The following is a 55,961-nucleotide window of genomic DNA, read 5'->3' as shown; positions in this document are numbered from 1 at the left end:
GTCTTCCGAGCGCGCGCCGGTGCCGACGGCGACGACTTCGCCTTCGCTCGGCTTTTCCTTGGCGCTGTCGGGGATGATGATGCCTCCGGCGGTCTTTTCTTCGGCCTCGAGGCGGCGGACCAGCACGCGATCGTGCAGGGGACGGAATGCCATGTGAATGACCTCTCTTGTTTAGAGTGGGTTGATCCCTGTTTGGCACTCTCACGCAGAGAGTGCCAGCGGCGCGCATATGTGTGCGCGACAGGTAGTCGTCAACTCCCGTTCAGGAAGTTTTTTCGTCAGGCCGGCAACAAGCCGAGACGAGCCCGCGCGGTCCAGCGCCTCAGCAGAAGCCCGGCGACGACGACCAGGCCGACCGCCAGCCCGATCCACACGCCGGTTCCCTGCAGCGGAGTGAAGAACCCCAGCGCGATGGCGGTGCCGAAGCCGGGCACCCAATAGCCGAACAGCGCCACGATCATCGGCACGCGCGTATCCTGCAGCCCGCGCAACGACCCGGCAGAGACCGCCTGGATGCCGTCGAACAGCTGGAACGCCGCGGCGACGACCATGTAGCGCACGGCGAAGCCGACCAGCAGCGCGTTCTTCGGCGCGTCGGGATCGACGTAGAGCCGGATGATGAAGCGCGGGGCGAACAGCATCAGGCTGGCGGTGATGGCCATGAAGGCGGTGCCGATCACGATCGCCGTCCAACCCGCCCGGGCGATCGCCGCCGGGTCGCGCGCGCCGTAGAAGTAGCCGACCCGGATCGTTGCCGCCTGGGCGACCCCGAACGGCACCTGGAAGGCGAGCGCGGCGAGTTGCAGCGCGATCGTGTGTCCGGCAAGTTGCTCGGGCCCGATCCGCCCCATCAGGAACGCCGCGCCGCTGAACAGTCCGGCCTCGGCGAGGATCGTCGCCGAGACCGGCGCGCCGGTGCGCACGAGTTCGCGAAAGCGGCGCCACTCGGGCCGCCACCAGTTGCCGAACACGTGATAGCGCCTGAGCCGGCGGTCGCTCAGAATGGCGACCGCGTAGGCCCCGACGATAAACAGCGCGGTGAGCACGCTCGACAGCGGCGAGCCGAGCATGCCGAGGGCGGGCGCACCGAAATGGCCGAACACGAAGGTGTAATTGCCGAGCACCGCCACGCCGATCGCCAGCACGGTGATCGCGGTGGCGAAGATCGGCCGGCCGAGCGCAGAGACGAAATTGCGCAGCACGTTCGACACGAGCATCGGCACGATCGCCCACTTGATCACCGCGAGGAATTGGCCCGCCTTGGCGGCGACCGCCGGCTCCTGACCGGTCAGGAGCATGATCTCTTCGCCGAAGTGCAGCAGCACGGTTGCGGCAAGGCCTGTAAACACGGCCAGCCACAGCCCCATCCGCGTCGAGCGGCGCACTTCGCGCACCGCGTGACGGCGGCGGCCGAGCTCGGCCGAAATAAGCGCCGCCACCATCCCCGACATGCCCGAAAGCGACCATGCCACCAGCCCGAACAGCGAAACGGCGAGGCTGGAGGCCGCCAGCGTCTCGGCGCCCAGGCGGGCGACGAAGATCACGTCGACGGCGTAGACCAGCATCTGCGCGAGGTTGGCGACCACCAGCGGCCAGGCGAGCGCCAGGGTCGCGACGATCTCGCCGCGCCAGCCTTCGCCGCTATGCGGGGGCTCCAGGATCGGGTCTTGGGTCATGAGTAAAGCCGGCCCGGATAGGCGCGGCAGCGGGTCGAAGGAAGCGGTCGCGGAACCGACGGCGCGATTTCGCGTCACCTTGCGGCATGCCTGCCACTATAGGGGTTCCGATGTTTCGTCCGCTCTCGATCCTCGCGGCCCTGCCGTTGGCCATGGTCGCCGCCCCCGCCGGCGCCCAGGAAGTCTTCGCCGGCGCCTATGTCCACGGCGTCGATACGCCGTTCACCATCGACACGGGCGAGCGCGGAGTCGACATCGAGCTCGGCTATCGCTTCGGCCGGATCGAGGCGCTCAAGTTCATCGGCAAGCCTGCGCCTTACCTGATCGCCTCCGTCAACACGCGCGGCGACGCCAGCTTCGCGGGCGGTGGGCTCGCCTGGAAGATCGGCAAGGGCCCCCTCTACGTGCGGCCCGGCCTCGGCCTGGTGGTGCAGGACGGCCCGCGATTCCGTGTGGGCGCGAACGGCAGGCGCACCGACCTCGGCAGCGCAGTGCTGTTCGAGCCGGAGATCGCCATCGGCACGAAACTGTCCAGCCGGCTGAGCGTCGAAGCGAGCTGGACGCACATCAGCCACGCGCGGCTGTTCAATCGGCAGCAGAATCCGGGCATCGATATGATGGGCGTGCGGTTTGCCTTCGCGCTCCGTTGAAACGCCTCTTGCGCATCCCGCGCGCGGCGATAGGAACGCGCCCGACTCCATCCTCGAAGGACGCACTTCCATGATTTCGCGTTTCGCTCTCGCCGCCGCGCTCGCCCTAGGCCTCACCGCCTGCGGCTCCCAGTCCGAGCCTTCTGGTCAGCCGAGCGCGACCGACGCCCCGCCGGCCGCGGCGGCCAGCGCCCCCGCCGAGACGGCGACCGAAACCGCTACCCCGACCGAGGCCGCCTCGGCGACGCCGACTCCCACACCGTCGGCGAAGGCGAGCGGCACGTCTACGCCGCAGCCGGCTGCGAGCGGGGCGGGTGCGGCGGATGCCCCGCCGCAAGCGTTCAACCAGTGCACCGCCTGCCATTCGACCGCGCCGGGCAAGACGATCATCGGCCCCTCGCTCGCTGGCATCTATGGGCGCGAGGCTGGCGAGGTGAAGGGCTTCGAGTACAGCGATGCGATGGAACATTCCAATCTGAGGTGGAACGCCGCCAACCTCGATGCCTTCCTCGCCAATCCCGCGGGCAAGGTGCCGGGCACGCTGATGGGCTTCGCCGGAATCAAGGACGCGGCGCAGCGCAAGGCCGTAATCGACTACCTGAAGACTCTCTAAATGGCCGAAGCCGGCGCCTCGATCCTGCGGGACGGGGTGCTCCTGCTGGGCTTTGGTCTGGCCTTCGTGCTGCTGTTTCGCCGGCTCGGCCTCGGCGCCACGCTCGGCTGGCTTGTCGCCGGCGCGGTGGTCGGGCCGCACGTGCTCGGGCTTGCCGGCAACGCGAACGAGATGATCGGCGTCGCCGAGCTCGGCATCACGCTGCTGCTGTTTATCGTCGGGCTTGAGCTCAGTCCTTCGCGGCTGTGGCAGCTCAAGAACGAGATCTTCGCACTGGGCCTCGCGCAGGTCGTGCTGTGCGGACTGGCACTGTTCGGCCTGGTCTACCTGGCGAGCAGCTTTACCCTCGGGGCCGCGCTGGCGATTGGACTGCCCCTGGCGCTGTCATCCACCGCGCAAGTGCTGCCGATGCTACAGTCGGCCGGGCGTCTGCGCAGCCCGTTCGGCGAACGGGCGTTCGCGATCCTGCTGTTCCAGGATTTGTCGCTGATCCCGCTGCTGACGATCGTCGCCTCGCTCAGCCGCAATCCGGCCGACGGCGGCGGTCCGCCCGGCTGGCAGATGGCGCTGATGACGGTCGCCGCGATCGCCGGCCTGATCCTGGCCGGGCGCTTCCTGGTGCGCCCGCTGTTCCGGCTGATCTCGACGCTCGGCGAGCGCGAGATGTTCGTCGTCGCCGCGCTGACCGTGGTCGTCGCCGCCGCGGCGCTGATGCAGGCCCTCGGCCTGTCGACCGCGCTCGGGGCCTTCGTCGCCGGCGTGATGCTTGCCGACACGCCGTTCCGCCACGAGCTGGAGGCCGACGTCGAGCCGTTCCGTTCGATCCTGCTCGGTCTGTTCTTCCTCTCGGTCGGCATGCTGCTCGACCTCGGCGTGATCGCCGCCAACCCGCTGTTCGTGATCGGCATGGCGATAGGGCTGATCGCGGTGAAGACGCTGGTCATCGGCGGCCTCGGGCTTGTCTGCCGGATGCGCTGGCGCGAGGCGCTCGCGCTCGGCCTCTTGCTGAGCCAAGGCGGCGAATTCGGCTTCGTGCTGTTCACCCGGGCGCAGCAGGGACTGCTGATCGATCCCGCCGCGGCGAGCCTGTTCGCGGCGATCGTCACCCTGTCGATGGCGACCACGCCGTTCCTGATGATGGCGACCAGACGCATTCGCCAGGAACCGAAGAGCGCCGAAACCCGCGAGGGGCCGCGCGGCGAAGGAGCCAACGCGCTGGTCGTCGGCTACGGCCGTTTCGGACAGACGGTCGCCCAGATGCTGCTCGCCGCGGGCATCCCGGTGACCCTGATCGACACCGACACCGAGCTGATCGACGTCGCCCGCGAGTTCGGCGCCAACGTCTATTTCGGCGATGGCACCCGGCTCGACCTGCTGCGCCAGGCCGGCGCCGCCGAGGCTGAGCTGATCCTGTTCTGTCTCGACGGCGAGCAGCCCGACGCCGAACTGCTGCGTGCCGTGCGCGAGGCCTTTCCGGGCGCCGCGATCATGGTGCGCGCGTTCGACCGCCGGATGCTGGTGGCGCTGCGCGATGCGCCGGTCGACTACGTCGTACGCGAAGTCATGGAATCGGCGGTGCAGATGGCCCGCGCCGCGCTCGAGCGGCTCGGCGATTCCGAACAGGACATCGACCGCGCCGAGAGCTTCTACCGCGCCAACGACCGTGAGCGGCTCGACATGCAGAAGGAGCACGGCGACATCCGCGCCGGCCGCGAGCGGACGATCACCGAGCAGCACACCTGGGCGGAAGCCGGCAGCGAGCTCTAGCGGGCGGTAACCTCTCCCCTCTTTCGGAGGGGAGGGGGGCTGGAATTAAACCTTGGTGCCGGGTCCTTGCGGCTCGGGTTGCTTGACCGTGCCGGCCGTAACCGGTGCGTCGCTCACGGCCTTGTCGCAGCTGCCGGCGCTGGTCCGGGCGACCTTGGGCTGCTGACCGGTGCCGTCGGAGCTGTATTCGACCGTCTGCGTGCAGCCGTTCGCGTCCGTCGTCGAGGAGACGAACGTGTAATGCGCTCCGGCGGGCAAGGCGCCGACCAGGGTCACCGAGCCGGGCGTGGCGCCTTGCGCTGCCGCCTGCTCGAGCTGCGCGACCTGACGCATCATCGCCTGGTGCTGGGCTTCCATGTAGGCGGCCACGCGGTCGAGTTCGGCGAACGGATCGACATAGCCGATCGGCACGGCCTCGGCGGGCTGCAGCGCAACCTTCGGCGCGACGTCGCCAATGTACTCGATCTTCGCCACCGACCCGTCGGGCAGCGCAACATTTATGGTGTGGAGCTTCTCGGCCGCCGCCGCGGCCGTGCCGGCGAGGAGCAGCGCGGCTCCGCCGGCGAGGATGGTTGTACGCGCAAAGCGCATGGAACGTCCTCCTTGCTGGTTGTGAATCGCCGGGAAAATCTATCCACCGAAGCTGAACCGCCGATGACAGCAACGCAAAAGGGCGGCACCTTGCGGCACCGCCCTCCTGTCCGCGAGTGCTTCAAGACACCCGCGAAATCCGTATCGAGGCTTACTTGAGCTCGACGGTGCCGCCGGCTTCCTCGATCTTCTTCTTGATCTCTTCGGCCTCGGTCTTGTTGACGCCTTCCTTGACCGCCTTGGGGGCGCTCTCGACGAGGGTCTTGGCTTCGGTCAGGCCCAGGCCGGTGATGGCGCGGACTTCCTTGATGACCTGGATCTTCTTGCCACCGTCGCCGGTGAGAATGACGTCGAATTCGGTCTTCTCTTCGGCGGCTTCGGCAGCGGCGCCACCACCAGCCGGCGCGGCAACGGCCACGGCAGCGGCGGCGGAAACGCCCCACTCTTCTTCCAGCGCCTTGGCGAGCTCAGCGGCTTCCATGACGGTCAGCTTCGACAGTTCTTCAACAAGCTTGGCGATATCGGCCATGATGTCTTACTCCTGATTGATGGACCGGATTGCTCCGGAAATTCGAGAATTTGGAAAAACCGCTTACGCCGCTTCTTTCGCGCCATAGGCGCTGAAGACGCGGGCGAGCTTGCTCGCGGGCTCGCTGATCACGCGGACGACCTTGGTCGCCGGCGCATTGAGCAATCCCACGATCGTGCCCCTCAGCTCATCGAGCGATGGCATCGCGGCGAGCGCCTTGATCCCCTCGGCGTTGAGCACCTGGCTGCCCATCGAGCCGCCGACGATTTCGAGCTTGTCGTTCGTCTTGGCGAAATTCACCGCTGCCTTGGCGGCAGCGACCGGGTCCGCCGAATAGGCGAGCGCAGTCGGACCGGTGAGGTAAGCCTCGATGCCGGTGTAGTCGGTGTCCTTCAGGGCGAGCTTGGCGAGGCGGTTCTTCGCAACCTGGTAGGACGCGCCAACATCACGCATCTTCGTGCGCAAGTCGGTGGACTGGGCCACCGTCAAGCCGAGGTTGCGGGTGACGACCACCACGCCCGCCTCGCTGAAGACCGCGTTGAGCTGGGCGACCGCGTCGGTTTTCTGCGAACGATCCATGCCATACTCCTTCACTATGGTCGTGCGAGGCGAACCTGCGCGCGACCGGCTCATTGTTGTCCATGCCGAAGATCGACACGGGCGAGTCCGTTGAGGGGGAAGGAGTGCGCCGAAACGCGTGTGACGACGCAACGAGCGCCGCCGGAAATCTCTTTTCCCCGTCTAGGCTGCGAATTAAGCCCCGGACAAATCCCGGAGCAGCAACTGTCTCGGACGGATGACCGGAGAACCTTGCGGCTCGACGGTCGGGGGCGGCCTCTAGCCGTTTCAGGCAGCGAGTCAAGGATTTGGACGGCAAGGGGATGTTAACCCTGTTGTGCGACCCGGTGGGCGACGAATATTTGAGCATGATCGGGGCAGCGATGACGGGAACTGTTGGCGAAGCGCGCAAGGCCGGCTGGCTGCAGTCCCTGCTCAAGCCGGTCGTGCTCGACCGCGCGGAGCAGGCGGTCGTCGTGATCCTGTTCTGCTTGCTGACCTACCGCGTGCTCGTTTCGGCCAACCCGCTCGCTCCGCTGCTGATGCTGTCGGAAGGCGGCGTCGCCTTTTTCGTGCTGATCCGCCGGCCGACAGCGGCGATCTCGGTGCGCCTGGGCGACTGGTTGCTGGCGACAACCGCAACCGCGGCGCCGCTGTTGATCGGGCCGGTCGATTCCTCGCCCGCAGCGCTGGTCGTGCCTGGAGTGCTGCTGGTCGTGCTCGGCAATTGCGTGCAGGTCGCCTCGAAGCTGGTGCTGCGGCGCAGTTTCGGAATCGCCCCGGCGAACCGCGGGGTGAAGGTGGCGGGGCCGTACAGGGTCGTTCGCCATCCCATGTATGCCGGATACCTGCTGACCAATATCGGCATCATCTTGCTTATGCCGTCGGTGCTGAACCTGACGATCTACGCCATCGGCTGGACCGCCCAGGTGCTCCGCCTGCTGGCCGAGGAACGGCTGCTGTCCCAGGACGGCGCCTATCGGGCCTTCCAGCAAACGACGCGCTTCCGCCTGATCCCCGGCGTCTTCTGACCCTTTCGCCGCGCCGCCTCGCCGGCGGGTGTTGACCGGCTGCGCCCGCGTACCTATATGCCCGCTCAGCCGGATCGCTTCGAGCAAGGCGCACCTTAACGCGGGGGTGCACCATCGGATGGAAGCCCGGCCTCCCGTGAGACCTGATCAAGGCTGCAGTCCGGCCACCCCCGAGGTGTGCCTGCCCTGCGGCCTTTCGGCGTCTCATGGTGGTCCCGCCCGAGCGATTTAGATGCCGGCGGCATGGGCCGGCGAAGCGAAGAGGCTGATTTCCCTTATGGTCACCCCAAAGAACGCAGGCGGGGCGAAGGCCCCGGCTCAGGCCGGCAGCAAGAAGAAGCGCATCCGCAAGATCTTCGGCGACATCCACGAAGTGGTGCAAATGCCGAACCTGATCGAGGTGCAGCGCGAAAGCTACGAGCAGTTCCTGCGCTCCGACCGCAGCACGGGCTACGTCTCGGGCCTCGAGAAGACCCTTCGCAGCGTGTTCCCGATCCGCGACTTCGCCGGCACCGCCGAGCTCGACTTCGTCCATTACGAGCTCGAGGACCCTAAGTACGATACCGTCGAGTGCCGCCAGCGCGGGATCACCTATGCGGCGCCGATGAAGGTCACGCTGCGGCTGATCGTGTTCGAAGTCGACCAGGAGACCGAGACCCGCTCCGTGCTCGATATCAAGGAGCAGGACGTCTACATGGGCGACATGCCGCTCATGACCGAGAACGGCACCTTCATCATCAACGGCACCGAGCGCGTCATCGTCAGCCAGATGCACCGTTCGCCCGGCGTGCTGTTCGACCATGACCGCGGCAAGACCCACTCTTCGGGCAAGTTCCTCTTCGCCGCCCGGGTCATTCCCTACCGCGGCAGCTGGCTCGACTTCGAGTTCGACGCCAAGGACATCGTCAACGTCCGCATCGACCGCAAGCGCAAGCTGCCGGTCACCTCGCTGCTTTACGCGCTGGGCCTCGACGACGAGCAGATCCTCGACCATTTCTACGAGACGGTCGAATGGAAGCGCGCCAAGGGCGGCTGGGAAATTCCCTTCCTCGCCGAGCAGTGGCGCAACACCAAGCCCGGCTTCCCGCTGGTCGACGCCAAGACCGGCGAGGAAGTGTTCCCCGCCGGCCAGAAGGTGTCCCCGCGCGCCGCCAACAAGGCGGAGAAGGACGGGCTCAAGCGCCTGCTCATCCCGACCGAGGAAATCTTCGGCCGCTATTCGGCCAGGGACCTGATCGACGAGAAGACCGGCCGCATCTACATCGAGGCGGGCGAGGAAGTTACCCCGGAGAACCTCGACAAGATCGACGCCGCCGGGATCGACCAGCTCTCGCTGCTCGACGTCGATCACGTCAACACCGGCCCGTGGATGCGCAACACCATGGTCGCCGACAAGGCGGAGAACCGCGAGGAGGGCCTCGAGGCGATCTACAAGGTCATGCGCCCGGGCGAGCCGCCGACCAAGGAAACCGCCGAAGCGCTGTTCGAAGGCCTGTTCTTCGACAGCGAGCGCTACGACCTCTCGGCCGTCGGCCGCGTCAAGTTGAACATGCGCCTCGGCCTCGACGCCGAGGACACCGTGACCACGCTGCGCAAGGAAGACATCCTCGCGGTGGTCAAGGAACTGGTCAACCTCAAGGACGGCAAGGGCGAGGTCGACGACATCGACAACCTCGGCAACCGCCGCGTCCGCTCGGTCGGCGAGCTGCTCGAGAACCAGTACCGCGTCGGCCTGCTGCGCATGGAGCGCGCGGTGAAGGAGCGGATGAGCTCGGTCGACGTGTCGACGGTGATGCCCAACGACCTGATCAACGCCAAGCCCGCGGTCGCCGCGGTGCGTGAGTTCTTCGGTTCGTCGCAGCTCAGCCAGTTCATGGACCAGACCAACCCGCTGTCGGAAGTCACCCACAAGCGCCGCGTCTCGGCGCTCGGGCCGGGCGGTCTCACGCGTGAGCGCGCCGGCTTCGAAGTGCGCGACGTGCACCCGACGCACTACGGCCGCATCTGCCCGATCGAAACGCCGGAAGGGCCGAACATCGGCCTGATCAACTCGCTCTCGACCTTCGCCCGCGTGAACAAGTACGGCTTCATCGAGACGCCGTACCGCACGGTCAAGGACGGCAAGGTCTCCGGCGAGGTGACCTACCTCTCGGCGATGGAGGAGCAGAAGCACACCGTCGCGCAGGCTTCGGCCGACACCGACAAGAACGGCAAGTTCGTCGAAGACCTCGTCTCGGCCCGCCAGAACGGCGAGTTCGTGATGGCTCCCAGCGAGCAGGTCACCCTGATGGACGTCAGCCCCAAGCAGCTCGTCTCGGTCGCCGCGTCGCTGATCCCGTTCCTCGAGAACGACGACGCCAACCGCGCGCTGATGGGCTCGAACATGCAGCGCCAGGCGGTTCCGCTGCTGCGCGCCGAGGCGCCGTTCGTCGGCACCGGCATGGAAGAGACCGTGGCGCGCGATTCGGGTGCGGCGATCTCGGCCACCCGTTCGGGCGTGGTCGACCAGGTCGACGCCACCCGCATCGTCGTGCGGGCGAGCGGGGAAGTCGATGCCGGCAACCCGGGCGTCGACATCTACACGCTGCAGAAGTTCCAGCGCTCGAACCAGAACACCTGCATCAACCAGCGCCCGCTGGTGAAGGTCGGTGACGTGGTCGAGGCCGGCGAGATCATCGCCGACGGTCCCTCGACCGATCTCGGCGAGCTGGCGCTGGGTCGCAACAGCCTCGTCGCGTTCATGCCGTGGAACGGCTACAACTACGAGGATTCGATCCTGATCTCCGAGCGCATCGTCAAGGATGACGTGTTCACCTCGATCCACATCGAGGAATTCGAGGTCATGGCCCGCGACACCAAGCTCGGGCCGGAAGACATCACCCGCGACATTCCCAACGTCGGCGAAGAAGCCCTGCGCAACCTCGACGAGGCGGGCATCGTCTACATCGGCGCCGAAGTGCACCCGGGCGACATCCTCGTCGGCAAGATCACCCCGAAGGGCGAAAGCCCGATGACCCCGGAGGAAAAGCTCCTCCGCGCGATCTTCGGCGAGAAGGCCAGCGACGTGCGCGACACTTCGCTGCGGCTGCCGCCGGGCGTGTCCGGCACGATCGTCGAGGTGCGGGTGTTCAACCGCCACGGCATCGAGATCGACGACCGTACCCGGGCGATCCAGAACGAGGAAATCGAACGCCTCAAGAAGGACAGCGAGGACGAGCGCGGCATTCTCAACCGCGCGACCTACAACCGCCTCGCCGAGATGCTCGACGGGCAGACCGCTTCGGCGGCGCCCAAGGGCATCAAGAAGGGCGCCAAGATCGACCAGGCGCTGCTCGACACCGTCGACCGCTACGAATGGTTCAAGTTCGCCGTGGCCGACGACAAGATGCAGGCCCAGCTCGAAGCCGTGAAGGGCCAGTACGACGAGGCGATCAAGGCGATCGAGGAGAAGTTCGAGGACCGCAAGGAGAAGCTCGAACGCGGCGACGAGCTCGCCCCCGGCGTGCTCAAGATGGTCAAGGTGTTCGTCGCGGTGAAGCGCAAGCTGCAGCCGGGCGACAAGATGGCCGGCCGCCACGGCAACAAGGGCGTCATCTCGCGCATCCTGCCGGCCGAGGACATGCCGTTCATGGAAGACGGCACGCCGGTCGACATCGTGCTCAACCCCTTGGGCGTGCCTTCGCGCATGAACGTCGGGCAGATCTTCGAGACCCACCTCGGCCTCGCCGCGCGCGGGCTCGGGCAGCAGGTCACGGCGGAACTCGAGAAGTGGCGCGAAGCCAACCCGAACCCGCAGGCCGCCAAGCCGCCGAGCGCGCTGATCGACAAGCTCAAGGACATCTACGGCAGCAACTATACCGCCGAGATCGACGAGCGTTCGACGGAGGAAGTCGTCGAATTGGCCGAGAACCTCGCCAATGGCGTGCCGATGGGCACTCCGGTGTTCGATGGCGCCAAGGAAAGCGACGTCACCGCGATGCTGATCAAGGCCGGGTTCGACAGCTCGGGCCAGGTGACGCTCTACGACGGGCGCACCGGCGATGCCTTCGACCGCAAGGTGACCGTGGGCTACATCTACATGCTCAAGCTGCACCACCTCGTGGACGACAAGATCCACGCGCGTTCGATCGGGCCGTACTCGCTCGTCACCCAGCAGCCGCTGGGCGGCAAGGCGCAGTTCGGCGGCCAGCGCTTCGGCGAAATGGAGGTCTGGGCGCTCCAGGCCTACGGCGCCGCCTACACGCTGCAGGAAATGCTCACCGTGAAGTCCGACGACGTGGTCGGGCGGACCAAGGTCTACGAAGCGATCGTCAAGGGTGACGATACTTTCGAGGCCGGCATCCCGGAGAGCTTCAACGTGCTGGTCAAAGAAATGCGCAGCCTCGGTCTCAACGTCGAGCTCAAGTCGCTCGTCGACGAGAACGCGGACGACGAGTGGCCGGAGGCGGCGGAATAACCGCCGCCGCCTACCGCAGCCCCAGGAAATTCACCCGTAAGGGACAAGAAAAATGAACGAACTCAGCAAATTCACCAACCAGCTCGCCAAGCCGGAGACCTTCGACCAGATCCAGATCGGGATCGCGTCGCCCGAGCGCATTCGCAGCTGGTCGTTCGGCGAGATCAAGAAGCCGGAGACGATCAACTACCGCACGTTCAAGCCCGAGCGTGACGGCCTGTTCTGCGCGCGCATCTTCGGCCCGGTGAAGGACTACGAGTGCCTGTGCGGCAAGTACAAGCGCATGAAGTACAAGGGCGTCGTCTGCGAGAAGTGCGGCGTCGAGGTCACCGTGACCAAGGTCCGCCGCGAGCGCATGGGCCACATCGAGCTCGCCGCGCCGGTCGCGCACATCTGGTTCCTCAAGAGCCTCCCCTCGCGCATCGGCCTGCTGCTCGACATGCAATTGAAGCAGCTCGAGCGCGTGCTGTACTTCGAAAGCTACATCGTCACTGAGCCCGGCCTGACCCCGCTCGAGAAGTTCCAGCTCCTCACCGAGGACGAGCTGCTCGACGCGCAGGACGAATACGGCGAGGACAGCTTCACCGCCGGCATCGGCGCCGAAGCCGTCAAGCTGATGCTGATGGATCTCGACCTGCAATCGGAGCGCGAGACGCTGCTCCAGGAGCTGTCCGAGACCAAGTCGGCGCTCAAGCCGAAGAAGATCATCAAGCGGCTCAAGGTCGTCGAAAGCTTCATCGATTCGGGCAACCGCCCCGAATGGATGATCCTCGACGTGATCCCGGTCATTCCGCCGGAGCTGCGCCCGCTCGTGCCGCTCGACGGCGGCCGCTTCGCGACCTCGGACCTCAACGACCTCTACCGCCGCGTGATCAACCGCAACAACCGCCTCAAGCGGCTGATGGAGCTGCGCGCGCCGGACATCATCGTCCGCAACGAAAAGCGCATGCTGCAGGAAGCCGTCGATGCGCTGTTCGACAACGGCCGCCGCGGCCGCGTGATCACCGGCGCCAACAAGCGCCCGCTCAAGTCGCTGTCTGACATGCTCAAGGGCAAGCAGGGCCGCTTCCGCCAGAACCTGCTCGGCAAGCGCGTCGACTATTCGGGCCGTTCGGTGATCGTCACCGGGCCGGAGCTCAAGCTGCACCAGTGCGGCTTGCCGAAGAAGATGGCGCTCGAGCTGTTCAAGCCGTTCATCTACGCCCGCCTCGACGCCAAGGGTCTTTCGATGACCTTGAAGCAGGCCAAGAAGTGGGTCGAGAAGGAGCGCAAGGAAGTCTGGGACATCCTCGACGAAGTCATTCGCGAGCACCCCGTCCTGCTCAACCGCGCGCCGACGCTCCACCGCCTCGGCATCCAGGCGTTCGAGCCGGTGCTGATCGAAGGCAAGGCGATCCAGCTGCACCCGCTCGTCTGCTCGGCCTTCAACGCCGACTTCGACGGCGACCAGATGGCCGTGCACGTCCCGCTGAGCCTCGAGGCGCAGCTGGAAGCGCGCGTGCTGATGATGAGCACCAACAACATCCTCAGCCCGGCCAACGGCAAGCCGATCATCGTGCCTTCGCAGGACATGGTCCTCGGCCTGTACTACCTGTCGATGGACCGCGAAGGCGAGCCGGGCGAAGGCAAGATCCTCGCCGACATCGACGAAGTGCACCAGGCGCTTCACGTCGGCGCGGTCACCCTGCACTCGAAGATCACCACCCGCGTCCCGCAGACCGACGAGCAGGGCAACGAGTTCATGCTCCGCGTCGACACGACCCCGGGCCGCATGCTCATCGGCGAGTGCCTGCCGAAGAGCCACACGGTGCCGTTCGACGTCGTCAACCGCCTCCTCACCAAGAAGGAGATCGGCGACGTCATCGACCAGGTCTATCGCCACACCGGGCAGAAGGACACGGTGCTGTTCGCCGACGCGATCATGGCGCTCGGCTTCCGCAACGCCTTCAAGGCCGGCATCTCGTTCGGCAAGGACGACATGATCATCCCGGACTCGAAGGTCCCCCTGGTCGAGGAGACCAAGGCGCTCGTGGCCGACTACGAGCAGCAGTACCAGGACGGGTTCATCACCCAGCAGGAGAAGTACAACAAGGTGATCGACGCCTGGAGCCGCTGCGGCGACCAGGTGGCCAACGCCATGATGGACGAGATCCGCGCGGCTCCCAAGGACGAGACCGGGCGGCAGAAGCCGATCAACTCGATCTACATGATGAGCCACTCGGGCGCGCGCGGCTCGCCGGCGCAGATGAAGCAGCTCGCCGGCATGCGCGGGCTGATGGCCAAGCCTTCGGGCGAGATCATCGAGACCCCGATCATCTCGAACTTCAAGGAAGGCCTCACCGTCCTCGAGTACTTCAACTCGACCCACGGCGCCCGCAAGGGCCTGGCCGACACCGCGCTCAAGACGGCGAACTCGGGCTACCTGACCCGCCGCCTGGTCGACGTGTCGCAAGACTGCGTCGTGATCGTCGAGGACTGCGGCACCGAACGGGCGCTGGAGATGCGCGCCATCATCCAGGGCGGCTCGGTCATCGCGTCGCTCGGTGAGCGCATCCTCGGCCGCACCACCGCGGAAGACCTGGTCAACGCCAAGACCGGCGAGGTCGTCGTCAAGTCGGGCACGCTGCTCGACGAGCCGATGGTCAAGGCGATCGAGGAAGCCGAAGTGCAGTCGGCCAAGATCCGCTCGCCGCTGGTCTGCGAAGCGGAGCAGGGCGTCTGCGCCAAGTGCTACGGGCGCGACCTCGCGCGCGGCACCCCGGTCAACATCGGCGAGGCTGTCGGCGTGATCGCCGCGCAGTCGATCGGCGAGCCGGGCACCCAGCTGACGATGCGGACGTTCCACATCGGCGGCGCGGCGCAGGTCAACGAGACCAGCCACCTCGAAGCGATCAGCGACGGCAAGATCGTCTATCGCGACATGCCGACAATCAAGGACAAGCGCGGCCGCCAGCTGTCTCTCGCCCGCAACGGCGAGATGGTGGTGGTCGACGCCGAGGGCCGTGAGCGCGCGATCCACCGCGTGCCCTACGGTACCGTGCTGATGTTCAAGGACGGCGCCAAGGTGAAGGAAGGCGATCGCCTGGCCGAGTGGGATCCGTTCACCCTGCCGATCATCACCGAGCAGTCGGGCGTGGTCCGCTATCAGGACCTGATCGAAGGCAAGACGATGGAAGAGCGGGTGGACGAAGCCACCGGCATCGCCCAGCGCGTCGTCACCGAGAACCGCTCGATGGGCCGTTCCAAGAAGGAAGACCTGCGTCCGCGCATGACCCTTCTGGGCGAGGAATCGGGCGGCAAGAAGGGCGAGGAAACCGAGGCCCAGCGCTACATGCTGGCCCCGGGCACCACGCTCTCCGTCGAGGACGGCCAGCACGTCGAGGCCGGCGACATTCTCGCGCGTGCCACGCGCGAGGCGGCCAAGACGCGCGACATCACCGGCGGTCTGCCGCGGGTGGCCGAGCTGTTCGAGGCGCGCATGCCGAAGGACGTGTCGGTCATCGCCAAGATCAGCGGCCGGATCGAGTTCGTCCGCGACTACAAGGCCAAGCGCAAGATCGCGATCATCCCGGAAGAGGGCGATCCGGTCGAGTACCTGGTGCCCAAGACCAAGGTGATCGACGTCCAGGAAGGCGACTTCGTCAAGAAGGGCGACACGCTGATCTCGGGCAGCCCGAACCCGCACGACATTCTGGAAGTGATGGGGGTCGAGGCGCTCGCCGAGTACCTCGTCAACGAGATCCAGGAAGTCTACCGGCTCCAGGGCGTGAAGATCAACGACAAGCACATCGAGGTGATCGTTCGCCAGATGCTGCAGAAGGTCGAGATTACCGACGGCGGCGACACCACGCTGCTGCCGGGCGAGCAGCTCGACTACGAGGAGATGCACGAGATCAACGCTCTGCTGCCGAAGGGCAAGAAGCCCGCCAGCGGCAACCCGGTCCTGCTCGGCATCACCAAGGCAAGCCTGCAGACGCGCTCGTTCATCTCGGCGGCCAGCTTCCAGGAAACCACCCGCGTGCTCACGCAGGCGGCGGTCGAAGGAAAGAAGGACACGCTGATCGGCCTCAAGGAGAACGTGATCGTCGGCCGTCTCATCCCCGCCGGCACCGGCGCGGGCATGAACCGCCTGCGGGTCACCGCCAACAGCCGCGACGCGGCGCTGCGCGCCTCGTGGCGCAAGGCCCAGGAAGCGCTCATCGCCGCCAACTCGGCGGAGGAAGAGCGTGCCGCCGAGAAGCTGCGCGATCCCGCCGACGACATCGGCAACGATGCGCTGGCGGCGGTCGAGGGCGAGACCCACGGCACCGACGCCGACGCTGGCGATTACCTGATGGCGAGCGACGAGACGATCGAGGCCGAGCCCGAAGGCACGGTCGAAGAAGGCGGCGACCTCGAAGAGTAAGCGCCGCGCTCTCGCACGGAAAGAACAGCCCCGCCGGAGCGATCCGGCGGGGCTTTTCATTTGGCGGAGCGAAGCGGCTGGCGAATCCCTCGTCCGGCGCTAAGCTGCGCGCCAAGACACACCCAGGGGAGGGCCCATCCATGAAATCGATCGCCTTGCTGCTCGCCGCCGCAGTCGTCACCACCGCCGGCGTGGCGGCCATCCCGTCCGCGGCCGTCGCCGCCGCCCCGACGGCCGACATCAACGGCACCTGGACGACCTCTTTCGACAGCCAGGTCGGCCAGCAGACCTATACCTACACTTTCAAAGTCGATGGCGGGACGCTCACCGGCCACAGCAAGTCGAATATCGGCGAATCCGACCTGACCGGGACGGTCGATGGCGACAAGGTGACCTTCGTCGAGAACCTGACCTACCAGGACCAGAAGCTGGCGATCACCTATACCGGACAGATCGTCTCCGCCGACGAGATCAAGTTCAAGCGCGACGTGGCGGGACAAGGCGGCGAGGAATTCACCGCCAAGCGGCAGAAGTAGCGCTGACGGACCGGGGCGCGGCGACCATGCGAGGTTTCCCGGTCGCGTTCATGGCCCTGGCCGCCGCTCTGGCGAGTTGCCGGCCGACCGATTCCGCTCCGCCGCTCCCGGCCGATACGGGGGAGGCAACCGCCGCATCGTCGCCGCGCCCCGTAGCCCCGCAGGTGACGAGCCTCGCCGGCGACTGGCGCGTCGCCGGCATCGACGGGGCGGACTTCAACGAGCCTTACGGTCTCGCCCTCAAGGGCGACAGCGAGCGGCTATGGTGGGAGCCGATTTGCGCGCTCCAGGCACGCCGCTACCGCATCGCGGGCGGGACGATCGTCTTCTCGCCGCCATCCCCGCCGCCGCGACCCGGGGAGCCGCCGCCGCCCGTGTGCCTGATCGCTGCTCCGGCGCGGTTAGCGGACGTCATGCGCGCTCTCGACACCGCGCAGACGGTGGAACGCACGCCGCAGAACGGGATCCTGATCGCCGGCGGCGGCCACTCGTTGCTGCTGTTCTCGCAATAGCTTCTCGGCGCGGGAGGATTAACTTTACCGCCGGAAAGTCGCCTTGTTCGCCGGGCCGCGAACCCCAGCTTGGCGCAAACGATCCAACCGGAGCTCCCCATGACCGCCACCGACGTCCTGTTCCAGCCGTTCGCCTCGCCCAACCTCGTGCTGCCCAACCGCATCGTCATGGCACCGATGACGCGCAACATGGCGCCCGACGGCGTGCCGGGCCCGAAGAACGCCGAATACTACCGGCGCCGGGCCGCCGGCGGGGTCGGGCTGATCCTCTCCGAAGGCACGGTCGTTCGCCGTCCGGCGTCGCGCAACATGCCGCACATCCCGCTGTTCCATAGCGAAGAACCGCTCGGCGGCTGGCGCGGGGTCATCGAAGCCGTCCACCAGGCCGGCGGCAAGATGGGCCCGCAGATCTGGCACACCGGTGGGGTGGCCTCACACGAGCCGGAATTCCAGCCCGGCCCGCTCGACACTCCCTCCGGCCTCAACGCTCCGGATCAGCCGGCCGGCGAGCCGATGAGCGAGGAAGCGATCGCCGACACCGTCGCCGCCTTCGCCCGCGCCGCGGCGGACGCCAAGGCGCTCGGTTTCGACACGCTCGAGATCCACGGCGCGCACGGCTACCTGATCGACCAGTTCTTCTGGTCCGGCACCAACCGTCGCACCGACCGCTTCGGCGGCGCGACGATCGCCGAGCGCGCGCGCTTCGCTGCCGAGGTGATCGCCGCGATGCGCGCGGCCGTGGGGCCCGGTTATCCCATCCTGCTGCGCGTCAGCCAGTGGAAGCAGCAGGATTACACCGCGCGCCTCGCGTCGACCCCGCAGGAAATGGAGCAATGGCTGCAACCGCTGGTAGATGCCGGCGTCGACATCCTGCACTGCTCGCAGCGCCGCTTCTGGGAGCCCGAGTTCCCCGAAATCGACGGCGAGGAGGGCCTCAATTTCGCCGGCTGGGCGAAGAAGGTCACCGGGGTGCCGACGATCAGCGTCGGCTCGGTCGGGCTGTCGGGCGAGTTCGGCGGCGCCTTCCGCGGCGAAAGCTCGCGTCCGGCGAGCCTCGACGGGCTGGTCGCGCGGATGGAGCGCGGCGAGTTCGATCTCATCGCGGTCGGCCGCGCGTTGCTGTCCGATCCCGACTGGGTGGAGAAGGTGCGCCATGCGCGCACCGACGAGTTGCGCGACTTTGATCCGGCCTCGCTCAGGGAGCTTGCCTGAAGTCTCGCCATGGCGGGCGCTCTCGGGTAGGGCGCCCGGCATGACCGTGGTCACTCGCTTCGCCCCGTCGCCGACCGGCCGGCTGCATGTCGGCAATATCCGCACGGCGCTGCACAACTGGCTGCTGGCGGAAAGGGCCGGCGGCCGTTTCGTGCTGCGCATCGACGACACCGATGCCGAGCGCAGCCGCGAGGAGTATGTCGAGGCGATCCGCGCGGACCTCGCCTGGCTTGGGCTGGAGGCTGACGCCGAAGAGCGGCAGTCGGCGCGGCTCGGCCACTACGAGGCGGCGTTCGAGCGGCTGCGCGCCGACGGCCGGGTCTATCCCTGTTACGAGACCGCGCAGGAGCTCGACCTCATGCGCAAGGTTCGCCTCGGGCGCGGCTTGCCGCCGATTTACGACCGCGCCGCGCTCGCGCTCAGCGACGCCGAGCGCGCGGCGAAAGAGGCCACCGGCGTGGCGCCGCACTGGCGTTTCAAGCTCGACCACGCCGAGACGATCGAGTGGCTCGACGGGATTCGCGGGGTCCAGCACTTCGAGGCGGCGCAGCTTGGCGACCCGGTCGTCCGCCGCGCCGACGGCTCGTGGCTGTACATGCTGCCGAGCGCCGTCGACGACATCGAGATGGGCGTCACCGACGTTCTGCGCGGCGAGGATCACGTCTCCAACACCGCGCTGCAGCTCCAGATGTTCACTGCGCTCGGTGCGAAGCCGCCGCGCTTCGCCCATGAGGCGCTGCTGGTCGGCAGCGAGGGCAAGCTCTCGAAGCGCCTCGGCTCGCTCGGCTGCGACGCCTTCCGCGCGCGCGGGATCGAGCCCGAGGCGGTGGTTGCGCTCCTCGCGCGGCTCGGCACTTCGGAGCCGGTCGAGCCGATCGCCGATCGTGCCGTGTTGGTCGAGAGTTTCGACCTCGCCCACTTCGGCCGCGCGCCGGCACGGTTCGACGAGGCCGAGCTCGAGCGGCTGAATGCCGCGCTGGTCCACCAGATGGACTACGCGCAGGTGAAGCACCGCCTGCCGGCGGGCATGAGCGAAGCCGGCTGGCTGGCGATCCGCCCGAACCTCGCGCACGTCGGCGAAGCGGCCGACTGGTGGGCGGTGGTCACCGGACCCGTCGAAGTGCCGCAGCTATCAGACCAGGACCGGGCCTATCTGGGCGAGGCGGCGCGCTTGCTCGCCTGGTCGGACGACCCGTGGCACGCGCTCACGAACGCTCTGAAAGCGGCGACCGGGCGCAAGGGCAGGGACCTGTTCCACCCGCTGCGCCTGGCGCTCACCGGGCGCGATTCCGGCCCCGACATGAAGGCGCTGCTACCGCTGATCGGCGAGGCCGAGGCGCGTGCGCGGCTGGAGAGCGCGGCGCGGTCTTAGGGCGAATTCATTTGGGGAGGCGGCCAAGCCGCGCGTCTGCCACTGGCGTGGAGCCCCCGACCAACTCTGGCCCTCAGGGGAGGGCTCCAATGTCCCGCCGTTAGCCCGAAGAAATCGCTTTCCTACAAGCGAGTGTTCTGCTTTTGTTCGATTATGCGCTCGCTTTGGCTAGCTTCGAACGTGCCGACCGCGCGCACAACGCGAAGGCCTGTTTCGCGCGCAAGGTGTCACCCGTCGCCTTGTCGCCTTTTCGCGACAAACTGCTTGAAAAACAACGAACGGCCAGGCGACACTCAGGGTGACAAGGTCCGTAAAGTGTCACCCTGTTCGGTCGGCCGGTGGCGCTTCGGCGTAGTGGCCTTCGAGTTCGTCGCCGCTCAACCGCACGACGTGCAGCAGGTTGGTCGCGCCGGGCACGCCGAACGGCACGCCGGCGACCATGATCAGCCGCGAATCCGCCTCCGCGAAACCATGGCGCAGCGCCATGCGCTTGCCCTTGGCGACCATCTCCTCGAAGCTGCCGATGTCGCGCGTTGTCACCGCGTGCGCGCCCCACAGCAGGGTGGCGCGGCGGGCCGTGCGGGTCGAGGGCGTCAGCACCATCAGCGGGGTCTTCGGCCGTTCGCGGGCGACGCGGCGCGCGGTCGAACCGGAATCGGTGAACACCACCACCGCCTTGATCGGTAGCGTCTCGGCGATGGTCATGCAGGCATGGCTGATCGCGTCGGCCGTGGTGGTGTCGGGGATCGTCTGGTGGAAGTGAACGCGCGCGCCGTAGCTCTCGTCGTTTTCGACCTGCACCGCGATGCGATCCATCATGGCGACCGATTCCTCGGGCCACATCCCCGCCGCGGTCTCGGCCGAAAGCATCACCGCGTCGGCGCCGTCATATACCGCGTTGGCGACGTCGGAGACTTCGGCGCGGGTCGGCTGCGGGCTCTCGATCATCGATTCGAGCATTTGCGTCGCCACGATCACCGGCTTGCCGAGGCTGCGCGCGGCGAGCACGATGCGTTTCTGCAGCGGCGGCACTTCTTCGGGATTGAGCTCGACGCCGAGGTCGCCGCGGGCAACCATCACCCCGTCGGCCAGCTCGAGAATCTCGTCGAGCCGGGTCACCGCCATCGGCTTTTCGATCTTGGCGCACAGCGCGCCCTTGCCGTTCATCAGCTTGCGCGCCTCCGCGAGGTCGTCGGGGCGCTGGACGAAGCTGAGGCCGATCCAGTCGGCCCCGTGCTCGAGCGCGAAGGCGAGATCGCGGCGGTCCTTGTCGGTCAGCGCCGGGATCGGCACTTCGGCGTCGGGCACGTTGACGCCCTTCTTGTCGGAGATGACCCCGCCGATCTCGGCGGTGCAGACGATCGCCTGGGGACTGGCTTTCTCCACCCGCAGGCGGATCTTGCCGTCGTTGATCAGCAGCCGCTGGCCCTTGCCGAGCACCGCGAAGAGCTCGGGGTGCGGCAGGAACACCCGCGTTTCGTCGCCCGGCGTCTCGTTGCGGTCGAGTGTGAAGCGTGCCCCGTGGGGAATGCGCGCCTCGCCGCCCTTGAAGGTGCCGACGCGCAGCTTGGGCCCCTGCAGGTCGCAGAGGATCGCGATCGGGCGGCCGAGCTCGCGCTCGAGCGCGCGGATCGCGGCGATCGCCGCGGCGTGGGTCTCGTGATCGCCGTGGCTCAGGTTGATGCGGAAGGCGTCGGCCCCGGCGCGCCACAGGCGGCGCAGCATGTCGGGATCGCGGCTCGCCGGCCCGATCGTGGCGAGGATCTTGATCTTCCGCCGGCGCGGGTCGAGCTTGGGCATGTGCGGCTTTGCCATCGGGCAGGGCCTATGCCAGAGCCGCGCGACAAGACAAGGACACATGCACCGATGACTGCAACCGCCGACCCGCTCGACGCGCTACCCGATGCCGTCGCCGCCGCCGCTTTCCGCCGCCTGGTGCGCCACTTGCGCCACCGCCACGACGCCGAAAACATCGAGCTGATGGGGCTCGCCGGGTTCTGCCGCAATTGCCTCGCCGACTGGATCCGCGAGGGCGGCTACGAGGGCGACAAGGCCGCCGCGCGCGAGCTGATCCACGGCATGCCGATGGAGGAGTGGAAGGCCCAGTTCCAGGGCCAGGCGACGCCCGAGCAGATAGCCCGGATGGAGCAAAGCCTGGCGCGAAACCCGGGCACCTAAGGAAAAGTTTTCCACCCGGTTCACCCGCTCCGGTGGCGCCGCTATCAGCCTCTCAACCGATTCTCACCGATTTGCCGGAGCTTCTAAATGGCCGAGACCACCGACGACCGCCTGCGCCTCCTGATCGAGCGCGTCGAACGCCTCGAGGAAGAAAAGAAGGGCATCGCCGACGACATCCGCGACGTCTACGCCGAGGCCAAGGCGGTCGGCTACGACGCCAAGATCATGCGCCAGATCGTCCGCCTGCGTAAGATGAAGCCCGACGACCGGGCGGAAATGGAAGCGATCCTCGATACCTACAAGGCCGCGCTCGGCCTCGGTTGACGGAACGCAGCGGGGGCCTGCTCATTGATTTTGGCGAAAGGAATTGCGCCATGACCGATGACACCCAGACGATCGAAAAGGGCCACGTCGAGCCGATCGACGAAGAACCCAAGCTTCCCGGGCACGAGCGCAAGCTCGATCCGCTGCCCGACTGGGAGCCGCGCTATCCCGGGTCCGGGCGGCTGAAAGGCAGGGTCGCGTTGGTCACCGGCGGCGACAGCGGCATCGGCCGGGCGACCGCGGTGCTGTTCGCCCGCGAGGGGGCGAAAGTCGCGATCGCCTATCTCTCGGAAACCGACGACGCCCACATGACGATGGACGCGATCGAGCAGGAAGGCAGCGAAGCCGAGTGTTTCTCCGGGGACCTGGGCGATCCCGAGCACTGCAGGAAGGTCGTCCAGGGCGTGATCGACAAGTGGGGCCGGCTCGACGTGCTGGTCAACAACGCCGGCGAGCAGCACCCCGACAAGGACATCACGGACATCACCGCCGAGCAGCTGCAGCGCACCTTCCAGACCAACATCTTCTCGATGTTCTATCTCGTCCAGGCCGCCCGCCCGCATCTCCAGAAGGGGGCGGCGATCATCAACACCACCAGCGTGACGATGTACCAGGGCTCGCCCGGCCTGCTCGACTACAGCGCCACCAAGGGCGCGATCACCGCCTTCACCCGCTCGCTGAGCGAGAACCTGGTCAAGGAGGGCATCCGCGTGAACGCCGTCGCGCCGGGCCCGATCTGGACCCCGCTCAATCCCTGCGGCGGTTCACCGCCCGAGAAGGTCGAGCATTTCGGCGAGGACACGCCGATGGGGCGCCCGGGCCAGCCAAACGAGGTTGCGCCGTCCTTCCTCTTCCTCGCCTGCGAGGATTCGAGCTATATGTCGGGCCAGGTCCTGCATCCGAACGGAGGAACGGTGGTCAATGGCTAGGGCACGCTCCTGACGGCGGCCGTTCGCCCGGCAAGGCCCGAGGACGCGGCGAGGTGCGCCGCGATCTACGCGCCGTTCGTCGAAGACAGCTGGATAAGCTTCGAGCTCGACGCGCCCGATGTAGCCGAAATGGCCCGACGCATCGCCGAGTACAGTGCCAGCCACGCGTGGCTGGTGGCAGAGCTCGACGGCACGGTCGTCGGCTACGCCTACGGCTCGCCGCACCGCACTCGCGCCGCCTACGACAGCTCTTGCGACGTGGCGGTCTACGTCGACCCGGCGCACGGCAGACAGGGCGTCGGCCGCGCCCTCTACGCCGAACTGCTGGAGCGCCTCAGCGAAACCTGTCACGCTGCTTTCGCCGGCATCGCGCTGCCCAACGCGGCCAGCATTGGCCTTCACGAGGCGATGGGGTTCACGCCGGTCGGCGTCTACCGCGAAGTCGGCTGGAAAATGGGCGGCTGGCGCGACGTCGGCTGGTGGCAGCGGCTGCTCTAGCCGCCCATGCTCTTCTCGACCACGACGAGGCCGATCAGCAGCCCGTTGTGCAGCATGTGCAGCAGCATGTCGGACCACAGGCCGTAGGTGACGCGGGCGTAACCGAGGATCAGCCCGACGAGCAACTGCGGGATCACCAGCGGCAGCAGGGCGAGCGCGGCCCCGTCGTAATTTCCCAGGTGTGCCGCGGCGAACACCACGGCGCCGGCGAAGTAGAACCACGGGAAATGACGGCTGAAGAACGGGAACGGTGGATGGTGGCGGAGCCAGAACAGCAGCCCGATCGCAAGGACGATGCCGATGATCAAGCTGCCGGCCGCGAGGATCGGGTAAGCCTGCGGAGTGGAAAGGAACGCCAGCGCCGCCGCGGCGGCGAGCACGGCGATCGCCGTCACATGACCCGGTCGGCCCGACAGCCAGGCGCGAAAGGCGAGCTCCTCGCCGATCGGCAGGACGACGATGATCAGCAGCAGCCACCCCGGGCCCAGGTCGAGCTTGTCGATCGCGTTCTCGGGCAGGTGGTAACCCAGTTTCGAGGTGAGCCAGGCGATCCCGATCAGCAGCGCCATCACCAGCAGGTCGAGCGCGAACAATCGCAGCGTCGCACCCAAGGCGGTCAGGCGGATGCCCGTCATATGCTGGGGCAGCACGGGGCGGCTCAGGAACGCCGCGAAGGCGCGCCATTCGCCGGGGATCCAGCGGGCCAAGCCCGGGCTTGTGACTTGGCCGGTCATGCGGCTAATGGGCCCCCTGAAATCGAGAATTGAAGACGGGAACGAAGCGACCCCATGGCCGGCCATTCCAAGTTCAAGAACATCATGCATCGCAAGGGCGCGCAGGACAAGAAGCGCTCGGCGATGTTCTCCAAGCTTTCGCGCGAAATCACCGTCGCGGCCAAGTCCGGCATGCCCGATCCGGACATGAATCCGCGCCTGCGGCTGGCGGTCAACAACGCCAAGGCCGCCTCGATGCCGAAGGACAACATCCAGCGCGCGATCGACAAGGCGAGCATGGGCGATGCCGACGACTACGAAGAGATCCGCTACGAGGGCTACGGTCCGGGCGGCGTCGCACTGATCGTCGAGGCGCTGACCGACAACCGCAACCGCACCGCCACCAACGTGCGCACGGCGTTCTCCAAGAACGGCGGCAACCTCGCAGCCAGCGGCGCCGTCAGCCACGGGTTCGAACGCAAGGGGATGATCGAGTACCCGGTCGGCGCGGGCGACGAGGACAAGGTCCTCGAAGCGGCGATCGACGCCGGCGCCGACGACGTCGAAAGCGACGAGGACGGCCACATCATCTGGACCGACATGGAAGCCTTGCACGAGGTCGCCAAGGCGCTCGAAAGCAGCCTAGGCGAAGCGGAAAACGTCAAGCTCGGCTGGAAGCCCAATCTTTCGGTCGAGGTCGCCGAGGGCGACGCGCAGACGCTGTTCAAGCTGGTCGACGCGCTCGAGGACGACGACGACGTCCAGACCGTGTGGGGCAACTACGAGGTCTCCGACGCCGTGATGGAGAAGATCGGCTGATCATCGACTCATGCTGATCCTCGGCCTCGACCCCTCGCTCAGCTGCACCGGCTGGGGGATCGTGCGCGCGGAAGGATCGCGGCTCATGCACGTCGCCAACGGACAGATCGCCACCGACGCCAAGGCGCCGATCGCCGAGCGGCTGCATCACCTGCACGATACGGTCTATACGGTGATCGGAACGTACTCGCCGGACCGCGCGGCGGCCGAGGAAGTGTTCCTCAACAAGAACCCGCAATCGACGCTAAAACTGGCGCAGGCACGCGGCGCAGTGCTTGCTGCTTGCGGACGCGCCGGCCTGCCGGTGGCAGAGCACGCCGCGCGGCTGGTCAAGAAGGCAGTGGTCGGTACCGGTGGGGCGGAGAAGGCGCAAGTGCAGGCGATGCTCAAGGTGCTGCTGCCGGGCGCGAGAATCGAAGGCCCCGACGCCGCAGACGCGCTCGCGGTGGCGATTGCCGATGCCCATCTGAGAGGAAGTAGCTGATGTTCCTGGTCGTGTTCCGCAACCGCAAACGCGCCGATATCGATCACGCGGCCTACGGCGCCGCGTCCGACCTGATGGAGGAACTGGCGCAACGGCAGCCCGGCTTCATTTCCTTCAAGTCCTACGTTTCGCATGACGACGAGGTCATCGCGTTGTCGGAATGGGAAGACGAGAACGCCGCGCTGGCATGGCGCAGGGTCGCCGAGCACAGCGCGGTGCAATCGCGCGGGCGCAGCGAGTTCTATGAAGACTACACGTTGTTCGCCTGCAAGCACCCGCGGGTTCACCGCTTCAGCCGCAAGGAAGGCCCGTGATCGATTTCTACGGCATTCCCGGCTGCGACACGGTCAAGAAGGCGCGCGCCTGGCTCGACGCGAAAGGCGTCGGCTACACCTTCCACGATTACAAGAAGGAGGGGGCCGATCCGACCAAGCTGCGCGCGTGGGTCGCCGCGAAGGGCTGGGAGACAGTGCTCAATCGCCGCGGCACGACTTTTCGCCAGCTCGCCGAGTCCGACAAGACCGATCTCGACGCGGAGAAGGCCGTCGCGCTGATGCAGGCGCATCCCTCCGCGATCAAGCGGCCGGTGGTCGAGTATTCCGAAGGGCTGCTCGTCGGCTTCGATGCCGACGCGTGGCAAGAGTCGCTCGGTCAGGCGCGGTAGCGGCCGATCAGTTCGGCTTCCTGGCACAGGCCGGTGGTTTCGGCATGTCCGTCGTAGTCGGCCCCGGCCAGCCGCGTGTCGATTTCCGCGACGAGCAGCACATCGAGCGCCGGGGCGTCGATCTCACGGCGGGCGACTTCTCCGCTTGGATCGCCGAACGCGCGCAAGCCGAACGCCTTGGGCGGCTCGGTGACCTCTTCGGCGTTGTCGACCGCGGCAATCAGCGTGCGCAGCAGCCGCACCTCGTCCGAAGCCCTGGCTTGCATCGCCGCCGCCTAGCAGGCGCACTTTCAGTTCGGTGGTGCTCATCGCCTATGCGTGTTTCGCGATGACGAGGCAGTCGAGTGACAAGTCGTCCGACAGCTGCAGGCCCTTCAGCGGTGACAAGGTTATCCCCTTGAGCGTACCCGCTATTAGTCCGGCGTCGGCCAACGATTCGCGCAATTCGTGCGGGGTGACGAAATCGTCCCAGTGATGCGTGCCCTTGGGGATCGCGCCGATGGCTTCGGCGAGGCCGACCATCAGCAAGCGCGATTGCGGCGTGCGGTTTGGTGTCGACAGGACGAGCAATCCGCCGGGCGCGAGGTGACCTGCCAGTTCGGCGAGGAACGCGGGCTTGTCGGCGACATGCTCGAGCACTTCCATCGCGGTGACGAGGTCGAACCGGCCGAGACCGAGCGCGGCCAGCTCGCCCGCGCGGTAATCGATCGCCAGGCCCGATCCAGCCGCGTGCGCCTTGGCGACGGCTACGTTCTCTTCCGCCGCGTCGACCCCGGTCACCTCGGCGCCGAGCCGGGCGAGCGGTTCGGCCAGCAATCCGGCGCCGCAGCCCACGTCGAGCGCGCGCTTGCCGGCGAGCGGCCTCGTGCTCGCGGGGTCGCCGTCCCAATGGCTGTCGACGGCCTCGCGCAGGAAGGCGAGTCGCAGCGGGTTCATCTTGTGAAGCATCGCCGAGGGCCCCTTGGGGTCCCACCAATCGTGCGCCAGGCGGCCGAAATGCTCGGCTTCGCCGGGCCGGATGGTTGCCGCTGTTACAGTTGCATCGGGCATGGCGCGTCCCTAACAGCGCGCGAGACTTTGGACCAGCAGGGGAAGACGTTCACGTGGCGCGGATCGTGATGAAATTCGGCGGCACTTCGATGGCCGGCACCGAGCGCATCCGCCGCGTCGCGCAGATCGTGCGCAAGCAGCAGGCGGCGGGGCACGAAGTCGCCGTGGTGGTCAGCGCGATGGCCGGCGAGACCGACCGGCTGGTAAACTTCTGCCGTGAGGCCAACCCGCTGTACGATCCGGCCGAATACGACGTGGTCGTCGCCAGCGGCGAGCAAGTCACCGCCGGGCTGCTGGCGCTGACGCTGCAGGCGATGGGCTGCAAGGCGCGCTCATGGCTCGGCTGGCAGATCCCGGTCCACACCGAAGGCGCGCACGCCAAGGCGCGGGTGGCCGATATCAATTCGGCGGCGATGATCTCCGCCATGCAGGCGGGTGAGATCGCCGTTGTCCCCGGCTTCCAGGGTATCGCGGACGACGGCCGCATAACGACGCTCGGCCGTGGCGGCTCGGACACCTCTGCGGTGGCCATCGCCGCGGCGGTCAAGGCCGACCGCTGCGACATCTACACCGACGTCGACGGGGTCTACACGACCGACCCCCGGATCGTCGCCCGCGCGCAGAAGCTCAAGTACGTGACGTACGAGGAAATGCTCGAGCTGGCTTCGGTCGGCGCCAAGGTGCTGCAGACCCGCTCGGTCAGCCTGGCGATGAAGGAAGGCGTGCGGGTTCAGGTGCTGTCGAGCTTCATCGACGACGACGCCCCGCCGGCCGACGACTTGCCGGGCACGATGATCGTCTCGGACGAGGAAATGGCCCAGATCATGGAAGGTAGCGACATGGAACGCCAGCTGGTCACCGGCATCGCCCACGACAAGAACGAGGCGCGGATCGTGCTCACCCGCGTGCCCGACAAGCCCGGCGCGGTGGCGCACATCTTCTCGCCGCTCGCGGCGGCCTCGATCAACGTCGACATGATCATCCAGAACGTCGGCCGCGAGAAGGGCGAGACGGACGTGACCTTCACCGTGCCGCAGGCCGACCTGGCGCGCGCCCAAGCGCTGCTGGAGGACAAGCGCGAGGAGATCGGCTTCAACCGCGTGATCACCGACAGCAAGGTCGCCAAGATCAGCGTCGTCGGCGTCGGCATGAAGAGCCACGCCGGCGTTGCCGCGACGATGTTCAAGGCGCTCGCCGATCGCGGGATCAATATCCAGGCGATCTCGACCAGCGAAATCAAGGTCAGCGTGCTCATCGACGAGGACGAGACCGAGCTCGCGGTGCGCGTGCTGCACACCGCTTACGGGCTCGATGCCGAGGACGTGGCGGCCTGACGCTCAGGCCCCGGGGAACTTGCCCGATGCGGTGACGTCGGCGCTGTCGCCGGCCTTGAGCGGGAACGCATCGCGGCCGAAGCGGACGTAGCGAGCGGGCTCGCCGGTCAGGTCGTTGTCGTAGCGCCGCTGCACGGCGGCGGAGTCGTAGCCCATCCATTCGAGCAGCGTTGGGAATACCTGGCTCGCCGAATGGCCGCTGGTCGGCGCGGTTGCGTATCGCACCCGCAGAGCGTCAGGCAGAAACGCCAGCAGCGGGATTTCGTACTCCGCCGGCGCCCGGTCCGCGCTGCAGTGCGGCAACTTGCCGGGGGTGAGGTTCTGGCCGTGGTCGGAGTGGTAGACCACCGCCACCTGCGAGCGGTCGACGCCGTCCAGCAGGCGGTCGAAGAAGCGCCCTTTGGAAAAGCCCAGCGCGGTGCGGTACTGGACTATCTCGGGGCTGCCTGCCGGAATCATCCCGGCGGGGAAGTGGTCCTTGTACTGGAAGTGCACCCCGCGCAGCACGACGTAGGTGAAGGTGCGCTCCGGGCTGCGCAGCTGGCGGTTGAGCCGGCCGGCGATCTTGACGTCGGTGTCGATCCCGCCGGCTGCGCTGTCGATCTCGTCGATCAGGGCGCGTTCGGGCGGCAGCAGGAAATTCTGCGGCGCGCCGCTCGTCTGCCCGTCGATCATCATGGTGCGGTAGCCGGCCTTTCGGGCATAGCCCCAGATCGACGGCGTGCGGCGCAAGTCGGTGCGTGGGCCCGCCCGGCGAACCTCGACGCCCGAGCGGAGCGCGAGGTTCGACGGCGCGCTGCAGTTGGCGAGCGAGGCGGCCATGCCGAAGTCCACCGGATGATACGGCGCCAGCCTGGGCGCGATCAGCCGTTCGAACTCCGCGTAGGCGACGCTTTCGTCGACCAGCCAGACAATGTGCCGCGGGGTTCCCGCGACCTGCGGCACGAGCTCGACCGCCGCGCGCGGCGGCGGCGGATCGGCCTCGGCCAGCTCGAACCCGAGCGAATAGACGTTGCGCTCGGCGGCGTTGGCCGGGATGCCGAGGGGGATCGCCAGCAGGCTGGGCGCGAGCAGCACCAGGAGCCCCCATGCACTCGCCAGGCGAGGCGAACGAGTGGTCATGCGGCGTCGCAGCAGCACGGCCCGCGCGGCGACGAACAGCGCGATCGCGGCCGCCGCCTGCGCGCCCGCCAGCAACAGCGGCGTGGCGAACTCGCCGGCGACGTTGCCGGCCTGGCGCGTCTCCGCCGCCATCCAGGCGATCGTGCCGATGTCGATCGGCGCACGGGTCGTCTGGCCGTAGCTGAGGTTGACGAGGATCGAGACGAAGGCGAGCGCCATGGCGAGGGTGAACAGGCGCCGGCCCAGCAGGACGATCGCGCCGAGCAACGCCGCCGCCTGGACCGCCAGCAGCGCGAAGTTGCTCACCGCGTGGGTCACGTCGTGCGCGGCCCAGCGATAGAGCACGCCGTTCGTCAGCTGGAACCGGTTCGCCACCGCGAATCCGCACGCGAACAGCGCCGCCCCGGCGAGCGCGAGCCATGGGAATCGTTTTCGGCGGTGCACGGTCGGCTTCCCCTTCGGCACGGTCATTACGCCGAAGCCCTTGAAAAGCCTTTAAAGCTCAGTCCTGCCAGCCTTCCGGCTCACCCTTGGCACCCATGATCTGGCGGCTGGCGATCAGCCAGCGGCCCTTGCGCTTGACCAGGTGGTCGAACTCGCGGCCCTGGGTGAGGATCTTCGGCGCTTCGCCCTGCTTCTCGGTGATCGTCTCGGTGAACACCAGTCGCGCCGTCGCGGTGGCGCCGTGGACCGTCACCAGCATGTTGTTGATCAAGATGTTGAGTGCGTAAGCGCTGCGCTGCGGCGCGCTCGCCGGGACAGCTGCATAGGCGCCTTTGATGGCCTCGATGCCCTTGTAGTGGGTCGGCCCGAGGATCATCTCGCCGTCCTCGGCGTAGAACTCGCCGACCTTGCTTTCGACGCCGCCGCCGAAATTGTTGTAATAGCGCGTGAGCAGGTCCTCGATCACGGCCCGGTCGGCGAGCGCCTGGGCACTGGGTCCCTGCGCGGCGAGCTGCGCGGCCGGCGCGAGCGCCAATGCGGCGCCGAGGCCAAGCGATACCGCCAACGATCTCCTATTCATTTCATCCTCCCCGATCATTCGATTCGCCTCGAGACTAGAGGCATCCGGTCGCACCGCAAGGGCGCGCCGTCTCCACCCCGGGACCCCGCCCCGCGGACGTGCATTGTCTCCACGCGGGAGCGCAGGTGCGCGATGGCCTTCGAGCTGCTCGATAACCGGAACCGGGCGATCGGCCTCGCCGTCGCGGTGGGCATTAACGGCCTGCTGCTCGCTCTGCTGCTCACGCTCTCGCGCGATGTGGCGCCCCCGCTGCTGCGCGGGCCCGGCCTGTCGACATTCGACATAACCCCGCCTCCGCCCCCGCCACCGCCGGCCGTGACCAGGCCGGCTGGCGCTTCGGCCCCGCCGAGTCGCGGCGCGACTAAGGCGCCGTCGCCGCCCAATCCGCCGCGCCCGCTGCCCAAGACGACCCCGGCGGAGCCCGCAATCGATGCCGGCAGCCAGTCCGCCAGCGGCGCCGGCGCGGCCGCCGGCAGCGGGGCGGGACGAGGAGGGCAGGGCAACGGCACCGGTTCGGGTGGCAGCGGCGGGGGCAGCGGCAGCGGGGCGACACCGCCGGTGCACATCGCCGGCGCGCTGACCGACGCGGACTATCGCCGCGCCGGCTTGCCGCAAGGTGCCGCGGGGACGGTGTTGATCAGCTTCCGCGTGCGCCGCGACGGCAGCGTCGATCGGTGCAGCACCGTCCGCTCGAGCGGTTACGCGATCATCGACCGCGAGACTTGCCAGCTGGTCGAGCAGCGTTTCCGGTTCCGTCCGGCGCGCGACTCCGCAAATAACCCGATAGACTTCACGCTGCGCACCGACTTCACTTGGAGGCCTAGATGAGCATAGTTAACCCGTCGGATCGACGCAGCAACGGGGCGGCTCGTCGCAGGTTTGCAGGCCAAAGGAACTGTGCCCGTGAGGAGTCGTTTGCAAACAAGGGAGGCCAATCCGTGTGCCTGAGGGGCGGTTAGCCGCAGCCGATGGCGCTTCTAGGAGAAGCATCATGAATAAAGCTGTGATTACATTGATGGCGGCGGCAGCGTTGCCTCTGTCCGCTTGTGCCTCGACGCCTAACGACAACACGCTGGCTTCGGTCGGCACGGGTGCCGCTGTTGGTGCTGCGGGCGGGGCCGGCGTCGCCGCGCTTACCGGCGGCAGCCTGCTCACCGGTGCGGCGATCGGCGCGGCCGTCGGTGGTCTCGCGGGAGCCGTGTGGGCCGACCGCAACAATGACGGCGTGGCCGATGGCTATGTTTACAATGGCCAATACTATCCGGGCGAACCGGGCTATGCCAACACCTCGGCGACTCCGGCCAGCTGCCCGTCGGTTGGCGGTTCGGCGGCGGTCGGTGCGGCGGGCGGTGCGGTGCTGGGCGCCGGCGTCGGTGCGATTACCGGTGGCCTAAGCGTTCCGGCCGGCGCGTTGATCGGCGCGGCTGTCGGCGGTCTTGCCGGCGCGGTCTGGGCCGACTCGAATAACGACGGCTGCGTCGACGGCTACATCCGTAACGGCCAGTACTATTCGGGCGGACCGGTTGTTCAGCCGACGTCGTCGTCGAGCTACACCGGCGAGCGCGGCTAAGCATAACAGGGGGCACGGAACGCAGCATGACATCGATTGCCGAGGAACGCATGCTGCGTTTCGTACTTCCGGCCCTGGCAGCGGCGCTCATCGCGCCGCTGCCGCAGGCGGCTTTTGCCCAAGAGCGCGAATGGCGTGACGAAGCGGGCAACGGCGGCTTGGCGGCGCAAGTCCGCCGCGAGATCGGCGATCATGCCGGCAAGGACGTGCGTGCGTTCTACGCAGCGCGTGGGAACGCCCCGTTGTGGCTGGACGAGTTCGACCGTCCGTCGGGCGCGGCGACAATGCTGTGGCTTCGGATGCGCACGGCCGACCGCGACGGAGTGGATCCCGAGCATTTCAATCTCGACAAGCTGGGAAAGCAGCTCGAGCGCGCCCGCGAGGGTAGCCCGAGCGACCTGGCCCACGCCGAACTGGCGCTGTCAGAGGCTTTCGTCGATTACGTGAGGGCGATGCGCGGCGCTGCGCACGCCGACATGCTTTACGAAAACGCTGAGCTCGGCCCTTCGGCGCCGAGCGCTCGTGCGGCTCTCGAAGCGGCCGCTAACGCCCCTTCGCTTGAGGCCTACGTCGATTCGATGGGCTGGATGAGCCCGTTCTATGCGCCGCTGCGCAAGGCGCTAGACGACCCGCGCTATTCGCCCGGCGAGAAGCAGGTGATCGCCGCGAACCTCGAGCGGGTGCGGGCGATCCCGGCGATGCCGAAGGGCAAGCACATCCTCGTCGATGCGGCGAGCGCGCGGCTATGGATGTACGACGGCGACAAGGTCGTCGATACGATGAAGGTCGTCGTCGGCAATCAGAAGCTCGGCGAGACGCCGATGATGGCCGGCTGGATCCGCTGGGCAATTGAGAACCCCTACTGGGAAGTTCCCAACGACATCACCCAGAACGAGCTGGCTCCGAACGTCCTGAAATACGGGACCCGTTACCTCAAGAGTCACGGCTACGAGGTGCTCGCCGACTGGGACGACAACGCACCGGTGCTCGATCCCAAGGCAGTCGACTGGCAGGCCGTGCGTGACGGGCAGAGACAAGTCCACGTACGCCAGCTTCCCGGCGGCGAGAACTTCATGGGCAAGGTGAAGTTCGAATTCCCCAATCCGAAGGGCATCTACCTTCATGACACGCCCGCCAAACAGCTGATGAAGGAAGATGCGCGCCAGCTAAGTCACGGCTGCATCCGGATGGAAGACGCCGCCAAGATGCACCGCTGGCTGATGGACGTCCCCATCCCGGCCAATGCCGCGCCGGAAGAGAAAGTGCCTTTGGCCAAGCCGGTGCCGATCTATGTCACCTACCTCACCGCCCTTCCAGCCGGTGGCGGCGAAATCGTCTTTCATGACGATCCTTACGGCCGCGATGGCGATATTCGTCTCGCCACTGCGGACTAGCGCCCGAACGAACCCTCAGAGGCCGCCCAACGACTCTGCCAGCATCTTGGCAGGCGAGATCGCGGCGCCGCGTCGCTCAACGGCATGTCGGTCTTGCCGACCGACGAGACATTGATGTCCTGCAAGTCCTCGATCGACATCCGCCGGAGGGTTCGATTTCCTGAGCGAGGGCGGCATGCGGCAAGCCGACAGGGAGCAGCACAGTGGCGTGGGCAGCCGAAGGCGTGAGGCCGAATGGGCGCACTGCGGATGCCAATGAATCCCCGTTTCCCTCACGACCGGGCTCGTGCCTCCGACCTTGGAACCAACTCAGGCAACTGCCGTTGGTTCCGCTGGGCATACCCTCATGTTCCGGGACGGGGGAACAAATTCCTGCTAACGATTGCCAGTTAGCACCGGTAGCGTGCAGTTACCGGCCGTTTCGCAAGATGAGGAAAGACAAGCGGAAAATGGCGAAAATTCTGCTCGTCGAGGATGAGATGCTGGTCAGGGAGCTGGCGTTCGAGGACCTGACCGACGCCGGGCATGACGTCACCGCGGCCGGGAGCGGCGATGAGGCCCTGGTGATTCTGCGTCGCGACCAGAGTTTCGATGTGCTGTTCACCGACATCCGCATGCCCGGCGAAATCGACGGCTGGCAGCTGGCCGAAGAGGCCCGCGAACTGATACCCACCTTGAAGATCATCTTCGCCACCGGGCTCAATGACGACGCCGGATGGAAGAAGCCGGAAGACCGGATGCTCGCCAAACCCTACCGCAAGGACGAGCTGCTCCAGGCGCTCGCCTAGCGTTCGGAATCGAGCATCGCCATCTGCGCCGCGGCATAGCGCTCGCCCTCCACGGCGTCGGGCGGGATTGCCGCTTCCAGCTCGGCGAGCTGATCCCGGCCCAGCCCGCGCTCGAGCGCTTCGACGGCTTCGGTCACCCGGCTCGGCCGGCGCGCGCCGACCAGCGGCACGATGTCGTTACCCTGAGCGAGCACCCACGCGAGCAGCGCTTGCGCACCGGTCATGCCGAAACCTTGCGCAACCCGCGCAATTTCGGCCGCGACGTCGAGGTTCTTGAGTCCTGCCTCGCCCTGGAAACGAGGCGCGTGGTGGCGGAAGTCGCCGGGAGCGCCGGCGCCGGGTTGCCAGCCGCCGGTCAGCAGCCCGCGGCCGAACACGCCATAGACGGTGAGACCGATGCCGAGCTCGCGGCAGGCCGGCAGAACGGCGCGCTCGATGTTGCGGGTGGTCAGCGCATACTCGATCTGCAGGTCGCTGATCGGATGCACCGCACTCGCTCGGCGCAGCGTCTCGGACCCAACCTCGCTCAGGCCGACATGGCGCACCCAGCCGGCCTCGATGCATTCGGCGATCGCCCCGACGGTGTCTTCGATGGGCACGTTGGGATCGAGTCGCGCGGGGCGATAGATATCGATGTAATCGACGCCGAGGCGCTGCAGCGTGTAGGCGAGGAAGTTCTTCACCGCGATCGGTCGCGCATCGTAGCCGTTCCAGCCGCTGCCGTGATCGCGCAGCGGGCCGAACTTGACCGACAGCTTGTAGCTCTCCCGCGGGACGCCCTTGAGCGCCTCGCCGATCAGCATCTCGTTGTGGCCCATGCCGTAGAAGTCGCCGGTATCGATCAGGTCGATCCCGGCATCGAGCGCGGCGTGGATGGTGGCAATCGCCTCCCCGCGGTCGGCCGGGCCGTAGAGGCCCGACATGGCCATGCAGCCGAGCCCGATCGCCGAGACTTCGGGCCCGTTCTTGCCCAGCTTGCTTGTCTGCACGATTCGCCTCCTGCTTGCCGCTGCCTTCCGGCTACCCTAAAGCCCCCGGCCACCGCCAGTTCCGCGTGAAAGACCGCCATGCTCAAATACCCCAAGACCCAGGCCCTGATGCAGCGCGGCTGCGATTTCCTCGGGGCGGAGTATGCGATCCTGTGCGGCGCGATGAGCTGGGTCTCTGAACGCAATCTCGTCTCCGCTATCAGCAACGCCGGCGGATTCGGGGTGATCGCCTGCGGAGCGATGACGCCCGAACTGCTCGACCGCGAGATCGCCGGGACCAAGGAGCTGACGAGCAAGCCGTTCGGCGTGAACCTCATCACGATGCACCCGCAGCTGTTCGACCTGATCGAGGTCTGCGGCAAGCACGGCGTCGGGCATGTGGTCCTCGCCGGCGGCATCCCGCCCAAGGGCAGCGTCGAGGCGATCAAGGGCCACGGCGCCAAGGTCGTGGTCTTCGCGCCGACGCTGGCGCTAGCCAAGAAACTGCTGCGTTCAGGCGGCGATGCCCTCGTAATCGAGGGCATGGAAGCCGGCGGCCATATCGGGCCTGTCTCGACCAGCGTGCTGGCGCAGGAAATGCTTCCAGAACTGAGCGAGGAATTCCTGGTGTTCGTCGCGGGCGGAATCGGGCGCGGCGAGCTAATTGCCGGTTACCTGGAAATGGGCGCTGTCGGCGTGCAGCTCGGGACCCGCTTCGCCTGTGCGACTGAATCCATCGCCCATCCGGACTTCAAGAAAGCCTTCTTCCGCGCCAACGCGCGCGACGCGGTGGCGAGCGTCCAGCTCGACCCGCGGCTGCCGGTGATCCCCGTCCGTGCGCTGAAGAACAAGGGTACCGAGGAATTCACCGCCAAGCAGCGCGAGGTCGGCCTGCTGCTTGACCAGGGCAGCATCGACATGGGCGAAGCGCAGCTCAGGATCGAGCACTTCTGGGCCGGTGCGCTCAAGCGCGCGGTGATCGACGGCGACGTCGAGAACGGCAGCCTGATGGCCGGCCAGTCCGTCGGCATGGTCACCCGGGAAGAGCCCGTGGCCGAGATCATCGCATCGCTGATGGCCGAGAGCGAGGCCGCGCTCGGGCGCCGCTGACGCACGCTTTGGCGGACCGGTCATCGGTCCAGCCCAAACCGCCGTCCACTAGTCGGTTCGGGGATACCGCAGTCGTCGGTCTTCAGCCTAAACCCGCCGGCGCAGGGGTCTTGCGAAGGGATCGGACGTGAACGCGTACGGGAGATATGAGGGTGGCGCCGCCGCGCGCCAGCGGACGACTTACGACTTCGGCGCTTTGCCGCGGTCGAACACAATCGATCTTGATTACGTGCGTGCCAGCGGGTTGGCGCAAGTGCGCCTCCAGCTCGCCGTGCTGTCAGGTAATCGCCGCGGCGCACTGCGCGAGCTCGACCGGCTCGTCGAGATCGACCGGCAGATCGAAGCCGGCCAGTTGTTCGGCGAAGGGCAAAACGCTGGCCTGAAGGCCCATCTCGAGGAGCAGCGAGAGGCGATCGCCTCGGAGAAGCTGGTGCTTATGGCTGCCGTCGAGTTCCCGCGCCTCTCACCGACGGAGCGGAGCGCCGAGATTCCGCAAGAAGAGGGAGAACTCGGGGTCGTCGAAGACACCGAGTTCGCCCGCAAGCTGCTATACGGCCTTGCTGGAGTGTTGACCGTCATCGCGATCGGGACGGCCCTGGCGTTCGGCGTGCCCCTGCTCGCGGCGCTCTAGTTGCCGGCCTTTCCCGCTGCCTGGCGCCGCCCGGCGCGTGTGGCGAGGATGTTGTTGCGGATCGCCATGTTGCCTTCCTGGCACGCGTATTCGTAGAACTCGTAGCCGTCGTCGCGAGTCCAGGTGATCCGCGCCGTCCACGGGGCGGTGAATACCTCGGGATCGGCGTAAGACAGCTCGTAGACCAGCGCGCCCGGCCCGGTGCGGGTGAAGCGCTCGAGCACCTGCGCCTGCGGGCTCACGGGAATCGCGTTGTTGGCCGGGGTGCCCTGCGTCGCCACGTTGAGCGGCGAGGCGGCGCGCCGCGAGACGTCGTGGGTGGCGCCGTCGCCGACCCGGATGTTGCTCGTCTCGACGACCAGCGTCTGCCCTTCCCAATGACCGAGGCTGTCGCCCATCCACGACCGGACGGCTTGCGGCCAGTGCTCGCGGCTGCGCAACGGGATGATCCGGTCGCCGAGCATCTCGAAATGGATCACGACGTAGCCGGGCGCCTGGAACACCCGGATGCCGTTGTTGTAGCGGAACGGCAGCATCGAGGCGGGGAAGCCGCGGGTGATGCAGCGATCCCATGTGTCGAAATCGTCGAGCCAGTCGTAGGCCTGGCCGGGAACCCAGCTCGAGCGGCCGGCGGCGCGGAGCGCCTCGGCTTCGGGCCGGAGCGGTGGCAGCTTGCCGTTCGCCGGGCTGACCAGCATCGAGGTGCGGCGCGCAAACGGCTCGGCGCGCATCCACGCCTCGAGGCCCTTGGTTCCGCGCGCGTTCTCCTCCGAGTAGGCCGCGTCGGAAGCCTTCGCCGCTTCGAGCCGCTTGGCGAACTCGGCATCGGTCAGCCAGACCCGGCCGGCATATCCATCGGGCCGCTGGAAGGCGATGCGGCCATTGTTGATCATGTCGAGCGTGTAGGTGGCGCGCAGGTCGGGATCGCCCCATTCGGTCTTCGGCGCCGCGTAGGCCGAGGGAACCGGCGGCAGGACCGTCAGGTCGGCCGGAACGTCCTGCGCCGCGGTCGGGGCGAGCACCGCCGCGGCCAGCGCCAGCGCGCCCCAGTTCACGCGACGAGGCCGAGCAATATCGCGGTGGTCTGCTCGGGCTGGTCGGCCATCACGAAGTGGCTCGCCTTGCTCTCGTGATGCGCCCAACCGCCCTCCGCCTGGACTTGCAGCGAGAACCGGCGGAACGGCGTCGGCCCCCAGTCGGTGGCGAAGACGTAAGTGCGGCTGGGGATCTTGGTTTCCTCGCCGGTGTAGCGGACCGCCTCGAGCAGCGTCAGCAGCGGGTGGCGGCCGACCTGGCCGGGGACCGGCTCGAAATCGACCGAGCCGATCGGCGCGACGAGGCCGGGGGTGTGCTTCTGGCTGTCGATGTACCAGTTGTGCTCGAAGTCGCCGGTGATGTCCCACAGGCTCTCGCCGTCGCCGGGCAGGAACGCATCGATGTAGACGATCGCGTCGATCCGCGCGCCGAGGCGGGTAGCGACGCCGGTGACGACCATGCCGCCGTAGGAATGGCCGGCGAGCACGAAGCGCTCGAAGCCGGCAGCCGCGACCTGCTCGCAGACATCGTCGATGTGGTCGGTCAGGGTGATGCCGGGGTGCAGCTCATCCGAGCGGCTGCCGAGGCCCCTGAGCCGGGCGACCAGAACTTCGTGCCCGGCCGCGCGCAGGTCGGCCGCAGTCCTGTCGTAGCTCTGTCCGCCGCCCCAGGCGCCGTGGACCAGCACGTAGTTCGCCATCGCTCGCTCTCCCTCTTGCCTCGCGATCTTGCCCGGGGCGGGGCCCTTAGACAAGAAAGGGGGAGGGGCCTTGCGGCGCCTCCCCCAGATCTTTTCGCTGCGGATCGGCTCAGGCCGGTTCGGCGACGCGGCTGGTGCGCCAGCCTTGCGCGTAGGTATCGGCGGCCATCTTCGAGTACGGCACCGGCGAGACGATCGCGCGGACCGCGAGCTGCTTGTGCGGCTCGACCGTGGTCTTCTGCGTGTTCGGGTCTTCGCCCCACAGCACGTGAATCTCGGTCCCGAGCGGAATCTCGTGATCGACGGTCGCCAGGCTGAGCGCCTTCTTCTCGTTGTACGAGTAGCCGGTGAACATCGACAGGCCGATCACGCTGCCGTCGGCATCGACGACCGAGTCGTAGTTGCTGTTGGCGTAGTTGGCGAGCGGGAGGTCGAAGAACTTGTACTGCTGACCCTCGGGGTCGAACATCGAGCCCTGGATCTTCTTCATGTCGTCGGCATTCCACTCGAGCGTGACCTTCTTGCGCTGCACGCTCGGGTCGATCTTCTTGAGCGCGTCGGCGCCGATGAAGTCGTGGTCGAACTTGACGAACGGGCCGTAACCCAGCTCCCACGGGTTGAGGTAGTAATCCTCGATCGACTTGCCGACGAACGAGCCGCCGATCGCGCCGGTGGCTTCGTAGCTGTCGGCGCCGAGCCACTCGCGGTAGTCCTTGAGCTCGTCGCCGGTGTAGATCGGCGGCAGCGGGCTGGGGATCCAGCCGGATTCGAGGGTGTTCGAGGGGTAGGCGCGCGAACCGACGGCGATCAGGCCGAACTCTTCACCGGCCTTGAGAATCTCGTCGCGGATGTAGTCCTGGTCCTCGTACGGGCCCCAGATCTCGAGACCCGGCGAACCGGCCATGCCGTGGCGCAGCGTGCGCACGGTCTTGTTGCCGATCTTCATCTCGCTCATGTTGAAGAACTTGAGCTTCTCGAGCGTCTGGCCGTTGAGCTTCTCGATCACGTCCCATGCGCGCGGGCCCTGTATCTGGAAGCGCCAGGAGATGCGGCTGACCGGCTTGCCCATCGGGCGGCTCGGCGAACGCGGATCGTTGATGATCTCGACGTTGTAATTGCCCTTCTGGGCCTGGAACATCAGCCAGTTGGCGGCCGGCGCGCGGCCGACGTAGACGAACTGCTCGGGCGCCAGGTAGAAGATGATGCCGTCACCGATCACGTGGCCGTAAGGCGTGGTGGGCACGTACTGCTTGGCCTTGTTGACCTCCCACCCGGCGGGCGAGTTGACCATCGTGTCCGACAGCAGCTTGAGCGCGTCGGGACCGTTGATGTAGAGGTCGAACATGTGGTGCGACTGGTCGAACAGCACCGCGCTGTGCTGCCAGGCCCACTGCTCGGAGCGCCAGTTGGAAAACTCGGGCGCAACGACCGGATAGACGTAGGCACCGATCTGCGAATTCCGCAGCTTTTCGACGATATTCGGGGTCTTCTGCAGAATCTGCTCAAGATTCTCGGCCATCACAAACTTCCTCTCACTTGTGAAAGAATCATATATGCGAAAATTGTATGCGGCGCATACAATATCTGGCATGTGACGCAAGGGGAAAGCGGTGCCCTGTTAACGAGGTAAGAGGCATGAACGTCGAGGCGCTCGATCACGTCAACATCATCACCGACCGGCTGAACGAAACGGCCGATTTCTATGGCCAGCTGCTCGGCCTCGAGAGGCGCGACGCGCCGCCGCCGCTGACGCCGCAGAACGCCACCTGGATGTTCGACGCCGAAGGCCGCGCGATCATCCACATCAACACCACCGACTGCCCGCGCACCTTCGATCGCGAGGTCCAGCCGGGATCGCTCACCGGCGCGCTGCACCACGTGGCGCTCAAGTGCACCGGGTACGACGAGGTCAAGGGCCGGCTCGACGCGATGCGCGCCGACTACCAGGAGAACCTGGTCAGCGCGATCAGCCTGCGGCAGATCTTCACCGCCGATCCCAACAACGTGCTGCTCGAGCTCAACTTCTTCGCCCAGTAAACGGCCGCAAGACAGGGTGACACTTTACGGACCCTGTCACCCGGGTGTCGCCCCTGAAACCCGCAGAAATCCGGGCTTTTCGGCCAGGGCGACAGGGTGACACATTTCCAGCAGCGTTTTCCAAGCCGCCCCTGGCGGGTGCCTCACCCGAGACCAACGATTTGAAAGAGCGGCCGGGACTGTTTCAGGTCCGGCGCGTGTAGGACAGCGGTTTTCGCAGCCGGATTGTCGATTGTTGGATTTGCCGCGAGGCCAGCCACGCAACATCGCCGGCTCTTCCGGACCCGATTCCGTCGATCCCGACAGGGGCCGTGTGCTGAAGCGCGCGCCTCAGTCGCGGAACAACAGTGGCGCAAATTCGTGAAGGCTGCGCCGCCATGAGAGAAACTCGTGCGCGGTGTTCGGCGATACATAGAACACGCTGTTGAAGCCCGAAGCCTTGAGCGCCTTGTGGTTGGCGACGGGGTCGAACGGAGGCGCGCCCGGCGGGGCGACGGCGCGCCGCTCAAGCTCGCGGCTGCCGTAGCTGACGAAGGCGAGCTTCACCTTCTCGCGGAAGCTGGGCGCTTTCGCCACATCGTCGGGTGAAAAGGTGCCGCCGCTGAACAGGCCGACGTAGCCGAACGTGTCGACGTTGGCGGTGGCAATCATCTTGGTCTCCATGCCGCCCATCGACAGACCTGCCATGGCCCGGTGGTCCCGGTCGGGAAGCGTGCGGAAGTGGCGGTCGATATAGGGAATCAACTCGTCGACGAGGACCGTCTGGAACGGTTTGATGTCGAACCGAGCGAGGCCGCCGGGGTCGCCGGGGCGAATCACGTTCGTCATGCCGTAGGTCATCACGATGATGAAGGGCCGCGTCGCCTTGTCGGCGATCAGGTTGTCCATGATCAGGTTGGCGTGGCCCTGGTTGCTCCAGGCCGTTTCATCCTCGCCCCAGCCGTGTTGCAGGTAGAGCACCGGATAGCGTGCGGCCTGGTTCGCTGCATATCCCGGCGGGGTGTAGACGAAGGCGCGCCGCTGGATTCCAGTGCTGGGAGACGGGAACAGGACCTGCTGCACGTTCCCGTGCGGGACGTCCTTCAGGGCGTAGAAATCCGCGTCGTGCGCGGGAATCTCGATGCCGCTCTCCCAGCGAGTCGAGCCATAGAAGTTCAGCGTCCCCGGATCGTTGAAAACGCCGCCGTCGACTTCAAGGTGGTAGTAGTGGAATCCCTCATCGAGCGGGCCGCTGGACGTGCCGATCCAGGAGCCATCGACCGCCTTGCTGAGCACGGTGCCTCCCTGTCCGCCGAGGCCGAGGCTGGCCTTGACGCTTTGCGCACCGGGCGCGTTGACGCGGAAGCGGACATAGCCTTGCGAATTTACCTGCGGGTATTCCTGCCCCGGCTGATTGAGCGAAGAGGGCCGGAAATCCTCGACGATCGCCGGCGCTTCGCTTTGCGCGAAGCTCGCCGTCGGCGTCAGCGCCGAAAGCAGGGCAAGGCTGACGGGCAAGAACATCGAGACTGCTCGTTTCACCGAATTCCCCCCCAATTGCCCGGCTCTGGCGGCCTCGTCGGATGGATCAATTACTCTGAGTATTCCAAAAGGCGCGGTGCAGCAACGCCGCACAGACCGATCGGCTTTGGCGCATCCCCTCCCTCGACGGGCTCTCGCACCGCCGCCGGATCGACGGCATTCCGGGGTTAGCCGCCGCCTGCCTCCGCTCGCGGCGGCCTCGAATTCGCGGCCCTTGCATCCCTCGGGAGGTCGTGTAGATAGTGAACTATATGGTTCAGTATTCAAGCCCCGCGCTCGATCTCTCGTTCGCCGCGCTGTCCGACGCGACGCGACGCGGCATCATCGATCACTTGGGCCGGGCCGACGCATCGATCACCAGTCTCGCCGAAAAATTTCGCATGACGCTGACCGGCATGAAGAAGCACGTCGCCGTGCTCGAACGGGCCGGGCTGGTCATGACGGAGAAGGTCGGGCGGGTGCGGACCTGCAAGCTCGGGCAAGGCGGTCTCGCAGCGGAGGCCCAGTGGATCGAAGCCCACCGCAAGCTGTTCGAGGCGCGATTCGACGCGCTCGACCAGGTCATTCTGGAAATGAAGCAGGAGCAGGACGATGAACGAACAAGCGAGTAGTCACGCCGCCGCGCAAAACCGCACGGTCGTCGAACGCAGGGGTGACCGGGAGCTGGTCGTCACGCGGGTGTTCGATGCTCCGCCAGGCACGGTGTTCGCGGCATGGAGCAGGCCCGAGCTGTTTCGGCAGTGGTGGATGCCCAGGTCGGTCACCGGTGTCTCGCTGCGGTCGTGCGACATGGATGTGCGCACCGGCGGAAAGTACTCCCTCGAGTTCGGCGCCGGGGGCCAGACCATGACCTTCTACGGCAAGTACCTTGAGGTCGTCCCCGACGCGCGCATCGTGTGGACCAACGACGAAGGCGAAGAAGAAGGCGCGGTCACCACGGTGACCTTCGAGGACCGCGGCGGCAAGACCCTGCTCACCTTCCACGAACTCTATCCCTCCCGGGAAGCGCTCGAGGAAGCGATGACGGGCTCGGCGGCTGGACTGCCGGAGCAGATGGATCAGCTCGCCGAGCTGCTTTCCGTCAAGGCGTAGCGCTCGCTCCCGGGCTCCGATGCTCGCGGCAGGCTGGCTAAGCCGCCTCGACCTTACCGCCCGCCGTGGTCGTGCGGTACATCTCGCGGCGGTAGCCGTCGTAGTCGTTGGGGCCGAGGTGCATGGTGCCGCGGTTGTCCCACAGCGCGACCATGCCCGGCTCCCAGCGCAGGCGGCAGGTGAAGGCGTGCTGGGTGGAGTGCTGGACCAGGAAGTCGATGATCGGCTTGGCCTCGAAGGTGGTCATGCCCTCGATCCCGTCGGCATAGGTGTCGCAGATATAGAGCGATTCCTCGCCGGTCTCGGGGTGGGTGCGGACGAGCGGGTGGTAGCTGCCGCGCTGGCCCTGCTCGAACTGCTCCTTGTCGGCGAAGGTGATCGCCTTGCCCATCAGCTTTTCCTGCGTGCGGACGTTGTTCGCCGCGCTCATGTGCACGCGCAGCCCGCGGAGCATGTCCTGATAGGTCTTGCTGAGGTGACGAAAGGCCAGCGCGCAGTTGGCCCAGCTGGTGTCGCCGCCGAACGGCGGGATCTCGACCGCGCGCAGGGTGGTGATCGCCGGGGGCTCCTCGAGAAACGGGCTGTCGGTGTGCCAGCCGCCACCGAACAGGCTCGCCGCCTTGGTGTCCGCTTCCTTGATGATCGGATGGACCTCGCGGTGGCCGGGCACGCCCTGGGTATAGGCGTCGACCGCGAACGGGCCCAGCCGGGCGCCGAATTCCTCGTGCTCGGCATGGGTCAGGTGCTGGTCGCGCAAGTACAGCATCTTGTGGCGGTAGAGCGCCTGCTTGAACTGCTCGAAGGCCTCGTCGCTCAAGTCGGGCAGGCGCACGCCGACCACCTCCGCGCCCATCGCCGCCGAGAGCGGCCGCACCTCGAAGTGGTTCGACTTGAAGGCGTGGTTGTCGAAATCGCCCGAGGGCGTGACGCGTACTTCCCACATGGCTGCTTACCTCTCTGGGCCCTCTTACAACTCGATGACCGTCTTGGCGAAGCTCTCGGGCCCCCAGGCATGGGCGTAAGCCTCTTTCGCCTGCTCGAACTTGAAGCGCGCGCCGATCAGCGGCTTGATGCCGTTGACGTCGATCGCCCGGTTGAGCGCCTTGGCCATCGCCGCCGAGCCGACGAAGATGCCGCGCATCGAACCCGCGGTCATCATCAGCCCGCGCGGGTTGGGCGCGCCTTCGGGGGAGAGCACGCCGATCAGCGCGACTTCGCCTTGCGTGCGCAGCGCCATCATCGACTGCTCGGCCGTGCCGGCGCCGCCGACTTCGACCACCTTGTCGACCCCGCCGAGGTTCTGCGCGATCCACGGGCCCCACTCGGGCACGGTCTTGTAGTTGACCGTATGCGCTGCGCCGAGGCCCTTGATCACCTCGAGTTTCTCGTCGGACGAAGAGGTGGCGATCACCTCGCAGCCCGTGGCGCGGGCGATCTGCAGCGCGAGCATCGACACGCCGCCGCTGCCGAGCACCAGCACCCGGTCGCCCGGGCGCAGCGCGCGCGGGCCTTCGTGGAGCGCGTTCCAGGCGGTGACGCCGGCGCAGGGCAGGCACGCGGCCTCGGCATGGTCGAGGCTTGCCGCCATCGGCACCACGCCGCTTTCGGGGAGCACGACAAGCTCGGCGAGCACGCCGGGCGCCATGCCGTCGCCGAGCGCCGGGCCCATCCGCGGCGGGCCTTCTTCCCAGCGCATGAAGAACGCGCTCTGGACGCGGTCGCCTTCCTGGAACTTCGTCACGCCCGGGCCGACCGCGGCGACGACGCCCGCGCCGTCGCTCAGCGGGATCGCCGGGGCCTTGAGCACGCCGCCGAAGTACTTGCCCGCCGCGACCGCGAAATCGCGGTAGTTGATCGACCAGGCGAGCATCTGGACCAGCACCTCGCCGGGGCCCGGCGTGGGATCCGGCAGGTCCTGCATGGATAGTTTGTCGAAGCCGTCGGAACCGGCGGGCAGCATCCAGGCACGCATCGTCATCTTCTCCCTTCGGGTGCGACCCCGGTGTCCTTACGAATGTTCGCGGCCGTCGCCGCCCCAGGTCCGCAGGCCCGGCTGGGTGCGGTCTTCGCCGGCGAGCGCCTCCTGCACCGCCGGCCGGTCGCTGATGCTTTCGCGCCAGCGGACGAGGTTGGGGTAGCGGTTGTCGACATCGAATTGCGGGAACATGCGGTTCACGCTCATTCCGCAATGCGAATAGAAGTTGATGTCGGCGAGCGTGTAGCGGTCGCCCGCGAGATAGGCCGTCTCGCCGAGCTGCGCCTCGACCTTGTTCAGCGCGTACTCGATCTTCTCGAGCGCGTGGTCGAGGTCCTTCTGCTCGAAGCCGGAGCGGGCGGTCATCCACTTCTTGCGCTGGTCGGGCAGCGGCACGTGGCTCATCAGTTCCTCGAACTTGCCGTCCTCGATCGAGCTGGCGATCACCCGCACCAGCCGGTGCCAGCCATGCATCGAGACGTAGTTCATCACCTGCTCGTCGACGAACTTGTTCCAGTAGCGCATCCGCGCCGCACCGACCGGGGTTGTCGGCCGCAGCGGGCCACTCGTCGGCTGGTCGCCGGGGAAGGCGTCCTCGAGGTATTCGTTGATCACCGTGGTGTGGGTGATGATCGTCCCGTCGTGGTCGAGCACCGGCACCTGGCCTTCGGGGTTGATCGCCAGGAACCAGTCCTGGTGCTGCTCGAACTTGTGCAGGTCGACGTAGACGCTCTCGTAGGCGAGGCCCTTCTCCTTGAGCGGGATCATCGACTTCAGCGAGTTCGCCATCGGTTCGGCGTGGTAGTATTTCAGTGCCATTGTCAGACCTCGATCGATTCCAGGACGCCGCCGTCGACCGCCCAGTCCTGCCCGGTGACGTGGCTCGCCGCGTCGCTCAGCAGGAAGGCGGCGACTTCGGCCAGCTCCTCGCAAATGCCCATGTGGCGCATCGGGATGCGCTGCTCGATCTTGCCCTTCTGCTCGGGCGGAATGCGGTCGAGCGCCTCGGTCTTGATGAAGCCGGGTATGATGCAGTTGGCGCGGACGCCCAGCGGAGCCATCTCGACCGCGATCGCCCGGGTGAGACCGAGTACGCCGTGCTTGGAGGAGACGTAGGCGGGGTTCATCGCCATGCCTCGCTTGCTGGCCATCGAGCCGGTGACGAGGATCACCCCGTTCTTCGCCTCGATCATCGCCGGCAGCACCTTCTGGATCGCCCAGAAGACAGAGATCAGGTTCACCCGGATGGTCTGCTCGAACACCGCCGGGTCGAACGCCACCGCCGGCGTGAACCCGCCGGTCAGCCCGGCGTTGGCGAACAGCCCGTGGATCGGCCCGAACTGAGCCGCGGCCGCGTCGAGCGCGGCGTCGAGCTGGTCCTTCTCGCCGACGTCGGCGGCGAAGCCGGCGGCGCGCTCGCCGATCCCGGCGACCGCCTCATCGAGCAGCTCCTTGCGCCGCGCAATCAGCGAGACCCGCGCCCCGCGGCTCGCCAGCAGCTGCGCGGTGACGAGGCCGATCCCGCTCGATCCGCCGGTGACGGCGATGTGCTGTCCGTGGAAGTCCACTACCGCTCTCCCGTCACGAACGCCCGCCACGGCTTCACGTCCGGATGGTCGGTCGTGTGCGGTGTCCAGATCTGTTCCATCAGCGCCCGTGCTTCAGCTTCGCTCATGCCGTGGTCGCGATGGTAGCGATAGAAAAAAGCAGAGACGCGGAAGTTCATTATGCAGTGGACGTGGACCGGCCGGTCATCGGCGTCGAGCGTGGCTGCGAAGGCGCGATAATGATGCTCGTCCGGCGCATCGAAGTGAACGGGGATATGCGTGTAGCGCAGGTCCGCAGCCCGCATGACCGCTTCGTCGTTCGGCAACGCTTCGGGGTGATCGGGCATCGCCAGATTGATGACGTGCTTCACGCCGATCGCGGCAAGCCGTTGCGGGTCGCCCGGCTGCAAACGTCCGGACGTGGTCACGCGCTCCGACAGCCGCAGCCAATTGCGAATGTCGGCGGGATCGCTCACGCCAGTCCCAGCACCCGCGCGGCGTTGTCCTTCATGATCCCCGGCATCACTTCCTCGCGGAAGCCGACGTCCTGCGCAGCGGCGATCCACTTGTCGGGGTGGATCAGGGGGAAGTCCGAACCGAACAGCATTTTGTGCTTCAGCTGGGTGTTGGCGTACTGGATCACCTGCTTGGGGAAGTACTTCGGGCTCCAGCCGCTGAGGTCGATGAACACGTTGTCCTTGTGCAGCGCCATGCTGAGGCTCTGGTCGACCCACGGCCAGCTCGGGTGGGCAAGGATGATCTTCATGTCGGGGAAATCGACCGCGACGTCGTCGATCAGCATCGGCTCGCCGTACTTGAGGCGCATGCCCCCGCCGCCGCGCATGCCGGTGCCCATGCCCGAATGGCCGGTGTGGAAGATCACCGGCAGCTTGTAGGCGTTGATCACCTCGTAGATCGGGTAGGCCATGCGGTCGGCCGGATGGGCGTTCTGGGCGATGCCATGGAACTTGAAGCCCTTGACCCCGTGGTTCTCGACCAGATCACGCGCCTCGCGGGCACCGTACTTGCCCTTGTGCGGGTCGATGCTGGCGAAGGCGAGGCAGATGTCGTCGTTCTTCTGCGCCTGCTCGGCGACTTCGTAGTTGCTCACCCGCTTGGCTCCCATCGCGCTTTCGCAGTCGACGGTGAACAGGCACAGGGCGATATTCGCCTCGCGGTAGATCTCGATGATCTCGGGCATCTTCGGCCGTTCGCGCGGGGCTTTGAAATAGGCGCTGGCGGCGTCGAAGAACTGCGCCATCACCGGGTCTTCCGGATCGTGGCAGCTGACCTCGGCGTGGACGTGGACGTCGATGGCGCGGATCTTGGCGAGGTCGATCAAGCAACTTTCTCCGGAAGCGAGGCGGCCGAGCTTTCGGCCTTGGCGAGCCGCTCTACCAGCCGGGTGAAGATCGTCACCCCCTTGTCGTGCGCGGTGGGCATGATCCGCGCGCCGGGCGAACGGTCGATGACCTTCTGCTGCGCCTCGATCATCGTCTTGTCCTCGCCGAACGCGACTCCGGCCATGGTCATCAGCTGGTCGCGCAACTTCTCGTCGCCGTGGCCGACGCGGGGACCCCAGCTGAAGAAATAGCGCGACTGTTTCGGGCCGAGCGGCGTCACTGCCTGGCTGGTGAAGGTCACCCCGGCTTGCGCGTCGTCGAGCGCCGGCGCCGCAAAGTCGAGCTTCTTGGCGGTCCCTTGCGGGTAGTTGCCGCTCCACATCAGCAGCACGCCGGGGATCAGGAAATCGTAAGTCATGTAGCTGTCGATCGGCACCGACGACTTGCGCGACGACTGTCCATGCGTGTCGACCATCCAGCGCGAGAAGCGCACCCCCCGTTCGAGCGGCTCGAGCCTCGGCAGGTTCTCGGCGAACTCGGGCCCGGCGCCGAAGCTGTTTGCGTGGACGTAAGTCAGATGGCTGAAGTCGAGCAGGTTGTCGTTGATCAGCTGCGCTTCGGCCGCATAGTCGAGATGGCCATGGCCGAGGATGTAGTCGGGATCGCTCAGGCCTACGGCCGGCGGGATCAGCGCGAGGTCGGCCTGCGCGGGGTCGCCCATCCACACCCAGACCCAGTCGTGCCGGTCGGCGACCGGGTAGGCTTTCACGCGGGCGTTCTTGGGGATCAGGTCCTGCCCCGGGATCGCCGCCACAGCGCCGTCCGGATCGTAGAGCAGGCCGTGGTACATGCAGCGCAGCCGGTCGCCTTCACAGCGCCCGAGCGAGAGCGGCGCCAGGCGATGGACGCAGCGGTCCTCGAGAGCGACCATGCGCCCGCTTTCACCGCGATAGATGACGATCGGTTCGTCGAGGATCGAGGCGGGGAACGGCTTCCCCGCCTCGAGTTCGTGGCTCCACGCCGCGACGTACCAGGCGTTGCGAACGTAGGCAGTCATCGCAGCACTTACAGCTTCATCAACACCGTCTTGGTCTCGAAGTAGGCCTCGAGTCCGAGCCGGCCCTGTTCGTGGCCGATGCCGCTTTCCTTGTAGCCGCCGAAGGGCAGCGCGGGATCGATCATCGCGTGAGTGTTGACCCATACCGTGCCGGCCTTGAGCCGGCTGGCGATACGCACCGCGGCGCTGACGTCCTTGGTCCACACGCCCGCGGCGAGGCCGTAGGGTGTGTCGTTGGCTTCCTTGACCACCTCGTCGAGGTCCTCGAAGCGCTGCGCCACCACCACTGGCCCGAAGATCTCTTCGCGCACCACGCTCATTTGCGGGTTCACGTCGGTCAGGATTGTCGGGCTGACGTAATAGCCGCCGTCGTTGCTGGGAACGTCGCCGCCCATCAGCACGCTGGCGCCATCGCGCTTGCCGGCTTCGATGTAGCCGAGCACACGCTCATGCTGCTCCTTGCTGACCAGCGGGCCCATGTGGCCTTCCGGGTCCAGCGAGGCGCGCGGCGCCCAGAAGTGCGCGGTCTCGGCCATGCCTTCGACCACTTTGTCGAACACGCTCTTGTGCGCATAGAGGCGGCTGCCGGCGACGCAGACCTGGCCCGAGTTGAAGAAGATCGCGCCCGCCACGCCCGGCGCGGTTTCGGCGATATCGACATCGGGCATGACGACGACCGGGCTCTTGCCGCCCAGTTCGAGGGTGACGTGCTTGAGCGTTTCGGTGGCGTTGCGGTTGATCAGCTTGCCGATCTCGGTCGAACCGGTGAAGGCCACCTTGTCGACGTCGGGGTGCTTGACCATCCGGTCGCCGGCGGTGTGGCCGTAGCCGGTGATGATATTGATTACGCCCGCGGGGACGCCGGCCTCCTGGATCAGGTCGGCCAGCCGCAGCGCGGTAAGGCTGGTCTGCTCGGCCGGCTTGAGGACGCTGGTGCAGCCGGAGGCGAGCACCGGGGCGAGCTTGAGGCAGGCCATCAGCAGCGGGAAGTTCCACGGCACGATCTGCGCGCAGACGCCGACCGGCTCCTTCAGCGTGTAGCCGAACATCGTCCCGGCCGGCATCGCATAGGGCGCCTGCGTCTCGCCGCCGGCCTTGCCGGCCCAGCCGGCCATGTAGCGGAAGTGCGCGGCGGCGCCGGGCACGTCGACCGCGCCGGCCATGCCCTTGGGCTTGCCGACGTCGATCGCTTCGAGTTCGGCCAGTTCGTCGGCATGCGCTTCGATCAGGTCGGCGATCCGATGCATGATCTTCTCGCGCGCGATCGGCGGCATGTCGCGCCAGCGGCCGTCGTCGAACGCGGTGCGCGCGGCGGCGATCGCACGGTCGACGTCCTTGTCGGTCGACTCGACGAACTTGGAGATCACCTTGCCAGAGGATGGATCCTCGACGTCGATCGTCGCGTCGCCGGAGCTGTCGACCCATTCGCCGTTGATGAAGAGCTGCGGCTTGCGACCGAGCGCCTTCTTCACGGCGTCCGAGTATTCGCGCTGCGTGCGGTTGATGGTGGTGACTTCGTTCATGCGATCAGGCTCCTTTTCCCGAAGCGATTCCCTGTTTGGTTAAACCTTTAGCAAATCGTGACGCGGCGGGCATCAACTGCGCCAACATTCTAACGACCGTTACAATTGCCGCGTCGCTGAGTCGAATCATGTCTTGCCTTTCATCTCGAGCGCCTTGTCCTCGTTGGCGCGCTGGATGACGTACTGGCGAACGGCCTCGGCATCGTCCGGGGTGAGCACGGCCTTCCACGAGACCATGCCGCGCTCGTGAAGCGCGCCGCCGATGACGATCTGCCTGAAGGCGTCGCCGCTGCCGAGAGTGCCCGAACGCCGGAGGTCGGGGTTGAGCGCCCCGGCGATCGCCGCGTCGCCGTGGCACACCGAGCAGTAGCGGCCGTAGACGTCGGCGCCGTGCGCCGCCTGCGCGGCAGTACCGGTGAATGCCGGCGGGTCGAGCACCAGCTTGTTCAGCGGCGGCGCCGGTGGCAGCTTGGCGGTGCCGCCGAGCTTGAACACCAGCAGGCGGCTGATGTTGCGCGGGAAGCCGGATTTGGCCGCGAGCAGCCCGGGGGCGATGTCCCAGACCCCGCCCCAGCCGGCGAGCACGGCGACGTATTGCTGCCCGTCGATGGCGTAAGTCATCGGCGCGGCGACGATCCCGCTCTGGGTCGGGAAGGTCCACAATTGCTTGCCGCTGTCGGCGCTGTAGGCGGCGAACTGCTCGGTCGCCGTGCCCTGAAACACCAGGTTGCCGGCGGTCGCCAGCGTGCCGCCGTTCCACGGGCCCTTGTAGTCGACTCGCCAGGCTTCCTTCTTCTTGACCGGGTCCCACGCGACCAGCGCGCCGGTCGTCCCGGCCATCGCCGCGTCGCGCACGGCCTGGATCGCCGGAAGCGCGGTGGCGGCGCTGTCGAGGCCGGTCTGGAATCCCTGTGCCGACGGCTGCCAGCCCTTCTTCGCCATGTACGGGAATCCGGCGTTGTTGGCCGGGATGTACATCAGGCCGGTCGCCGGAGAGTAGCTCTGCGGGTGCCACGAGTGGGCGCCGCCGGCTCCGGGGACCGAGACCCACAGCTTGCCGGTCTGCTCGTAGCGCGCCTCGGGATTGATCTGCGGACGCCCGGTGCTGGGGTCGATCCCGGTGGTCCAGGTCTGCGCGGTCCACGGGGTGCCGGAGACGAACTTCCCGCTCTTGGCATCGAGAATGTAGAAATAGCCGTTCTTCGGGACGTGCATCACGACGTGCTGCTGCTTGCCGTCGATCGTCAGGTCGGCGAGGGTGATCTGCGCGTCGCTGTCGTAATCCCAGCGGTCTTCGGGCGTTTCCTGATAGTGCCAGGCGTAAGCGCCGGTGTCGGCGTTCACCGCGACGATCGAGCTGGTGTAGAGGTTGTCGCCCGGCTTGCCGTCGGCGCCGGCCTTTTCGCGACCGTTGGCCGCAGGGTTCCACGGCTCGGCGTTGCCGGTGCCGAAGATCACCAGGTTGGTCGCCGGATCGTAAGTGATCGCGTCCCACACGGTGCCGCCGCCGCCGAGCTTCCACCACTCGCCGCCCCAGGTCTTCGCGGCCGCTTTCATGGCGTCGTTTTCGAAGCTCTTCGAGGGATCGCCCGGGATGGTCCAGAAGCGCCACAGCTCGTTGCCGCTGGCCCAGTCGAACGCGGCGATGAAGCCGCGCGCGCGGTATTCGGCGCCGCCGCTGCCGATGAACACCTTGCCATGCGCCACCCGCGGCGCGCCGGTGATCGTGTAGTTGGTGTGATCTGGGACGATCTCCTTGCGCCAGGCGACCGAGCCGTCCTTCTGGTTGAGCGCCACCAGGTACCCGTCGAGCGTGGCGAGGTAGACCTTGTCGCCGTAGAGCGCGACGCCGCGGTTGACCGCGTCGCAGCAGGCGACCGGCAGCGTTTCGCGCGGAACCTTGGGATCGTAGCTCCATTTCAGCGCGCCGGTCTTCGCGTCGTAGGCGTTGACCTTGCTCCACGCGGTCGAGACGTAGAGCACGCCGTCGTGCATCAGCGGCGTTGCTTCCTGCCCGCGCGCAGTGTCGAGGTCGGCCGACCAGGCCAGGCCGAGCTGGCCGACGGTCTTGTCGCTCACCTGGGTGAGCGGGCTGAAGCGCTGCTCGGCGTAGTCGCGGCCGTAGCTCAGCCACTCGTTGCCGTCGGCAGCGGCGATCATCGCATCGGTGACGCCGGTGGTCGGCCCGGCGGACGCCTCGCCGGCGCTCCCGCCCCCCGTGCTGGCGTTCTTGCACCCGGCCAGGGCCAGCGCGGCGCAAGCGGCAATGATCCAACGATTACGCAGCATCCAGGTCCCTCCCAGGACTAACCCCAGCGATTGATTTCAGGCCCCGGCGCGAAGGCGCGCGCGGGTGTGTCTGCCGTGGCCCGGGCGAGCGCTTTCTGCACGCTCGGCCGTGCTTCTACACGGGCCATCCACGCGAGGCAGCGAGCCTGCCCCGCGAAGGCGTCGGCTTCGAGTTCGCGCATCGACCGCAGCCAGGCGAAAGTCTCGAGATCGGCGATCGAGAACGGGCCCATCAGCCACGCGCGCCCGTCGGCGAGCTGCGCTTCCACCCGCGCGGCGAATTGCGCGACCTTGGTCTTCGAATCCTCGACCTTGGCGGCATCCACCACATCGTCGCGCAAATCCTGCCAGCGCTTGCGCTGATCCTCGCTGACGATGGTATTGGCGAGCTTGTCGAATTCTGCCGGGCTCATCGCCGCGAGCCGCTTCTGCGACCACGCCAGATTGCCGAGATAGGCCACCGCCGGCGACAGCCGTTCGGTCGCCTGGCGGCACCACATTAGCATCTGCCAGCGCGCGTAAGGATCGCTCGGCTGCAGGCCGCAGCCGCCGGTGGCCTCGTCGAAGTATTGCGCGAGGAACACCGCTTCGCTCATGGCCTCGCCGTCCACGACGAGGACAGGCCCTTCGCCTTCGACGGCGTAATCGAGTGCCGCGCTGTCGGTCACGTCGGGGAGCGCGTGACGTTCGCCTGCCAGCAGATCGATCGGCTGGGTCTCGATAGCGAGACCGCTCTCGTACAGCGCCGCCAGCACGCTCAGCGACGGCCCGTTCGGCTCGCCATGGTAGAGCATCGTCACGCGACGAACTCCCCCATGATCGCGTTGAAGCGGTCGGTGAAGCGGCCGCTGCCCATGGCCCAGGTCTGCTGCACTGCCGGGCGCCGATAGACGGCCTTGAGCCAGCGCCAGATGTTCGGCGTGATTTGCGGGCCGCACAGGTCGGCGTTGCCGACCGGCAGCATGTAAGTGGAATTGAAGATGTTGATGTCGGCCAGCGAGTACTGGTTGCTGGCGACGAACTCGCGCTTGCCAAGCTCTTCCTCGAGCATTCCCACGCCCTGGGCGATCCGGCGCCGGCTCTCGGCCAGCTCGCTTTCGCTGAACTCGGCGAACATCGCCTTGCGCCAGGCGGCGCGGCGTTCCGGCAGCGGAATGCGCGCGATCATCGCCTCGCGCTCTTCCTCCGGCTTGTGCGCCAGCGACGGGCCGACGAACGTGCACCAGCCGATCATCGAGAAGCTCGGGCCGAGCCACTGGTCCATGAACTTCATCCACCAGCGCACTCGCCAGCGGTCCCGCGGGTCGGCGGGCATGAGGTCGGGTCCGGGGAACGCGTCGTCGACGTATTCCATGATCGCGGTGCTCTCGGTCAGCACCCTGTCGCCATGGATCATCGCCGGGATCGTCCCCTGCGGATTGACCGCGAGGTATTCCGGCTTGTGCTGGTCGAACTGCAGCATGTCGATGTAGTGGCTGTCGAACGGCACGCCCTTCTCGGCGAGCGCCAGCATCGGCTTGCCCGAGTTGGCGTTCGGCTCCCAGTGATAGAGCGTGACGTCGGCCAATGAACTCTCCCGCGGCGCGCTTCCCCTTCCGGTCTTTGGGGCGGCCGATTTTTGTAAGCAATGCCTACAATCGCGGCCCGAGTCCGGTCAAGCAATCGTGAAAGGCGCACGATTGCGCCGATTGTGCGTTGCGGCAGAGCTCGGATTGGGATTATAAATGCGCCGTCAGTCGAGCGCGAGCCCGCGTTATGACCCTGGCTAAAGATCCATTCTTTGCCACGACAGGACCATCAACATGACTACCAAGCTGCCCTCACGGGCCGACCATGTCGGCTCGTTCCTGCGCCCGAAATCCGTCCTCGATGCGCGTGACGCGCGCGCGGCCGGAAGGATCGACGCCGCCGAATTGCGCGCGATCGAGGATGAGGCGATTGCCGATCTGGTCAAATGGCAGGAGAGCCTGGGCCTCAAGGCCATCACCGACGGCGAGTTTCGGCGGGTGTTCTTCCACACCGACTTCCTGCTCCAGCTGGCCGGGGTCGAGGAGACCGGCGGGATCAAGAAGGCGTTCAAGAACGACAAGGGCGTCGACGTGCACTTCGCCCCGCCGAAGATCGTCATCACCGGCAAGGTTGCGCACGTGAAGCCGATCCAGCGCGCCGACTTCGAGTTCCTCGCCGCCCATGCGACGCAGACGCCCAAGGTCGCCATCCCGAGCCCGACCATGCTCCACTTCCGCGCCGGGCGGGCGGGCATTCCCGAGGACGTCTATCCGACGATGGAGGAGTTCTACGCCGACGTCGCCGCGGCCTACCGCGCCGAGATCG

56 protein-coding genes (1 of these 56 running past the window's edge) are annotated in these 55,961 nt (G+C 66.9%); 29 read left to right on the top strand and 27 right to left on the bottom strand.

The window, feature by feature from the left end:
* Positions 1-153: the 5' portion of a co-chaperone GroES gene (gene groES, locus G7B69_RS13615; RefSeq protein WP_166180192.1), read on the bottom strand. Its footprint begins 135 nt before the window's first position; only the first 153 of its 288 coding nucleotides appear in the window; its start codon is at positions 151-153; its stop codon lies off the left edge, out of view.
* Positions 154-278: 125 nt separating this feature from the next.
* Positions 279-1,676 carry an MATE family efflux transporter gene (locus G7B69_RS13610; protein ID WP_166180190.1) on the bottom strand — a complete coding sequence of 466 codons (1,398 nt, stop codon included), beginning with the start codon at positions 1,674-1,676 and terminating at the stop codon, positions 279-281.
* A gap of 110 nt (positions 1,677-1,786) precedes the next feature.
* Here G7B69_RS13610 and G7B69_RS13605 point away from each other — a divergent pair, with 110 nt between their 5' ends.
* From G7B69_RS13605 to G7B69_RS13595, 3 genes are all read left to right on the top strand, one after another.
* The gene (locus G7B69_RS13605; protein ID WP_166180188.1) at positions 1,787-2,326 is read left to right on the top strand and encodes an acyloxyacyl hydrolase; all 540 of its coding nucleotides are present in this window, start codon (positions 1,787-1,789) and stop codon (positions 2,324-2,326) included.
* A gap of 70 nt (positions 2,327-2,396) precedes the next feature.
* The gene (locus tag G7B69_RS13600) at positions 2,397-2,939 is read left to right on the top strand and encodes a c-type cytochrome (RefSeq protein WP_166180186.1); all 543 of its coding nucleotides are present in this window, start codon (positions 2,397-2,399) and stop codon (positions 2,937-2,939) included.
* Positions 2,940-4,706 carry a cation:proton antiporter domain-containing protein gene (locus G7B69_RS13595; RefSeq protein ID WP_166180184.1) on the top strand — a complete coding sequence of 589 codons (1,767 nt, stop codon included), beginning with the start codon at positions 2,940-2,942 and terminating at the stop codon, positions 4,704-4,706.
* Between the two features lie 45 nt (positions 4,707-4,751).
* Here G7B69_RS13595 and G7B69_RS13590 read toward each other — a convergent pair whose 3' ends face one another.
* The 3 genes from G7B69_RS13590 to rplJ form a co-directional block, all read right to left on the bottom strand.
* Positions 4,752-5,297 (bottom strand): hypothetical protein, encoded by a 546-nt coding sequence (locus G7B69_RS13590; protein ID WP_166180182.1) that lies wholly within the window; start codon positions 5,295-5,297, stop codon positions 4,752-4,754.
* Between the two features lie 151 nt (positions 5,298-5,448).
* Positions 5,449-5,826: a 50S ribosomal protein L7/L12 gene (gene rplL / locus G7B69_RS13585; RefSeq protein WP_166180180.1), complete on the bottom strand. Its 378-nt coding sequence runs from the start codon at positions 5,824-5,826 to the stop codon at positions 5,449-5,451.
* Between the two features lie 63 nt (positions 5,827-5,889).
* The gene (gene rplJ / locus G7B69_RS13580) at positions 5,890-6,405 is read right to left on the bottom strand and encodes a 50S ribosomal protein L10 (RefSeq protein WP_166180178.1); all 516 of its coding nucleotides are present in this window, start codon (positions 6,403-6,405) and stop codon (positions 5,890-5,892) included.
* Positions 6,406-6,767: 362 nt separating this feature from the next.
* Between rplJ and G7B69_RS13575 the strand changes: the two genes are divergently transcribed.
* The 7 genes from G7B69_RS13575 (at position 6,768) to gltX (ending at position 19,908) form a co-directional block, all read left to right on the top strand.
* On the top strand, positions 6,768-7,415 hold the full coding sequence (locus G7B69_RS13575) for a methyltransferase family protein (RefSeq protein WP_166180176.1): 648 nt from the start codon (positions 6,768-6,770) through the stop codon (positions 7,413-7,415).
* Between the two features lie 277 nt (positions 7,416-7,692).
* The gene (gene rpoB, locus G7B69_RS13570; protein ID WP_166180261.1) at positions 7,693-11,871 is read left to right on the top strand and encodes a DNA-directed RNA polymerase subunit beta; all 4,179 of its coding nucleotides are present in this window, start codon (positions 7,693-7,695) and stop codon (positions 11,869-11,871) included.
* Between the two features lie 52 nt (positions 11,872-11,923).
* Positions 11,924-16,276 carry a DNA-directed RNA polymerase subunit beta' gene (gene rpoC / locus G7B69_RS13565; protein ID WP_166180174.1) on the top strand — a complete coding sequence of 1,451 codons (4,353 nt, stop codon included), beginning with the start codon at positions 11,924-11,926 and terminating at the stop codon, positions 16,274-16,276.
* Positions 16,277-16,416: 140 nt separating this feature from the next.
* On the top strand, positions 16,417-16,812 hold the full coding sequence (locus G7B69_RS13560; RefSeq protein ID WP_166180172.1) for a hypothetical protein: 396 nt from the start codon (positions 16,417-16,419) through the stop codon (positions 16,810-16,812).
* 26 nt (positions 16,813-16,838) lie between these two features.
* A complete protein-coding gene (locus G7B69_RS13555) occupies positions 16,839-17,324 on the top strand; it encodes a hypothetical protein (RefSeq protein ID WP_166180170.1) in 486 nt (161 codons plus the stop codon).
* A 99-nt stretch (positions 17,325-17,423) separates the two neighbouring features.
* Positions 17,424-18,536, top strand: coding sequence for an NADH:flavin oxidoreductase (locus G7B69_RS13550; protein ID WP_166180168.1), 1,113 nt, complete (start codon positions 17,424-17,426; stop codon positions 18,534-18,536).
* Positions 18,537-18,576: 40 nt separating this feature from the next.
* Positions 18,577-19,908, top strand: coding sequence for a glutamate--tRNA ligase (gene gltX, locus G7B69_RS13545; protein WP_166180166.1), 1,332 nt, complete (start codon positions 18,577-18,579; stop codon positions 19,906-19,908).
* A 318-nt stretch (positions 19,909-20,226) separates the two neighbouring features.
* Here gltX and pyk read toward each other — a convergent pair whose 3' ends face one another.
* Positions 20,227-21,723, bottom strand: coding sequence for a pyruvate kinase (gene pyk, locus G7B69_RS13540; RefSeq protein ID WP_243415181.1), 1,497 nt, complete (start codon positions 21,721-21,723; stop codon positions 20,227-20,229).
* Between the two features lie 51 nt (positions 21,724-21,774).
* Here pyk and G7B69_RS13535 point away from each other — a divergent pair, with 51 nt between their 5' ends.
* The 4 genes from G7B69_RS13535 to G7B69_RS13520 all read left to right on the top strand — a co-directional run bounded on the left by G7B69_RS13535 (position 21,775) and on the right by G7B69_RS13520 (position 23,837).
* Positions 21,775-22,086 (top strand): DUF1244 domain-containing protein, encoded by a 312-nt coding sequence (locus G7B69_RS13535; RefSeq protein ID WP_166180164.1) that lies wholly within the window; start codon positions 21,775-21,777, stop codon positions 22,084-22,086.
* 87 nt (positions 22,087-22,173) lie between these two features.
* The gene (locus tag G7B69_RS13530) at positions 22,174-22,410 is read left to right on the top strand and encodes a DUF2312 domain-containing protein (protein ID WP_166180162.1); all 237 of its coding nucleotides are present in this window, start codon (positions 22,174-22,176) and stop codon (positions 22,408-22,410) included.
* A 50-nt stretch (positions 22,411-22,460) separates the two neighbouring features.
* Complete coding sequence (locus G7B69_RS13525) at positions 22,461-23,339, top strand: SDR family oxidoreductase (protein ID WP_166180160.1); 879 nt, start codon at positions 22,461-22,463, stop codon at positions 23,337-23,339.
* Positions 23,340-23,348: 9 nt separating this feature from the next.
* Positions 23,349-23,837, top strand: coding sequence for an arsinothricin resistance N-acetyltransferase ArsN1 family B (locus tag G7B69_RS13520; protein ID WP_166180257.1), 489 nt, complete (start codon positions 23,349-23,351; stop codon positions 23,835-23,837).
* Here the strand turns inward: G7B69_RS13520 and G7B69_RS13515 are convergent.
* Complete coding sequence (locus G7B69_RS13515) at positions 23,834-24,571, bottom strand: CPBP family glutamic-type intramembrane protease (protein WP_166180157.1); 738 nt, start codon at positions 24,569-24,571, stop codon at positions 23,834-23,836. The genes G7B69_RS13520 and G7B69_RS13515 overlap by 4 nt on opposite strands.
* Before the next feature lie 54 nt (positions 24,572-24,625).
* Between G7B69_RS13515 and G7B69_RS13510 the strand changes: the two genes are divergently transcribed.
* The 4 genes from G7B69_RS13510 to G7B69_RS13495 are packed head-to-tail and all read left to right on the top strand — an operon-like array spanning position 24,626 to position 26,517.
* Complete coding sequence (locus G7B69_RS13510; protein WP_166180155.1) at positions 24,626-25,369, top strand: YebC/PmpR family DNA-binding transcriptional regulator; 744 nt, start codon at positions 24,626-24,628, stop codon at positions 25,367-25,369.
* A 10-nt stretch (positions 25,370-25,379) separates the two neighbouring features.
* Positions 25,380-25,853, top strand: coding sequence for a crossover junction endodeoxyribonuclease RuvC (ruvC, locus tag G7B69_RS13505; RefSeq protein ID WP_166180153.1), 474 nt, complete (start codon positions 25,380-25,382; stop codon positions 25,851-25,853).
* Positions 25,853-26,167 (top strand): antibiotic biosynthesis monooxygenase family protein, encoded by a 315-nt coding sequence (locus tag G7B69_RS13500; RefSeq protein ID WP_166180151.1) that lies wholly within the window; start codon positions 25,853-25,855, stop codon positions 26,165-26,167. Before ruvC ends, G7B69_RS13500 begins: the two co-directional genes overlap by 1 nt.
* Complete coding sequence (locus G7B69_RS13495; protein WP_166180149.1) at positions 26,164-26,517, top strand: arsenate reductase; 354 nt, start codon at positions 26,164-26,166, stop codon at positions 26,515-26,517. The genes G7B69_RS13500 and G7B69_RS13495 overlap by 4 nt, the downstream gene beginning before the upstream one ends.
* Here G7B69_RS13495 and G7B69_RS13490 read toward each other — a convergent pair.
* Together G7B69_RS13490 and ubiG are read right to left on the bottom strand one after the other, a co-directional pair.
* Positions 26,505-26,783, bottom strand: coding sequence for a hypothetical protein (locus tag G7B69_RS13490; protein WP_166180147.1), 279 nt, complete (start codon positions 26,781-26,783; stop codon positions 26,505-26,507). The genes G7B69_RS13495 and G7B69_RS13490 overlap by 13 nt on opposite strands.
* Positions 26,784-26,829: 46 nt before the next feature.
* Positions 26,830-27,567, bottom strand: coding sequence for a bifunctional 2-polyprenyl-6-hydroxyphenol methylase/3-demethylubiquinol 3-O-methyltransferase UbiG (gene ubiG, locus G7B69_RS13485; RefSeq protein WP_166180145.1), 738 nt, complete (start codon positions 27,565-27,567; stop codon positions 26,830-26,832).
* A 53-nt stretch (positions 27,568-27,620) separates the two neighbouring features.
* Between ubiG and G7B69_RS13480 the strand changes: the two genes are divergently transcribed.
* Positions 27,621-28,901 carry an aspartate kinase gene (locus G7B69_RS13480; protein WP_166180143.1) on the top strand — a complete coding sequence of 427 codons (1,281 nt, stop codon included), beginning with the start codon at positions 27,621-27,623 and terminating at the stop codon, positions 28,899-28,901.
* Between the two features lie 3 nt (positions 28,902-28,904).
* Here the strand turns inward: G7B69_RS13480 and G7B69_RS13475 are convergent, their stop codons facing one another.
* Both G7B69_RS13475 and G7B69_RS13470 read right to left on the bottom strand, forming a co-directional pair.
* Positions 28,905-30,494, bottom strand: a complete 1,590-nt coding sequence (locus G7B69_RS13475; RefSeq protein WP_166180141.1) for a sulfatase-like hydrolase/transferase — start codon at positions 30,492-30,494, stop codon at positions 28,905-28,907.
* Positions 30,495-30,525: 31 nt separating this feature from the next.
* Positions 30,526-31,032, bottom strand: coding sequence for a nuclear transport factor 2 family protein (locus G7B69_RS13470; RefSeq protein WP_166180139.1), 507 nt, complete (start codon positions 31,030-31,032; stop codon positions 30,526-30,528).
* A gap of 147 nt (positions 31,033-31,179) precedes the next feature.
* On the opposite strand from G7B69_RS13470, the gene G7B69_RS13465 reads away from it, so the two are divergent.
* The 4 genes from G7B69_RS13465 (at position 31,180) to G7B69_RS13450 (ending at position 34,799) form a co-directional block, all read left to right on the top strand.
* On the top strand, positions 31,180-31,875 hold the full coding sequence (locus G7B69_RS13465; RefSeq protein ID WP_166180137.1) for a TonB family protein: 696 nt from the start codon (positions 31,180-31,182) through the stop codon (positions 31,873-31,875).
* Between the two features lie 163 nt (positions 31,876-32,038).
* The gene (locus G7B69_RS13460; RefSeq protein WP_166180135.1) at positions 32,039-32,617 is read left to right on the top strand and encodes a glycine zipper domain-containing protein; all 579 of its coding nucleotides are present in this window, start codon (positions 32,039-32,041) and stop codon (positions 32,615-32,617) included.
* Positions 32,618-32,643: 26 nt separating this feature from the next.
* Positions 32,644-34,011, top strand: coding sequence for a L,D-transpeptidase family protein (locus tag G7B69_RS13455; protein WP_166180133.1), 1,368 nt, complete (start codon positions 32,644-32,646; stop codon positions 34,009-34,011).
* 449 nt (positions 34,012-34,460) lie between these two features.
* On the top strand, positions 34,461-34,799 hold the full coding sequence (locus G7B69_RS13450; RefSeq protein ID WP_166180131.1) for a response regulator: 339 nt from the start codon (positions 34,461-34,463) through the stop codon (positions 34,797-34,799).
* Here G7B69_RS13450 and G7B69_RS13445 read toward each other — a convergent pair.
* Positions 34,796-35,788, bottom strand: coding sequence for an aldo/keto reductase (locus G7B69_RS13445; RefSeq protein WP_166180129.1), 993 nt, complete (start codon positions 35,786-35,788; stop codon positions 34,796-34,798). The genes G7B69_RS13450 and G7B69_RS13445 overlap by 4 nt on opposite strands.
* 78 nt (positions 35,789-35,866) lie before the next feature.
* Between G7B69_RS13445 and G7B69_RS13440 the strand changes: the two genes are divergently transcribed.
* Together G7B69_RS13440 and G7B69_RS13435 are read left to right on the top strand one after the other, a co-directional pair.
* A complete protein-coding gene (locus tag G7B69_RS13440; RefSeq protein ID WP_166180127.1) occupies positions 35,867-36,877 on the top strand; it encodes an NAD(P)H-dependent flavin oxidoreductase in 1,011 nt (336 codons plus the stop codon).
* Between the two features lie 127 nt (positions 36,878-37,004).
* Positions 37,005-37,508, top strand: a complete 504-nt coding sequence (locus tag G7B69_RS13435; protein ID WP_166180125.1) for a hypothetical protein — start codon at positions 37,005-37,007, stop codon at positions 37,506-37,508.
* Here the strand turns inward: G7B69_RS13435 and G7B69_RS13430 are convergent.
* The 3 genes from G7B69_RS13430 to ligM form a co-directional block, all read right to left on the bottom strand.
* Positions 37,505-38,563, bottom strand: coding sequence for a hypothetical protein (locus tag G7B69_RS13430; protein WP_166180123.1), 1,059 nt, complete (start codon positions 38,561-38,563; stop codon positions 37,505-37,507). The two genes, G7B69_RS13435 and G7B69_RS13430, sit on opposite strands and share 4 nt — an antisense overlap.
* Entirely contained in the window at positions 38,560-39,243 is a 684-nt protein-coding gene (locus G7B69_RS13425) for an alpha/beta fold hydrolase (protein WP_166180121.1), read from the bottom strand. Before G7B69_RS13425 ends, G7B69_RS13430 begins: the two co-directional genes overlap by 4 nt.
* Before the next feature lie 109 nt (positions 39,244-39,352).
* Positions 39,353-40,762: a vanillate/3-O-methylgallate O-demethylase gene (gene ligM, locus G7B69_RS13420; protein ID WP_166180118.1), complete on the bottom strand. Its 1,410-nt coding sequence runs from the start codon at positions 40,760-40,762 to the stop codon at positions 39,353-39,355.
* 116 nt (positions 40,763-40,878) lie between these two features.
* On the opposite strand from ligM, the gene G7B69_RS13415 reads away from it, so the two are divergent.
* The gene (locus tag G7B69_RS13415; RefSeq protein WP_166180116.1) at positions 40,879-41,280 is read left to right on the top strand and encodes a VOC family protein; all 402 of its coding nucleotides are present in this window, start codon (positions 40,879-40,881) and stop codon (positions 41,278-41,280) included.
* A 330-nt stretch (positions 41,281-41,610) separates the two neighbouring features.
* Here G7B69_RS13415 and G7B69_RS13410 read toward each other — a convergent pair whose 3' ends face one another.
* Positions 41,611-42,783, bottom strand: coding sequence for an alpha/beta hydrolase (locus G7B69_RS13410; protein ID WP_166180114.1), 1,173 nt, complete (start codon positions 42,781-42,783; stop codon positions 41,611-41,613).
* A 269-nt stretch (positions 42,784-43,052) separates the two neighbouring features.
* Between G7B69_RS13410 and G7B69_RS13405 the strand changes: the two genes are divergently transcribed.
* Both G7B69_RS13405 and G7B69_RS13400 read left to right on the top strand, forming a co-directional pair.
* Complete coding sequence (locus G7B69_RS13405) at positions 43,053-43,412, top strand: ArsR/SmtB family transcription factor (protein WP_166180112.1); 360 nt, start codon at positions 43,053-43,055, stop codon at positions 43,410-43,412.
* Positions 43,393-43,893: an SRPBCC family protein gene (locus tag G7B69_RS13400; protein WP_166180110.1), complete on the top strand. Its 501-nt coding sequence runs from the start codon at positions 43,393-43,395 to the stop codon at positions 43,891-43,893. Before G7B69_RS13405 ends, G7B69_RS13400 begins: the two co-directional genes overlap by 20 nt.
* Before the next feature lie 37 nt (positions 43,894-43,930).
* On the opposite strand, the gene G7B69_RS13395 is transcribed toward G7B69_RS13400, so the two are convergent.
* The 11 genes from G7B69_RS13395 to G7B69_RS13345 all read right to left on the bottom strand — a co-directional run bounded on the left by G7B69_RS13395 (position 43,931) and on the right by G7B69_RS13345 (position 55,194).
* Complete coding sequence (locus G7B69_RS13395) at positions 43,931-44,836, bottom strand: TauD/TfdA dioxygenase family protein (RefSeq protein ID WP_166180108.1); 906 nt, start codon at positions 44,834-44,836, stop codon at positions 43,931-43,933.
* A gap of 24 nt (positions 44,837-44,860) precedes the next feature.
* Complete coding sequence (locus G7B69_RS13390) at positions 44,861-45,871, bottom strand: zinc-dependent alcohol dehydrogenase family protein (RefSeq protein WP_243415180.1); 1,011 nt, start codon at positions 45,869-45,871, stop codon at positions 44,861-44,863.
* A gap of 30 nt (positions 45,872-45,901) precedes the next feature.
* Positions 45,902-46,687 (bottom strand): glutathione S-transferase family protein, encoded by a 786-nt coding sequence (locus G7B69_RS13385; RefSeq protein ID WP_166180106.1) that lies wholly within the window; start codon positions 46,685-46,687, stop codon positions 45,902-45,904.
* 2 nt (positions 46,688-46,689) lie between these two features.
* A complete protein-coding gene (locus G7B69_RS13380) occupies positions 46,690-47,436 on the bottom strand; it encodes an SDR family NAD(P)-dependent oxidoreductase (RefSeq protein ID WP_166180104.1) in 747 nt (248 codons plus the stop codon).
* Positions 47,436-47,891 (bottom strand): protein tyrosine phosphatase family protein, encoded by a 456-nt coding sequence (locus G7B69_RS13375; protein WP_166180102.1) that lies wholly within the window; start codon positions 47,889-47,891, stop codon positions 47,436-47,438. Before G7B69_RS13375 ends, G7B69_RS13380 begins: the two co-directional genes overlap by 1 nt.
* Positions 47,888-48,757, bottom strand: coding sequence for an amidohydrolase family protein (locus tag G7B69_RS13370; RefSeq protein ID WP_166180100.1), 870 nt, complete (start codon positions 48,755-48,757; stop codon positions 47,888-47,890). Before G7B69_RS13370 ends, G7B69_RS13375 begins: the two co-directional genes overlap by 4 nt.
* Complete coding sequence (locus tag G7B69_RS13365) at positions 48,754-49,815, bottom strand: aromatic ring-hydroxylating dioxygenase subunit alpha (protein WP_166180098.1); 1,062 nt, start codon at positions 49,813-49,815, stop codon at positions 48,754-48,756. Before G7B69_RS13365 ends, G7B69_RS13370 begins: the two co-directional genes overlap by 4 nt.
* An 8-nt stretch (positions 49,816-49,823) precedes the next feature.
* The gene (locus tag G7B69_RS13360; protein WP_207786024.1) at positions 49,824-51,338 is read right to left on the bottom strand and encodes an aldehyde dehydrogenase family protein; all 1,515 of its coding nucleotides are present in this window, start codon (positions 51,336-51,338) and stop codon (positions 49,824-49,826) included.
* A 126-nt stretch (positions 51,339-51,464) separates the two neighbouring features.
* Entirely contained in the window at positions 51,465-53,627 is a 2,163-nt protein-coding gene (locus G7B69_RS13355) for a PQQ-dependent dehydrogenase, methanol/ethanol family (protein WP_166180096.1), read from the bottom strand.
* Between the two features lie 17 nt (positions 53,628-53,644).
* A complete protein-coding gene (locus tag G7B69_RS13350) occupies positions 53,645-54,421 on the bottom strand; it encodes a glutathione S-transferase family protein (RefSeq protein WP_166180251.1) in 777 nt (258 codons plus the stop codon).
* A 2-nt stretch (positions 54,422-54,423) separates the two neighbouring features.
* The gene (locus tag G7B69_RS13345) at positions 54,424-55,194 is read right to left on the bottom strand and encodes a glutathione S-transferase family protein (protein ID WP_166180093.1); all 771 of its coding nucleotides are present in this window, start codon (positions 55,192-55,194) and stop codon (positions 54,424-54,426) included.
* A gap of 235 nt (positions 55,195-55,429) precedes the next feature.
* On the opposite strand from G7B69_RS13345, the gene G7B69_RS13340 reads away from it, so the two are divergent.
* The coding region (locus tag G7B69_RS13340) for a uroporphyrinogen decarboxylase/cobalamine-independent methonine synthase family protein (RefSeq protein WP_479928800.1) at positions 55,430-55,961 on the top strand (532 nt) is incomplete at its 3' end.

Source organism: Croceibacterium segetis (assembly GCF_011320115.1).
In the GTDB taxonomy this organism is placed as follows: Bacteria; Pseudomonadota; Alphaproteobacteria; order Sphingomonadales; family Sphingomonadaceae; genus Croceibacterium_B; species Croceibacterium_B segetis.
The sequence above is the reverse complement of the archived record's forward strand: the minus strand, read 5'-3'. Positions and strand labels throughout refer to the sequence as shown.

Coding starts and splice junctions, on each gene's coding strand:
- G7B69_RS13575 (WP_166180176.1), top strand. CDS start 6,768: ATGACGGGAACTGTTGGCGAAGCGCGCAAGGCCGGCTGGCTGCAGTCC.
- G7B69_RS13350 (WP_166180251.1), bottom strand. CDS start 54,421: ATGCTCTACCATGGCGAGCCGAACGGGCCGTCGCTGAGCGTGCTGGCG.
- G7B69_RS13530 (WP_166180162.1), top strand. CDS start 22,174: ATGGCCGAGACCACCGACGACCGCCTGCGCCTCCTGATCGAGCGCGTC.
- rplL (WP_166180180.1), bottom strand. CDS start 5,826: ATGGCCGATATCGCCAAGCTTGTTGAAGAACTGTCGAAGCTGACCGTC.
- G7B69_RS13400 (WP_166180110.1), top strand. CDS start 43,393: ATGAACGAACAAGCGAGTAGTCACGCCGCCGCGCAAAACCGCACGGTC.
- ubiG (WP_166180145.1), bottom strand. CDS start 27,567: ATGCCCGATGCAACTGTAACAGCGGCAACCATCCGGCCCGGCGAAGCC.
- G7B69_RS13415 (WP_166180116.1), top strand. CDS start 40,879: ATGAACGTCGAGGCGCTCGATCACGTCAACATCATCACCGACCGGCTG.
- G7B69_RS13475 (WP_166180141.1), bottom strand. CDS start 30,494: ATGACCGTGCCGAAGGGGAAGCCGACCGTGCACCGCCGAAAACGATTC.
- G7B69_RS13555 (WP_166180170.1), top strand. CDS start 16,839: ATGCGAGGTTTCCCGGTCGCGTTCATGGCCCTGGCCGCCGCTCTGGCG.
- G7B69_RS13405 (WP_166180112.1), top strand. CDS start 43,053: ATGGTTCAGTATTCAAGCCCCGCGCTCGATCTCTCGTTCGCCGCGCTG.
- G7B69_RS13490 (WP_166180147.1), bottom strand. CDS start 26,783: ATGCAAGCCAGGGCTTCGGACGAGGTGCGGCTGCTGCGCACGCTGATT.
- G7B69_RS13365 (WP_166180098.1), bottom strand. CDS start 49,815: ATGACTGCCTACGTTCGCAACGCCTGGTACGTCGCGGCGTGGAGCCAC.
- G7B69_RS13465 (WP_166180137.1), top strand. CDS start 31,180: ATGGCCTTCGAGCTGCTCGATAACCGGAACCGGGCGATCGGCCTCGCC.
- pyk (WP_243415181.1), bottom strand. CDS start 21,723: ATGGCAAAGCCGCACATGCCCAAGCTCGACCCGCGCCGGCGGAAGATC.
- G7B69_RS13500 (WP_166180151.1), top strand. CDS start 25,853: ATGTTCCTGGTCGTGTTCCGCAACCGCAAACGCGCCGATATCGATCAC.
- G7B69_RS13605 (WP_166180188.1), top strand. CDS start 1,787: ATGTTTCGTCCGCTCTCGATCCTCGCGGCCCTGCCGTTGGCCATGGTC.
- G7B69_RS13600 (WP_166180186.1), top strand. CDS start 2,397: ATGATTTCGCGTTTCGCTCTCGCCGCCGCGCTCGCCCTAGGCCTCACC.
- G7B69_RS13590 (WP_166180182.1), bottom strand. CDS start 5,297: ATGCGCTTTGCGCGTACAACCATCCTCGCCGGCGGAGCCGCGCTGCTC.
- G7B69_RS13455 (WP_166180133.1), top strand. CDS start 32,644: ATGACATCGATTGCCGAGGAACGCATGCTGCGTTTCGTACTTCCGGCC.
- G7B69_RS13360 (WP_207786024.1), bottom strand. CDS start 51,338: ATGAACGAAGTCACCACCATCAACCGCACGCAGCGCGAATACTCGGAC.
- G7B69_RS13610 (WP_166180190.1), bottom strand. CDS start 1,676: ATGACCCAAGACCCGATCCTGGAGCCCCCGCATAGCGGCGAAGGCTGG.
- G7B69_RS13560 (WP_166180172.1), top strand. CDS start 16,417: ATGAAATCGATCGCCTTGCTGCTCGCCGCCGCAGTCGTCACCACCGCC.
- G7B69_RS13390 (WP_243415180.1), bottom strand. CDS start 45,871: ATGACGATGCGTGCCTGGATGCTGCCCGCCGGTTCCGACGGCTTCGAC.
- ruvC (WP_166180153.1), top strand. CDS start 25,380: ATGCTGATCCTCGGCCTCGACCCCTCGCTCAGCTGCACCGGCTGGGGG.
- G7B69_RS13595 (WP_166180184.1), top strand. CDS start 2,940: ATGGCCGAAGCCGGCGCCTCGATCCTGCGGGACGGGGTGCTCCTGCTG.
- G7B69_RS13425 (WP_166180121.1), bottom strand. CDS start 39,243: ATGGCGAACTACGTGCTGGTCCACGGCGCCTGGGGCGGCGGACAGAGC.
- G7B69_RS13550 (WP_166180168.1), top strand. CDS start 17,424: ATGACCGCCACCGACGTCCTGTTCCAGCCGTTCGCCTCGCCCAACCTC.
- rplJ (WP_166180178.1), bottom strand. CDS start 6,405: ATGGATCGTTCGCAGAAAACCGACGCGGTCGCCCAGCTCAACGCGGTC.
- G7B69_RS13535 (WP_166180164.1), top strand. CDS start 21,775: ATGACTGCAACCGCCGACCCGCTCGACGCGCTACCCGATGCCGTCGCC.
- G7B69_RS13355 (WP_166180096.1), bottom strand. CDS start 53,627: ATGCTGCGTAATCGTTGGATCATTGCCGCTTGCGCCGCGCTGGCCCTG.
- G7B69_RS13440 (WP_166180127.1), top strand. CDS start 35,867: ATGCTCAAATACCCCAAGACCCAGGCCCTGATGCAGCGCGGCTGCGAT.
- rpoC (WP_166180174.1), top strand. CDS start 11,924: ATGAACGAACTCAGCAAATTCACCAACCAGCTCGCCAAGCCGGAGACC.
- G7B69_RS13395 (WP_166180108.1), bottom strand. CDS start 44,836: ATGTGGGAAGTACGCGTCACGCCCTCGGGCGATTTCGACAACCACGCC.
- G7B69_RS13525 (WP_166180160.1), top strand. CDS start 22,461: ATGACCGATGACACCCAGACGATCGAAAAGGGCCACGTCGAGCCGATC.
- G7B69_RS13450 (WP_166180131.1), top strand. CDS start 34,461: ATGGCGAAAATTCTGCTCGTCGAGGATGAGATGCTGGTCAGGGAGCTG.
- G7B69_RS13410 (WP_166180114.1), bottom strand. CDS start 42,783: ATGTTCTTGCCCGTCAGCCTTGCCCTGCTTTCGGCGCTGACGCCGACG.
- G7B69_RS13515 (WP_166180157.1), bottom strand. CDS start 24,571: ATGACCGGCCAAGTCACAAGCCCGGGCTTGGCCCGCTGGATCCCCGGC.
- rpoB (WP_166180261.1), top strand. CDS start 7,693: ATGGTCACCCCAAAGAACGCAGGCGGGGCGAAGGCCCCGGCTCAGGCC.
- G7B69_RS13460 (WP_166180135.1), top strand. CDS start 32,039: ATGAATAAAGCTGTGATTACATTGATGGCGGCGGCAGCGTTGCCTCTG.
- gltX (WP_166180166.1), top strand. CDS start 18,577: ATGACCGTGGTCACTCGCTTCGCCCCGTCGCCGACCGGCCGGCTGCAT.
- ligM (WP_166180118.1), bottom strand. CDS start 40,762: ATGGCCGAGAATCTTGAGCAGATTCTGCAGAAGACCCCGAATATCGTC.
- G7B69_RS13385 (WP_166180106.1), bottom strand. CDS start 46,687: ATGGCACTGAAATACTACCACGCCGAACCGATGGCGAACTCGCTGAAG.
- G7B69_RS13510 (WP_166180155.1), top strand. CDS start 24,626: ATGGCCGGCCATTCCAAGTTCAAGAACATCATGCATCGCAAGGGCGCG.